The sequence below is a fragment of the Brevibacillus brevis genome (assembly GCF_031583145.1).
GTDB classification, from domain to species: domain Bacteria; phylum Bacillota; class Bacilli; order Brevibacillales; family Brevibacillaceae; genus Brevibacillus; species Brevibacillus brevis_E.
In genome coordinates, this window is the sequence record NZ_CP134050.1 from 2,009,900 (window position 1) to 2,067,570 (window position 57,671).

At 56.4% G+C, this 57,671-nt stretch carries 53 protein-coding genes (2 of these 53 running past the window's edge); 38 read left to right on the forward strand and 15 right to left on the reverse strand.

Features of this window, described 5'->3' with window-relative positions:
* On the forward strand, positions 1-1,516 hold the 3' portion of the coding sequence (locus RGB73_RS10005; RefSeq protein WP_310771458.1) for a hypothetical protein. It extends 290 nt beyond the left edge of the window; the window shows 1,516 of its 1,806 coding nt (coding positions 291-1,806); its start codon lies off the left edge, out of view; its stop codon occupies positions 1,514-1,516.
* A gap of 47 nt (positions 1,517-1,563) precedes the next feature.
* Here RGB73_RS10005 and RGB73_RS10010 read toward each other — a convergent pair whose 3' ends face one another.
* The gene (locus RGB73_RS10010; protein WP_310771460.1) at positions 1,564-2,673 is read right to left on the reverse strand and encodes a peptidoglycan-binding protein; all 1,110 of its coding nucleotides are present in this window, start codon (positions 2,671-2,673) and stop codon (positions 1,564-1,566) included.
* A gap of 93 nt (positions 2,674-2,766) precedes the next feature.
* Here RGB73_RS10010 and RGB73_RS10015 point away from each other — a divergent pair, with 93 nt between their 5' ends.
* Positions 2,767-3,114 carry a DUF1360 domain-containing protein gene (locus tag RGB73_RS10015; RefSeq protein ID WP_310771462.1) on the forward strand — a complete coding sequence of 116 codons (348 nt, stop codon included), beginning with the start codon at positions 2,767-2,769 and terminating at the stop codon, positions 3,112-3,114.
* A 2-nt stretch (positions 3,115-3,116) separates the two neighbouring features.
* On the opposite strand, the gene RGB73_RS10020 is transcribed toward RGB73_RS10015, so the two are convergent.
* Together RGB73_RS10020 and RGB73_RS10025 are read right to left on the reverse strand one after the other, a co-directional pair.
* A complete protein-coding gene (locus RGB73_RS10020) occupies positions 3,117-4,307 on the reverse strand; it encodes a glycosyltransferase family 2 protein (RefSeq protein WP_310771464.1) in 1,191 nt (396 codons plus the stop codon).
* A 186-nt stretch (positions 4,308-4,493) separates the two neighbouring features.
* Positions 4,494-5,342: a DUF1698 domain-containing protein gene (locus RGB73_RS10025; protein ID WP_310774235.1), complete on the reverse strand. Its 849-nt coding sequence runs from the start codon at positions 5,340-5,342 to the stop codon at positions 4,494-4,496.
* Between the two features lie 244 nt (positions 5,343-5,586).
* Here RGB73_RS10025 and RGB73_RS10030 point away from each other — a divergent pair, with 244 nt between their 5' ends.
* The 6 genes from RGB73_RS10030 to RGB73_RS10055 all read left to right on the forward strand — a co-directional run bounded on the left by RGB73_RS10030 (position 5,587) and on the right by RGB73_RS10055 (position 11,429).
* On the forward strand, positions 5,587-6,435 hold the full coding sequence (locus RGB73_RS10030; protein WP_310771466.1) for a hypothetical protein: 849 nt from the start codon (positions 5,587-5,589) through the stop codon (positions 6,433-6,435).
* A gap of 170 nt (positions 6,436-6,605) precedes the next feature.
* On the forward strand, positions 6,606-8,003 hold the full coding sequence (locus tag RGB73_RS10035; RefSeq protein ID WP_310771468.1) for a sugar phosphate nucleotidyltransferase: 1,398 nt from the start codon (positions 6,606-6,608) through the stop codon (positions 8,001-8,003).
* A complete protein-coding gene (gene rfbG / locus RGB73_RS10040; protein ID WP_310774237.1) occupies positions 7,996-9,108 on the forward strand; it encodes a CDP-glucose 4,6-dehydratase in 1,113 nt (370 codons plus the stop codon). Before RGB73_RS10035 ends, rfbG begins: the two co-directional genes overlap by 8 nt.
* A gap of 19 nt (positions 9,109-9,127) precedes the next feature.
* Positions 9,128-9,895: a glucose-1-phosphate cytidylyltransferase gene (rfbF, locus tag RGB73_RS10045; RefSeq protein WP_310771470.1), complete on the forward strand. Its 768-nt coding sequence runs from the start codon at positions 9,128-9,130 to the stop codon at positions 9,893-9,895.
* 45 nt (positions 9,896-9,940) lie between these two features.
* Entirely contained in the window at positions 9,941-10,528 is a 588-nt protein-coding gene (locus tag RGB73_RS10050) for an FkbM family methyltransferase (RefSeq protein ID WP_310771472.1), read from the forward strand.
* 4 nt (positions 10,529-10,532) lie between these two features.
* Positions 10,533-11,429 (forward strand): NAD-dependent epimerase/dehydratase family protein, encoded by an 897-nt coding sequence (locus RGB73_RS10055; RefSeq protein WP_310771474.1) that lies wholly within the window; start codon positions 10,533-10,535, stop codon positions 11,427-11,429.
* A gap of 99 nt (positions 11,430-11,528) precedes the next feature.
* Here RGB73_RS10055 and RGB73_RS10060 read toward each other — a convergent pair whose 3' ends face one another.
* The 6 genes from RGB73_RS10060 to RGB73_RS10085 all read right to left on the reverse strand — a co-directional run bounded on the left by RGB73_RS10060 (position 11,529) and on the right by RGB73_RS10085 (position 18,273).
* Positions 11,529-12,971 (reverse strand): FkbM family methyltransferase, encoded by a 1,443-nt coding sequence (locus RGB73_RS10060; RefSeq protein ID WP_310771476.1) that lies wholly within the window; start codon positions 12,969-12,971, stop codon positions 11,529-11,531.
* 18 nt (positions 12,972-12,989) lie between these two features.
* On the reverse strand, positions 12,990-14,096 hold the full coding sequence (locus RGB73_RS10065; RefSeq protein WP_310771478.1) for a glycosyltransferase family 4 protein: 1,107 nt from the start codon (positions 14,094-14,096) through the stop codon (positions 12,990-12,992).
* An 18-nt stretch (positions 14,097-14,114) separates the two neighbouring features.
* Positions 14,115-15,053, reverse strand: a complete 939-nt coding sequence (locus RGB73_RS10070; protein ID WP_310771480.1) for a GDP-L-fucose synthase family protein — start codon at positions 15,051-15,053, stop codon at positions 14,115-14,117.
* A gap of 28 nt (positions 15,054-15,081) precedes the next feature.
* Entirely contained in the window at positions 15,082-16,311 is a 1,230-nt protein-coding gene (locus tag RGB73_RS10075; RefSeq protein WP_310771482.1) for a glycosyltransferase family 2 protein, read from the reverse strand.
* Positions 16,308-17,294, reverse strand: coding sequence for a GDP-mannose 4,6-dehydratase (locus RGB73_RS10080; protein WP_310771484.1), 987 nt, complete (start codon positions 17,292-17,294; stop codon positions 16,308-16,310). The genes RGB73_RS10075 and RGB73_RS10080 overlap by 4 nt, the downstream gene beginning before the upstream one ends.
* 130 nt (positions 17,295-17,424) lie before the next feature.
* Positions 17,425-18,273 carry a hypothetical protein gene (locus RGB73_RS10085; protein ID WP_310771486.1) on the reverse strand — a complete coding sequence of 283 codons (849 nt, stop codon included), beginning with the start codon at positions 18,271-18,273 and terminating at the stop codon, positions 17,425-17,427.
* Positions 18,274-18,493: 220 nt separating this feature from the next.
* Here RGB73_RS10085 and RGB73_RS10090 point away from each other — a divergent pair, with 220 nt between their 5' ends.
* Both RGB73_RS10090 and gmd read left to right on the forward strand, forming a co-directional pair.
* Positions 18,494-19,201: a class I SAM-dependent methyltransferase gene (locus tag RGB73_RS10090; protein ID WP_310771488.1), complete on the forward strand. Its 708-nt coding sequence runs from the start codon at positions 18,494-18,496 to the stop codon at positions 19,199-19,201.
* Between the two features lie 94 nt (positions 19,202-19,295).
* Positions 19,296-20,264, forward strand: a complete 969-nt coding sequence (gene gmd, locus RGB73_RS10095) for a GDP-mannose 4,6-dehydratase (RefSeq protein WP_310771490.1) — start codon at positions 19,296-19,298, stop codon at positions 20,262-20,264.
* 64 nt (positions 20,265-20,328) lie between these two features.
* Here the strand turns inward: gmd and RGB73_RS10100 are convergent, their stop codons facing one another.
* Positions 20,329-21,447 (reverse strand): deoxyribonuclease IV, encoded by a 1,119-nt coding sequence (locus tag RGB73_RS10100; RefSeq protein WP_310771492.1) that lies wholly within the window; start codon positions 21,445-21,447, stop codon positions 20,329-20,331.
* A 198-nt stretch (positions 21,448-21,645) separates the two neighbouring features.
* On the opposite strand from RGB73_RS10100, the gene RGB73_RS10105 reads away from it, so the two are divergent.
* The 12 genes from RGB73_RS10105 to RGB73_RS10160 all read left to right on the forward strand — a co-directional run bounded on the left by RGB73_RS10105 (position 21,646) and on the right by RGB73_RS10160 (position 34,898).
* Positions 21,646-22,290 carry a bifunctional transcriptional activator/DNA repair enzyme AdaA gene (locus RGB73_RS10105; protein WP_310771493.1) on the forward strand — a complete coding sequence of 215 codons (645 nt, stop codon included), beginning with the start codon at positions 21,646-21,648 and terminating at the stop codon, positions 22,288-22,290.
* The gene (locus RGB73_RS10110; protein WP_310771495.1) at positions 22,241-22,798 is read left to right on the forward strand and encodes a methylated-DNA--[protein]-cysteine S-methyltransferase; all 558 of its coding nucleotides are present in this window, start codon (positions 22,241-22,243) and stop codon (positions 22,796-22,798) included. The genes RGB73_RS10105 and RGB73_RS10110 overlap by 50 nt, the downstream gene beginning before the upstream one ends.
* Positions 22,783-23,496, forward strand: coding sequence for a 2OG-Fe(II) oxygenase (locus tag RGB73_RS10115; protein WP_310771497.1), 714 nt, complete (start codon positions 22,783-22,785; stop codon positions 23,494-23,496). Before RGB73_RS10110 ends, RGB73_RS10115 begins: the two co-directional genes overlap by 16 nt.
* A gap of 29 nt (positions 23,497-23,525) precedes the next feature.
* Complete coding sequence (locus tag RGB73_RS10120; protein WP_310771499.1) at positions 23,526-24,344, forward strand: SPL family radical SAM protein; 819 nt, start codon at positions 23,526-23,528, stop codon at positions 24,342-24,344.
* 296 nt (positions 24,345-24,640) lie between these two features.
* On the forward strand, positions 24,641-25,666 hold the full coding sequence (locus tag RGB73_RS10125; RefSeq protein WP_310771501.1) for an asparaginase: 1,026 nt from the start codon (positions 24,641-24,643) through the stop codon (positions 25,664-25,666).
* Positions 25,667-25,734: 68 nt separating this feature from the next.
* A complete protein-coding gene (locus tag RGB73_RS10130; RefSeq protein ID WP_310771503.1) occupies positions 25,735-27,408 on the forward strand; it encodes a peptide ABC transporter substrate-binding protein in 1,674 nt (557 codons plus the stop codon).
* 111 nt (positions 27,409-27,519) lie between these two features.
* Complete coding sequence (locus tag RGB73_RS10135; protein ID WP_310771505.1) at positions 27,520-29,583, forward strand: sigma 54-interacting transcriptional regulator; 2,064 nt, start codon at positions 27,520-27,522, stop codon at positions 29,581-29,583.
* 11 nt (positions 29,584-29,594) lie between these two features.
* Positions 29,595-31,016: a dipeptidase PepV gene (pepV, locus tag RGB73_RS10140; RefSeq protein WP_310771507.1), complete on the forward strand. Its 1,422-nt coding sequence runs from the start codon at positions 29,595-29,597 to the stop codon at positions 31,014-31,016.
* Positions 31,017-31,031: 15 nt separating this feature from the next.
* Positions 31,032-31,964, forward strand: coding sequence for an ABC transporter permease (locus RGB73_RS10145; RefSeq protein WP_310771509.1), 933 nt, complete (start codon positions 31,032-31,034; stop codon positions 31,962-31,964).
* A gap of 9 nt (positions 31,965-31,973) precedes the next feature.
* Complete coding sequence (locus RGB73_RS10150) at positions 31,974-32,909, forward strand: ABC transporter permease (protein WP_396136206.1); 936 nt, start codon at positions 31,974-31,976, stop codon at positions 32,907-32,909.
* Between the two features lie 22 nt (positions 32,910-32,931).
* Positions 32,932-33,954 carry an ABC transporter ATP-binding protein gene (locus tag RGB73_RS10155; protein ID WP_310771513.1) on the forward strand — a complete coding sequence of 341 codons (1,023 nt, stop codon included), beginning with the start codon at positions 32,932-32,934 and terminating at the stop codon, positions 33,952-33,954.
* Positions 33,951-34,898: an ABC transporter ATP-binding protein gene (locus tag RGB73_RS10160; RefSeq protein WP_310771515.1), complete on the forward strand. Its 948-nt coding sequence runs from the start codon at positions 33,951-33,953 to the stop codon at positions 34,896-34,898. The genes RGB73_RS10155 and RGB73_RS10160 overlap by 4 nt, the downstream gene beginning before the upstream one ends.
* Positions 34,899-34,979: 81 nt before the next feature.
* Here the strand turns inward: RGB73_RS10160 and RGB73_RS10165 are convergent, their stop codons facing one another.
* Complete coding sequence (locus tag RGB73_RS10165; RefSeq protein ID WP_310771517.1) at positions 34,980-35,357, reverse strand: DUF3899 domain-containing protein; 378 nt, start codon at positions 35,355-35,357, stop codon at positions 34,980-34,982.
* Between the two features lie 16 nt (positions 35,358-35,373).
* On the reverse strand, positions 35,374-36,246 hold the full coding sequence (locus RGB73_RS10170) for a LysR family transcriptional regulator (RefSeq protein WP_310771518.1): 873 nt from the start codon (positions 36,244-36,246) through the stop codon (positions 35,374-35,376).
* 159 nt (positions 36,247-36,405) lie between these two features.
* Between RGB73_RS10170 and RGB73_RS10175 the strand changes: the two genes are divergently transcribed.
* Positions 36,406-37,311, forward strand: coding sequence for a PhzF family phenazine biosynthesis protein (locus RGB73_RS10175; RefSeq protein WP_310771520.1), 906 nt, complete (start codon positions 36,406-36,408; stop codon positions 37,309-37,311).
* Positions 37,312-37,400: 89 nt separating this feature from the next.
* Here RGB73_RS10175 and RGB73_RS10180 read toward each other — a convergent pair whose 3' ends face one another.
* A complete protein-coding gene (locus tag RGB73_RS10180; RefSeq protein ID WP_310771522.1) occupies positions 37,401-38,360 on the reverse strand; it encodes a superoxide dismutase in 960 nt (319 codons plus the stop codon).
* A 169-nt stretch (positions 38,361-38,529) separates the two neighbouring features.
* On the opposite strand from RGB73_RS10180, the gene racE reads away from it, so the two are divergent.
* Together racE and RGB73_RS10190 are read left to right on the forward strand one after the other, a co-directional pair.
* Complete coding sequence (gene racE, locus RGB73_RS10185) at positions 38,530-39,351, forward strand: glutamate racemase (protein ID WP_310771524.1); 822 nt, start codon at positions 38,530-38,532, stop codon at positions 39,349-39,351.
* Positions 39,352-39,462: 111 nt separating this feature from the next.
* Positions 39,463-40,515, forward strand: a complete 1,053-nt coding sequence (locus tag RGB73_RS10190) for a GerMN domain-containing protein (RefSeq protein WP_310771526.1) — start codon at positions 39,463-39,465, stop codon at positions 40,513-40,515.
* 129 nt (positions 40,516-40,644) lie between these two features.
* Here RGB73_RS10190 and RGB73_RS10195 read toward each other — a convergent pair whose 3' ends face one another.
* On the reverse strand, positions 40,645-41,877 hold the full coding sequence (locus RGB73_RS10195) for an MFS transporter (protein ID WP_310771528.1): 1,233 nt from the start codon (positions 41,875-41,877) through the stop codon (positions 40,645-40,647).
* 212 nt (positions 41,878-42,089) lie between these two features.
* On the opposite strand from RGB73_RS10195, the gene rph reads away from it, so the two are divergent.
* The 10 genes from rph to RGB73_RS10245 all read left to right on the forward strand — a co-directional run bounded on the left by rph (position 42,090) and on the right by RGB73_RS10245 (position 54,105).
* A complete protein-coding gene (gene rph / locus RGB73_RS10200) occupies positions 42,090-42,851 on the forward strand; it encodes a ribonuclease PH (protein ID WP_310771530.1) in 762 nt (253 codons plus the stop codon).
* Positions 42,844-43,446 (forward strand): XTP/dITP diphosphatase, encoded by a 603-nt coding sequence (locus RGB73_RS10205; RefSeq protein WP_310771531.1) that lies wholly within the window; start codon positions 42,844-42,846, stop codon positions 43,444-43,446. The genes rph and RGB73_RS10205 overlap by 8 nt, the downstream gene beginning before the upstream one ends.
* A 48-nt stretch (positions 43,447-43,494) precedes the next feature.
* Positions 43,495-44,019, forward strand: a complete 525-nt coding sequence (locus RGB73_RS10210; protein ID WP_310771533.1) for a YfcE family phosphodiesterase — start codon at positions 43,495-43,497, stop codon at positions 44,017-44,019.
* A 142-nt stretch (positions 44,020-44,161) separates the two neighbouring features.
* Positions 44,162-45,454, forward strand: coding sequence for a trigger factor (gene tig, locus RGB73_RS10215; RefSeq protein ID WP_310771535.1), 1,293 nt, complete (start codon positions 44,162-44,164; stop codon positions 45,452-45,454).
* A 191-nt stretch (positions 45,455-45,645) separates the two neighbouring features.
* On the forward strand, positions 45,646-46,227 hold the full coding sequence (gene clpP, locus RGB73_RS10220) for an ATP-dependent Clp endopeptidase proteolytic subunit ClpP (RefSeq protein ID WP_310771537.1): 582 nt from the start codon (positions 45,646-45,648) through the stop codon (positions 46,225-46,227).
* A gap of 20 nt (positions 46,228-46,247) precedes the next feature.
* Positions 46,248-47,513 (forward strand): ATP-dependent protease ATP-binding subunit ClpX, encoded by a 1,266-nt coding sequence (clpX, locus tag RGB73_RS10225; protein WP_310771539.1) that lies wholly within the window; start codon positions 46,248-46,250, stop codon positions 47,511-47,513.
* Positions 47,514-47,815: 302 nt separating this feature from the next.
* Positions 47,816-49,510: an ATP-dependent protease LonB gene (gene lonB / locus RGB73_RS10230; protein WP_310771541.1), complete on the forward strand. Its 1,695-nt coding sequence runs from the start codon at positions 47,816-47,818 to the stop codon at positions 49,508-49,510.
* A gap of 201 nt (positions 49,511-49,711) precedes the next feature.
* Entirely contained in the window at positions 49,712-52,051 is a 2,340-nt protein-coding gene (gene lon, locus RGB73_RS10235; protein WP_310771543.1) for an endopeptidase La, read from the forward strand.
* On the forward strand, positions 52,048-52,701 hold the full coding sequence (yihA, locus tag RGB73_RS10240) for a ribosome biogenesis GTP-binding protein YihA/YsxC (protein ID WP_310771545.1): 654 nt from the start codon (positions 52,048-52,050) through the stop codon (positions 52,699-52,701). Before lon ends, yihA begins: the two co-directional genes overlap by 4 nt.
* A gap of 51 nt (positions 52,702-52,752) precedes the next feature.
* Positions 52,753-54,105 carry a protein O-GlcNAcase gene (locus RGB73_RS10245; RefSeq protein ID WP_310771547.1) on the forward strand — a complete coding sequence of 451 codons (1,353 nt, stop codon included), beginning with the start codon at positions 52,753-52,755 and terminating at the stop codon, positions 54,103-54,105.
* Between the two features lie 102 nt (positions 54,106-54,207).
* Here the strand turns inward: RGB73_RS10245 and RGB73_RS10250 are convergent, their stop codons facing one another.
* The gene (locus RGB73_RS10250; protein ID WP_310771549.1) at positions 54,208-55,149 is read right to left on the reverse strand and encodes a DMT family transporter; all 942 of its coding nucleotides are present in this window, start codon (positions 55,147-55,149) and stop codon (positions 54,208-54,210) included.
* 249 nt (positions 55,150-55,398) lie between these two features.
* Between RGB73_RS10250 and hemA the strand changes: the two genes are divergently transcribed.
* The 3 genes from hemA to hemC all read left to right on the forward strand — a co-directional run.
* Positions 55,399-56,760, forward strand: coding sequence for a glutamyl-tRNA reductase (gene hemA, locus RGB73_RS10255; protein WP_310771551.1), 1,362 nt, complete (start codon positions 55,399-55,401; stop codon positions 56,758-56,760).
* Between the two features lie 67 nt (positions 56,761-56,827).
* The gene (locus RGB73_RS10260) at positions 56,828-57,646 is read left to right on the forward strand and encodes a cytochrome C assembly family protein (protein WP_310771553.1); all 819 of its coding nucleotides are present in this window, start codon (positions 56,828-56,830) and stop codon (positions 57,644-57,646) included.
* A 20-nt stretch (positions 57,647-57,666) separates the two neighbouring features.
* Positions 57,667-57,671, forward strand: the 5' end (the start) of a protein-coding gene (hemC, locus tag RGB73_RS10265; RefSeq protein WP_310771555.1) for a hydroxymethylbilane synthase. 925 nt of this gene lie beyond the right edge of the window; only the first 5 of its 930 coding nucleotides appear in the window; its start codon is at positions 57,667-57,669; its stop codon lies off the right edge, out of view.

The following is a 57,671-nucleotide window of genomic DNA, read 5'->3' on the forward strand; positions in this document are numbered from 1 at the left end:
GGAAGCCGATGTCGCCATTCGCATCAGCGTCAAGGAGATGCGCACACTGGAAAAGCCGAAAATCGTGTTGCATCAGCCCGACGACCGTCGAGAGCTGGCGAGGTCCCTGCAATCAGAGCTGAGACAGACGGGAATGGCTTGCCTTCTCAAAGGGAGCAAACCGGCAAAGCTTTCCGGTACGGCCGTTCACATGCAGCTGCAAATCCCGCAATTTACGGAAATATATAAGCGAAAAGCGTACGTGGAGAAGGTTGCGTTTTATTTGGCGTCCGGTATCCTGAGCTACTTCCAGGAAGATCAACGCATTTTGCCTTTCGCCTATTTGCCGCCGAACTTGATTAAATTGTTCTTTGACAGTGTCTTGCAGGGCCAGCCGCATTTTGCCTCGCTGGTGCCGGCAGAACGGCAGATGGATGAGGCGGATCTGTTGGAAGAAGCCGAAAGCATCCAGGAAGCTCCGAATGAGCCGGCTCGGGTATATATACGGATGGAAGAGGAAGAGGATGAAGATGAGGACGAGGACGATTGGGTGGAATGGAAAGAAAGAGAGGGAGGTACGTACCAGAAATCAAGCACGAATGGGGATGACATAGAAAATCAGGTGGAGCCTGATCGACTGGAAGCAGTGGAGCCTGATGAAATGGCTACAGAGGCAGAAGCGGACCAGCACATTGAAGTGGACGCGGAGGCTGACGGAATCACCCAGGTCCAAGCAGATACGCAGGTCGAGGAGGAAATTGTTGGTAAAGCAGCCGCACAGGTCCAAACAGACATGGTCGCGGAAGCCGGCGAGCAGGTCGTGGCAGAAATGGGGTCTGAAGCAGCCGCACAGTCTGATTCTGTCGACTTTGCCGTAGATGACGATTCAGAGAATGCCGGCGACGAGGGACGGGATGTATTTCTTGACGACCAGGCCGAAGAGCTGATGGAGGAAGATTTGGTGCTGACCATTCACGGCCACCAGCCAACACCCGAGCAAGTGGAAGAAGCCGCTGCTTCCGTGGCAGAACAAGGAGTACATCTGGCTGACCCGGTCCTGGAAGAAGCAAGGGTAGAGGCAGAGGTGTTTTTTGATTACACCTTGATCCACACGGACTCTGAGGAAAGGCCCTATCTCTTGATCGGCACGTTGCAGGTGAAAAATACGGGGACCGAGGCTCTTTACAATCCGATCGTCTGCCTGAAAGTCAATCCGTTCGACTCGATCAAGATGGGAGGACAGATCCTTCCGCCCAAGTTCGTGGACACGATGGCCGTCCAAGGATCGAATGGCATGCTCGGATGGAGGTATCTCCACGACGATTGGTTCGCGCAGGCACGGGAGCGAGGAGAGTACTGGATCGCGCCGATTCAGCCCGTCCAAATCGAACCGAAGGCGACGGAGTCGTTTCAAAACTTCCAGATATCCTTTCTCAAGCAGGCTGCCGGACAGTCTGTCATTGTCGAGGGGATGGTGCTTTGCAACGACCAGGAGGCCCATTTTTTCGCCAACAACCGGATTGCCATCACGTTCTGAATGAGAAAAAGCCCACCATTTCCTTACGGGATGGTGGGCGCAACTGATTACTTTTTCAGGAACATTTGCACGAACGTTTTTCCGTATGGGCCGCCATTCACGACAGCGATCCCGACGTAATCGTAGGTGCCGCTCAAAATATTGGCTTTGTGCCCCGAAGAGTTCATAAACATCTGATGGGCGCCGCTGACCGTCGGGTTCTGGGCGATGTTTTCAGCGGCCGCGATGTAGCCTATGCCGAACGTATCCATCATCTGGAACGGAGAGCCGTACGTGGGAGACGTGTGGCTGAAGTAGCCCTTGTCTACCATCTCTTGTGCTTTCACTCGTGCGACTTTCGTCAGCTGCAGGTCCACTTGGTAGGGAGCAAGCCCGCGACTCGCACGCTCCTGGTTCACCAGCTGCACCATCTCTTTTTCATCCGCCGTCAATTCGGACGGCAGGGGAACTTGCGCGTTGGAATTTTGGCCGGAGCCGGAGTTTTGGGAAGAATGGTTATTGTTGTTGCTGGTGTTATTGTTGTTATTTTGCGAAGGAGCGGAAGGCTGCGACGGATTGGCGTCCGGTTTGTGGTTCTTGTACTGGTCCGCGATCGTGCTGTAGGTCTTCGCGTCTGCTTCTCCTGTCAGCGTCTGTTTGTTGCGGGATTGGAACAGCATGACGGCAAACCGGGTCGACTCGTCGTAGGTGCCGGTCGCAGTCACCTTGTAGCCAAGCGTGGCGAGCATTTTTTGCAATTCTTTGACGCGATCGCCTGTAGAGCCCAGTTTGAGGGTAGCAGTTTGATCAGGAGTGCTCGGTTTTGCGGGAGAAGTCGGCTTGGTATCCGGCTTTTGAGGCTTTTGGGCCGCGTTGTAAACCTGCTTGAGCTTGTTGTACGTGGTCAGATTGACGACGCCCGTCTGCCGGAGCTTGTATTTCTTCTGAAATTTCTTGACGTTGTACGCCGTGTAGCTGTTGTACAGCTTGTCCACTTTCAGCTTGTAGTCGAATTTCAAAGCGTCGAGCATCTTTTCGACTTCCAGGACTTTCGAATGGTTCATTCCTTTTTTCAGAGGAGTGAACGTCGCGGCTTTTGCATGTGCTTGTTGTCCGATCATGGTGAAGGAGACGGACAGAGAAAGGATTGCTGCAATCTTCGTAAAGTTGCGATTCATGTCATCACGCCTTTCGCTGGTTTGTCGTGTCCAATGGTAACAAACTGGCGCAAAGGCCGGAAAGTGAAAATTACTGGAAAGGGATGGAGAGAGATGTACGACATCTCCTGGATCGACTTGACCATACTCGTGCTGGCCAGCTTCCGTCTCACCCATCTGATCGTATTTGACGAGATCACATCGTTTCTGCGCGACCCCTTTATTTCCGTGACCTTCGAGATGGATGCAGCCGGGGGGATGACACGCCAGCTGACATTCAAAGGGGGGCCGATTCGCCAGTGGATCGGCCAGCTGCTCAGCTGCTACTGGTGCGTCGGCATTTGGGCAGCGCTCTTCATCGTTCTGCTTTATTTTTATGTACCGGCCGCGTATCCCTTCCTGCTCCTGCTCGCAATCGCGGGAGCGGCGGCCGTGATCGAAACCAGGCTGTACATGGGGTAAGGTCAGTTGCGGAACGCCCGGTAGACGATCGTCTCTTCGTGCGTCAGCGGAATGAGGTCTTCCGCCATATAACCGCCGACCGGCTTGTTTTCCACTTGAGGGAGAGCCGGTGCTCCGACGCTGGTCGAAGAGATGTCGATGCGATGTGTCAGGCTGCGCGGATCCAGCGGGATCTCCAGGGCGAAAAGCGCTCTAGTGACGGTGAAGCGCTTGGCCAGCGCGCCGTTCACAAGCGCGGTCAAGGTAAAAGGCTTGGGCAGCTGCATCGGGACGCCGGGGATCTTGCCCTTTACCAACAAAATCTGGGCGGGTGCGTCAGGGTCGGACTCCATCGTGGCTCGCAGGATCGGAGGCGCCCACATGTCCACATATCGATTCATTCCGGTGATTCTCGTGGAATTCGATCGAAGCGTCTTCAGCTGCCTGAGCAAATCAGTCACGGCCATTCCCCGGTAGTGGGGGAGGTAGGATACCCAGCCCGGCGGTATGGCCGAGTAGTGCTTGGCCAGTGATTTCAATACTTCCGGCACACCGACGGAATGCCATTGGGTCGCGGATTTGCATGCGCCGTGTATGCGGGCGTTGGCCAAATACTCCCCTACAAACCCAATCGGATACGCTTTGGCAATTCGCATCCACAGCTCGTAATCCATGCAAAACTGGAGCTTTTCATTGACGCCGCCCATCTGCCGGAACACGTGGGTGCGTATGAAAGCGGACGGCTGGCAGATGACGCAGGACTGGAACAGTTTTTTCGCGTCAGCCTTTTCCGACGGATACGTGCTGTAGGCCTGGCCCGCCTCATCCGTGACCCGGCCCAGTCCATGAATCATTCCGCAGGCGGGCTGCTGCTGAAAGGCATGCACAGCCTTGCGGATCGCGCCAGGCAAATACGTGTCATCCGAGTTCAGCCAGCCGATGATTTCCCCTTGGGCCATAGCGAGCCCCTTGTTGATCGCGTGTGATTGTCCGTTGTCCGGCTCGGAAACAAAGCGGAAACGGGGGTCTCTTTGCGCGTATTCCTGCAAAATGGAGAGAGTCTGATCGGTGGAGCCTCCATCCACGACGATGTGTTCGAGGTGCGGATAGTCTTGGCTCAAGACGCTATCTATCGTATCGCGGATGAACTTTCCCTGGTTGTAGGAGGGGGTAATGACAGATACAAGTGGCAGCGGTGACAGTGGCAGTGACAACAGAAACACTCCCTTGCGCGAAATCTATGGTACGTGTACATGAAGCGTGCTACGAGCAGTTTATGTCCAAGAGCTCCATTCCGCATCCGGACGGCTGCCCGATTATTTGTTGCAGGCTGCATTTCCGCATAGAAAAACAGGTGCCTCCGGCAGCTTGCGCCGGCTTTGCACCTGTTTTTTTGCCGGTTAAAGGTAGTCCGGCACCAGACCCGGGTTGCGAAACACCCTGATCAATTCCGCATACGCTTTCTGGTCGATCGCGCTTCCTGGAATTGCCCGGGCCACCAGACTGACACGGCCTGCGTCGTAATGGCTCCGTTTGCCGGACGGGATGGTCCGGATCGACTCGGGTATCGGTTCGAACAAGGTACCTCGGAGCATTTCGATCAAGCACGGAACGGTGGGCAGCCACCAGGTCGTGTCGTCGGGGTAGATACGGTCCATTTTTCCAGGAGGACCGTTGTACACCATCATCGATTGGTTCATGTCGAGAATGCAAGCGGTCTCGAGCAGCAAATGACCGCCCGTTTTCAAGACGCTCCTGCTCTGGGACAGCGTCCAGAGCGGGTCGCGAAGATGGTAGAGCAGCCCGAGATGCTGCACGATGTCAAATTTGTTGTGGTAGATTTGCTGTGGAAAAGGAAGACCGTTTGTAAAGTCGTCCATCAAGAGGACCTGCAGCCCTTCCCAAAGCTTGTAAGGAGTAATGTTGTAGAGCGGCAGGACTTTGCTTTCCAAAATTTGTTTACAAAACTCAAAGTTCTGGTACAGTGGCTGCATGCAGTCTGTGGCCACGACCAAGCTGGCGCCGAGCTGCTCGGCTTCGAACGACCACATGCCGTCGAAACTGGCGAGGTCCAGAACTCGTTTGCCTGCATAGGACAGATACGACCTGGATTGGCGAGTCATGTTCCACAAGTCGGTCAGCTGCTCGATCCCGGGCGTGACGATGCCGGGCCGAAGCGTGATTTTATGATACCAGGCCCGTTTTTGTATCTCGGCGACAATTTCATCATTCGTCCAGTGCCTTCCCATCACGGTTTTCCCCCCTTGTTTCACGTCCATATTCCCTGGTTCTTTTTTGCTGGAACGGAATATTTACTTGCCGTATACCATATGTACAAGACATCTGGGTTGAACCGGTATAGAAACATTATTTTTGTCTCAAACAGGGAATTTGCGCGATTTGCACGTGCGGTCGGGGGCGGCTGTCCGGTTCTCGCTGCTTTCTCCATACATAAAGTATGGCAGGGAAAGAGGAGAGAGGAGTCGTGAATCAATGTCTTTGCCTATCGTTTTCATGCATCGGGGGGATGACGAATACCTCGCATACAGTTTGGCCCAAGCCATGTGGAGCAACCCCAGGTCTCCCATCCTGTTGTTCGGGAAGCCGGCCAACCAGAAATTCGCCCAGAACGGGATCACCCATGTCATGATGGACGATTACATGGGCTCTGCCAGGGAGTTTGCCAAGGTATACAGGCATATCCATCACATGCCCTACGAATACAACCTCTTCTGCTTTCAGCGCTGGTTCATTCTGCGCGATTTCATGAAGGTGCACAACATATCGAAATGCTGTTATCTCGATTCCGATGTGATGCTGTATACGGACGTAAACAACCCGCTTTTTGACACGTTCATGATGGAATTCGTATGGACCAACTTCGTGGAGCTCTCCCGTTTGGAGCAGTTTTGCAGCTTTGTCACGGCCCATTTCGAAAATGTGGCGCTGTTTGGTCAGGTCGTATCGTTCACCCTAAAAAGCAAGGATCATCTGCGATTCGGCATGCCGCTCGTCACCGATATGGTGCTTGGCGTCATGTTTCTTCAGCGATCGCCCGGTTACCGCATGAGCCATGGCCTGTACCACAGCGGCTTCTTCGACGGAAACGTCCAGCAGTCCCTGTTTACGGAGAGCGCGGGAGGAAAGAAAAAAATCTATGTGAGCGACGGTCAGCTCTACTGCAAGCACATCCAGACAAACAGCCGACTTTCTCTATTCTCCCTGCATTTTCAGGGGGATGTGATGAAACACTATATGAAATTTTTCTACTCTCCTGCACTACCCCAGGAAGGGACCCTTTCCTTTGACTATCCATCCTGCCGATGGCTGCCTGCAACCTAGCGGGCAGAAGCCCTGCGGAGCCTGGCGCCTGGGCGCACCAGGCTATTTGCTGTGGGCATCTATCATCTCTTTCGAGTGAATCGACCATTTTGCTGGGACAATAGAGCATCGATATCCCGATACGCATATGATGAGGCAGGCAACGAGAAAAATGGACTGAGGTGGCCTGGATGAAACTGATATTGCTATCGGGTGGTTCAGGAAAAAGACTGTGGCCGCTCTCGAATGATGTCAGATCCAAACAGTTTTTGAAAGTGCTCCACAATCCAGACGGGGAACGCGAGACCATGGTCCAGCGGGTGTGGAGGCAGCTGGCAGCAACGGCATGGCCTCAGCCTGTCTACATTTCCACAGGCAGCGCACACGTCGACTTGATTCACAGCCAGCTGGGAGAGTCGGTTCCCTTGATTGTCGAACCGGAAAAGCGAGATACTTATCCCGCTATCGCACTTGCGGCCACGTATCTTTACACGTGCGAAAACGTCGAGCGCAATGAAGTGATTACGATCATGCCGGTCGACGCTTACGTAGAGCCCCCTTTTCTCGAGAGGGTCAAGGAGCTGGAAAACGTGCTTCGGCTCTCAGGCACAGAGCTCGCCCTGATCGGAGTGACCCCTACCTATCCTTCTACCAAATACGGTTATATCGTCCCTAGCAGGCAGGTCGACTCCGGGGCGGAAGTCCAGCCGTTTTACGCTGTCCAATCCTTCAAGGAAAAGCCGTCGGTCGAGCAGGCGGAAAAGCTGCTGAAGAGGGAGGCTCTGTGGAATTGCGGCGTGTTTGCCTTTCGGCTGGGCTACCTGCTCCGAGAGCTGGAGCGGAAAGGCTTGCCGACGGATTACCATGCAATGCGGCAGCAGTACGCTTCTCTTCCTGCCATCAGTTTTGATTACGAAATCGTAGAGAAGGCAGAAAAAGTAGCGGTAGTTCCTTATTCCGGCTACTGGAAAGACCTGGGAACCTGGAATACGCTGACGGAAGAGATGAACGCGGAGGCAGTCGGGCGGGTATTTCTCGATGAAAGCTGCTCCAACACCCACGTCCTGAACGAATTGGACATTCCAATCGTGTCCATCGGTGTCGCAAACGCGATCATAGCAGCCAGCCCGGATGGCATACTCGTATCAGCGAAAGAGAAAAGCCATCTGGTCAAGGACATCGCCATGGACTGGAACCACCGCCCGATGTATGAAGAGCGGCGCTGGGGATGGTATCAGGTATTGCACTTCCAAAAAACGGAGGAAAAGGGAGAGGTGCTCACGAAGCGGCTGCATATCCATGCCGGAAAACATCTCAGCTACCAATATCACCAGCACCGCAGCGAGGTCTGGACGATCGTGACGGGAGAAGGAGAGTTTGTCTTAAACGATCGCCTGCGCCCGGTCGGTCCGGGTGACGTCCTCGAGATTCCCGTGGGGGCCAAGCATTCGATCCGGGCGTTGAAAGATTTGGAATTTATCGAGGTGCAGATGGGCAGCCGGCTGGTCGAAGAAGACATCGTCCGAATCGGCATGAGCTGGGAGGAAATTGCGGCGCAGGTGAAGCAAATGAGTGTTGCTGATGATTGACCGGGGCTTCTGGAAGCAGAAAAAAGTGTTCGTCACAGGGCATACGGGCTTCAAAGGCTCATGGCTCTGCTTGTGGCTGCACGCTTTGGGAGCAGAGGTCACAGGATTCGCTCTGGCGCCGCCGACCCGGCCCAGCCTGTACGAGACCGGCGGGATGGATGCGTTCGTCCATTCCATCACGGGAGATGTCCGCGATGAGGCGAGGGTACGGGACGCGCTGCGAGATGCAGCTCCGGACATCGTGATCCATATGGCAGCGCAGCCGCTCGTTCGGATGTCGTACCAGAAGCCTGTGGAGACATACGCGGTCAATGTGCTGGGGACGGTCCATGTGCTGGAGGCGGTCCGTCATGCGGTGGAGAGGGGGGCGCCGATTCGGGCTGTCATCAATGTGACGACGGACAAATGCTATGAAAACAAAGAATGGAGCTGGGGGTACCGCGAAAACGACCGTTTGGGCGGGTATGACCCGTACTCGAACAGCAAGGCTTGCAGCGAGCTGGTGACGATGAGCTACCGGAATTCGTTTTTTCCGATCGCCGATTACGCCGCACATGGGGTAGCGATCGCATCCGCCCGGGCGGGAAACGTGATCGGGGGAGGAGATTGGGCCCTTGATCGGCTGATCCCCGATTGTATCCGTGCACTTACGGACGGAAGCAAGATCCGGATTCGCCATCCGGGGTCGGTCCGGCCATGGCAGCATGTACTCGAGCCGCTGCATGGCTACCTGCTGCTTGCTCAGAAACTGTGGGAGCAGGGAAGCCCCTATGCCAAAGAGTGGAACTTCGGACCGGACGACGCGGATGCCAAACCGGTCCAATGGATCGTCGAGAAGCTGTGCGACAGGTGGGGTGGGAGCCCCGGGTATGAAATGGATGCGGACGGGGCGTGGCACGAAGCGCATCACCTGAAGCTGGACTGCTCCCGAGCGAAAAGCGAGCTGGGCTGGAAGCCGCGGTGGACGATCGAGCAGGCTCTCGACCGCATCGTGGAGTGGCATCAGGCGTATGCTCGCGGCGAGGATGTCCGCGCTCTTTGCCTAAAGCAAATCGAGCGCTTCGAACGAGGCGAGAAGGCTTCGCCGCCGGCCGACAAGCAATGAGGGGAGGACCAAAACCGACATGAAGGTGGTCATACTTGCCGGAGGATACGGGACGAGGATTGGCGAGGAGACGCATATCCGGCCCAAGCCGCTGATCGAGATCGGAGACAGGCCGATCATTTGCCACATCATGTCCCACTACTCGCGGTACGGCTACAACGATTTCATCATTTGCCTGGGCTACAAAGGCTACATGATCAAGGAGTACTTCGCCCATTACTTTTTGCATCATTCCGACGTGACCTTTGACTTCCGCAACCGCAATCAAGTGCTCTACCACCATCATACGACAGAGCCGTGGAAAGTGACCTTGATCGACACCGGAAAAGATACGGCGACCGGAGGCAGAGTCAAGCAAATCCAGCGGTACGTCGGAGAGGAAACATTCATGCTCACGTACGGCGACGGCGTGTCCGACATCGATATCCGGCAGCTGGTGCAGTTCCACCGCTCGCACAAAAAGCTGGCGACGATCACTTCTACACAGCCGCCAGGAAGGTTCGGCGCATTGGAGTTCGCAGACGATGACCAGTCCGTGACGGGCTTTCGCGAAAAGCCGAGAGGGGACGGCGGATGGATCAATGCCGGATTTTTTGTGATGGAGCCAGGCGTTTTCGACTACATCGATGGGGACGACACCGTCCTGGAAAAGGAGCCGCTGGAAGCCCTGGCTCGATCTTCGCAGCTCATGGCCTTCAAGCATACCGGCTTCTGGCATCCGATGGACACCCTGCGGGACAAAAACTACCTGGAAGAGCTGTGGAAGTCGGGCAAGGCCAAATGGTAACGGCCAAAGTCAACGGAAAAGGATCAAGAGGGGGCTGCAAAACGAATGTTGACGCAAAACAGTGAAGAATTATTTGCTTCCATCGGGCCTGGCGATATCGCCATCGACTGCGGAGCAAATATCGGGGAAGTGACGCAAAAACTGGCCGACAAGGGAGCTCTCGTATTTGCGTTTGAGCCGAATCCGTTTGTCTTCCAAACCCTCTGGAACCGGTTCAAAGGCTATCCGAATGTGATCTGCATAAACAAAGGGGTATGGCACGAGAATTACCAGCTGCGCCTGTACCTGCACCAGAATTACCAGCTGGACCCGGTCGGGTCGGCTTACGCTTCCTCTATCCTGGCCCAACACCCCGTCACGGACCAAAACCATTTCGTGGTCGCCGAAATTATCGATCTGACGCAGTTTATCGACAGTCTGGACCGCGACATCAAGCTGATCAAGATCGACATCGAAGGGGCGGAATTCGAGCTGTTGCAAAAGATCGTGGACAAAGGGCAGCATAAGCGCGTGGAAAAAATTGTGGTAGAGAACCATGAATGGCTGATCGAGCACTTAAAGCCAATTGCGGCGAATTTCCGCAAACGCATGGCCGAGGAGAACATTCAGAACATCGACTTGAACTGGGTATAGGCCGATGCGGGTGCTCATCACCGGGGCGACCGGCTTTATCGGGAGCCATCTCGTCAAGGGCCTGCTCGCGGACGGCCATTCGATCTTTATCCTCAAGCGGAGCGGCTCGGATTGCTCGCGGCTCGCAGATGTATGGAAGGATCTAACCGCCGTCGATCTGGACCGGGGACGGTGGCAGTCCCTGTTTGAGCGAGGAGGGGGAGTGGAGGCGATCATCCATGCCGCGACCAGCTACGGCCGGCATGGTGAAAGCCTCGCGGAGCTGGTGCAGGCGAATGTCGCCTTTCCCTTGCAGCTGCTGGAGCTGGCGCAAAGGCAAGGCACTGCCCTGTTCATCAATACCGATACGTTTTCCAGCGCTCCTGCCGTCCTTTCCGCCCATTTTCGAGGCTACAATCTGACCAAGCGGCAGTTTCTCGAATGGGGCAAGGAGATTGCGGCGACCCGTGCGTCTCTTTGTTTTCGGAACATGCGGCTGGAGCATGTATACGGGCCGTTCGACGGGGAGAAAAAATTCGTCCCGTCCGTCATCAAGAGCTGTCTGGACCATGTCCCCGAGCTGAAGCTGACAGCGGGGGAGCAGCGGCGCGATTTCATATATGTCGAGGACGTCGTCGCTGCCTATCGGACTGTGCTCGCGCAGGGATTGAACCAAGGGTGCTCGTTTGCGGAATACCAGGTGGGAACGGGAGTGGCGACCTCCATTCAGGAGTTTGTCCGGCTCGTCCACCGCTTGACGGACTCCCGGACGAACCTGTCATTCGGTGCGCTTCCCTATGCGGATCACGAGATTATGCTTTCGAAGGCAGACAATGCGGGGCTCCGGGAGCTGGGATGGTCCTGGAAGGTGGGGCTGCCGGACGGGATCGGGAAAATAGTGGAGAGTATGACAGACCGGTAAGGGTGAGACTCTGGCTCCCTTGCCGGTTTTTTCATGAGCGGGATCGGCTGCAAACAAAAAAACATGGCCAATTGCAGCCATGCGGACGAGCGTATGCTTTCAGGCGAGGAACGTCTTGTTCGTGCAAAACAGATCGCCGTGGAAAGGCTTCATTTCTTCCAGCAGCTGATTGTAGTTGTTGATCTTGACGATCGTGTCGTCCCGTTTCAGCAGATAGATGTGGGAGAACAGCTTTTCCAGCAGCACGTACAAGACGAGCGGATGCCGGTTGAAATTGTCTCTCATGCTCTCGAGGTTGAACTCGACGATGAGGTCGGGATTCCACTTTCGCAGCGTGTTGATCGCATGTTCCAGGACGATCACTTCCGAGCCCTCTACGTCGATTTTGATCAGGTCTACCCGGGGGATCATGTTCATCTCCACCCAGTCATCCAGCCTCACGCAGTTGATATGCTGGTTGGACTTCGCAATGACCATCTCATCCTGGGGAATGAACGACCACCCTCCGCCCCTTTCATCCTCGTGAAAATGAATGGTGCCGTTGCGATCGAACACACCGAGATGGAGAGGCTCGATATTGTCGATTTGGTTTTCGGCGATCGTCTTCACCAGGTACGCGTAGTTGACGTTGGATGGCTCGAAGGCGTATACCTTCCCTTGCGGCGCCAAATAGCTGAGGGCCAGCGAGATGGTTCCGAGGTTGGCCCCGATGTCCAGACAGATGAAGTCCGGCTGGACGACCCTTTTCAGTGGGTTGATGACATAATGCTCGTAATAGCCGTTCTCCGTCTCGATAAAATGGAGAACGCTCTGGTCGGTTTCGCTGCCGTACACGGCAAACGATTTTTGGTCAAACGGCAACAGGAAATTCACTTTTTTCAATGAGCTCGTCGCTCCTTCGGTTAGTTTGCAGATGCGGATAATGTCATTTTGAACGAAGAAAGACAGATCGGGCCGCAAGCGGTGGACAAATTCTTCCAGCTGCTGGATGGTCGGATAGCCCTTTAACAAAGGGTTCTGCCCGATAAAGCAACGCGCGTCATCGATGAGAATGACGTGATTGGGGACGGAGTGACGCAAGATCGCCTCGAGCTCCTGCAGGATGGGCGTATCGACATCACCGCGTGCCGACTCCAGGGACAAGGGGATATAGTGGCCGTCCAGCCAGAACAGACAAGGCTCCGTGATCGACTGCAGCAATTCGGGCAAGACTCGGCCGCTGTCCCCATGGATGATTTGGACATGGGGATCTGCTGCAAAGAGGTTCGCTGCGGCTTGGTGGAGCTGTTCATCGAGCTCGATGGAAATCACACGCTGGAAGGCGTGCTTGATCGCCTGGACCATGTCCCCGCGGAATGTCCCCGATTCAATGAAAGTGCGGATTCCGTGTCCGCTGGCGTACATCTGGATCGTGGATACCTTCAAGTGGTAAGTCGGGCTTTCCAGCATCCAAAAATCCCACGCTTCCTGCGCGGTCAGCGGGTACGGGACGCGCCTTTGTTCTCTCCACATCTGCACGATTTCCTTCATGCGCGACATCATGATTCCTCCTTTCTCATCCTATGATGGAACCACCGAACGGAATACAGCGAGTGTCTCTCGGGCGCATTTGTCCCAGGAAAATCTCTTCGCCTGTACGTTGCCTTTGGCGATCAGATCCGCTCTGATTTCCGGCTGGAGAATGGCCGCCAGCTTGACTGCGATGTCTTCCGGCATGTTTGGATCAAACAGGAGAGATGCGTCGCCGGCCACTTCCGGAATGCTCCCGCAATTGGAGCTGGTGATCGGGATTTGAGAGCGCATCGCCTCTACGAGCGGAATCCCGAAGCCTTCGAACAGGGACGGGAAACACAGGAATCCCGCGTTGCGGTACAAGTAGGGCATCTCGCCCTGGGGGACGTAGTTCAGCCATTTGATCTGATCCCACAGATGCTGCTGGGAAATGTAGCCCACGACATTCTCGTTTGCTTCCTGGGCGAAGCCTGTGAAGACCATCGGGATGCGGAGGCCGTATTTCTCCCGCAAGATGACAAGGGCTTTCAGAAGGTTCAGGTGGTTTTTATGGTGCCAGGTATTGGCCGGAAAAAAGCCGTAGCCTGGGCTTAGTTGATATTTCTGGATGACGTGCTGGTTGAGCGCTTCATCGAAAGGCAAGGAAAATTCTTTGGAAGCATCCAGGTGAATGGCGTGCACTTTATGATCGGGCAGGCCGTATTTCTGGAGAATCGTCTGCTTGGAAAATTGCGAGAGCGTGAGTACGGCGTTTGTACGAAGGGCGGACGAGCGATAATTGTCCAGCCGCCATCTCAGGGAGTGCTGATCAAAAAACTGCGGATAGTATTCGTGCTGAATGTCCGGGATATTGATCACGCTGGGAATGGGAACGTCGGGCGGATTCAGGACCAGCAAGGGACAAAACCAGAGCTGCAGCTTCAAGGCGCGAATGTAGTGGTGAAAGATGTGATAGGGATTGGTGTTCTCCGGAATCATGATCTTGTGCACGTTGCCTGCCGCTTCGAACGTGTGGAAATTATGGTTGGTCAAAAACAGAAACCACGAATGGCCGTCCCCCGCCTTCATGGAGTAAGCGAGCAGATTGCGCACGTACTGCTCCATGCCGCCGATTTTTCCGGGAATGACCGATATCAGGTTGATGCCGATTCTCATCAGCAAATCCCCCCTTTCCTAGCTCTGATGATTGCGGTACCAGTCGATCGTCTTTCTCAGACCGTCGACCAGCGAGGTTCTGGCTTCAAAGCCAAAGCTGTCTTTTGCTTTGCTGACGTCCAGGAGGCGTCTCGGCTGCCCGTCCGGCCTGTGCGAATCCCAGACGATCTTTCCACAGAAGCCGGTCAACTCCTTGATCGTCTCTGCCAGCTGCCGGATGGTCGTCTCCTGTCCGGAGCCGATATTGACGGGATCCGACCTGTCAAACAGGCGTGTCGCGGAAACGATCGCTTCCGCCGCGTCTTTTACGTAAATAAACTCTCGGGTCACCTCTCCCGTCCCCCAGAGAACGATGCTGTCTGCGCCACTTTGCGTCGCTTCCACACATTTACGGATGATTGCCGGGATGACGTGGGACGTTTCCAAGTCGAAGTTGTCGCCGGGGCCGTACAGATTGACAGGGAGCAAAAAGATCGAATTGAAGCCGTATTGTTCGCGGTACGCCTGCGACTGGACCAGCATCATTTTTTTCGCCAATCCGTAAGGGGCGTTTGTCTCTTCCGGATAGCCCTCCCACAAGTCCTCTTCGCGGAACGGTGCGGGCGTGTATTTGGGATACGAACAGATGGTGCCGATGGCCACGAATTTTTCGACGCCGAACAGGCGGGACTGTTCCATGAGCTGAGCGCCCATGATCAGATTGTCGTAAAAGTACTTGCCGGGATTTTTTTGATTGGCCCCGATTCCGCCCACGACTGCCGCCAAATGGATGATGACGTCGGGTCGGAAGGTTCGCAGCATGGTTTGAATGTCGTGCTCCTTGCGAAGGTCGTAGTCCCGACTTCGGGGGACGAAGACGTGCTCACAGGACATCAGGTGCAGCTGCTCTACGACGTGTCTTCCCAAAAATCCGGCGCCGCCGGTGACGACGATGCGCTTCTGTGCCAGGTTCAGCATGGATCCACCTTCCTTTCGTTTCCGGCTGTCAATAACGGGGAGCGGGAATGCGGTTGTTCACCCAGTTTTGGATGTGGGTTGGGCCTTTGGTAAACTCCTGGTAAAATTTGTATTCCTCCGCAGAAAGCGGGAGGACGTGCGTGGCGTGGTAACTGACCGAGCGGGGGCTGCCGTCTGGTTGCGTACTGATCGTCTGGCGATTGCAGATCAGGCTTATTTCGCACTCTGGCCCGCGGGAGCTGATCGGAATGACGACGTCAAAATGAGGCGTAGTCACCTTGAAATGGTGAGCAACAGATCCGTTGACCAGGACGTGAAAATGCAGGATGGGGTCGTTGAGCGCGTTCGTCCCCTTTAACACCAATGCTTGCATCGGGTTCGCAGGCGGCACTTCAAGCGAAAGACGCAAGTGCTGGGGCGCCCACAGGTCCGAAAAACGGTTGGATGCGACAATTCGAGGCCCCTTGCCGAAGGCGTCGTACTGTTTGATTTTTTGCAGAAACCAATGCGCCCCTTTGTTGTAATGCTTGGTCGTGTAGTGTTGAAGCCACTCGTTGGAGACGGTCCCGAAGTGCTTGACGCTCGTTCGCAAAATTTCCGAAAAGCCGGGCTCCAGCTCGTTGACAAACGTCTTGCAGGCGGCGTACAGGCGCGAATGGGCCAAATAGTCATCGATCGTACCGATAGGGTAGTGCAAGGAAATCCGGTTCCACAAATCGTAGTCCATGCACCAGTCGTGGTTCTCATCCACGCCCCCAACCGCTTCGAATGCATGCTTTCGCAGGAACGCGGCGGGCTGGCAGATGATATTGAGATGAAACAGCTTTTTTCGGTCGAACTCCATCCAGACGTAGGGATACTTCACTTTGTTGTTTTCGTCGATATGGAGCCCTTTTCCGTACACGACTCCCCAATCGGGATGGGCGAGCAGGGCGGATACGGCCTTTCTGATTGCTCCAGGAAAATACGTGTCATCCGAATTCAGCCAGCCGATGATTTCCCCTCGGGCCATCCTCAGCCCTTTGTTGATCGCGTGCGATTGACCGCGGTCCGGCTCGGAAACGTAACGGAACCGCTCCCCCAGATGACTGTACTTCTGCAAGATCGCCAGTGTGCCATCCGTGGATCCGCCGTCCACGACGATGTGTTCGATGTTCGGGTAGTCCTGAGAAAGAATGCTGTCGATGGTTTGCTGGATGAAGGCGCCCTGGTTAAAGGAAGGCGTGATCACGCTGACGAGTGGCAGCGAGTCAGTCATGGCTGGTCACCTCCTGCTTGTTGTTGTTCGCCAATGATCCGGCGCCAGTAATTCAGCAAGTCTTCCATCGACTGCTGAAACGAAATTTCCGGTGCCCAGCCGGTCTTGCTCCTGAAAAGAGCCGATTCGCCAAGCACGATCTCGACATCGGAAGGGCGAAGCCGCCGGGTGTCGACGTGAATCTCCACATGGATCGCCGTATGGGCGAGCAGTGTTTTCAGCATCTGCTCAATGGTAATGCTCGTGCCGGAGGAGATGTTGTACACGTCGCCCGGGTCTCCCCGCTCCAGCGAGAGCCAATACGCCCGGACGATATCGCGCACGTCCGTAAAATCTCGGACGGCTTGAAGATTGCCGACATGTACGCGGGGGGGCTGCATGCCTCGTTCGATCTGGGCGATCTGTTTGGCGAAGTTGGAAGTCACGTAGCATTCCTCCCGGCGCGGTCCCGTATGATGGAAAGCTCGTGTGCGAATGATTTTCAGGCCGTAGCTCTGATAGTATTGATAGCCGAGAAAGTCTTGGGCCACTTTGCTGACGGCGTACGGATTGAGCGGCCGCAGAGGATTGTCTTCCCTGATTGGCGTTTCGTTTGGGTGGACCAGGCCGTACTCCTCGCTGGAGCAAGCAATTTGTATTTTGCAATCGATCTCGTGTTTCCGGACAGCCTCCAAAATATTCAGCTGCCCCACCATGTTGTTCACGAGCGTATCAGCGGGAGAGTGCAAGGAAGTAGGGACAAAGCTCTGGGCGGCGAGGTGGAAGATCAGATCGGGCCGTATTTCTTTGATGAGACGGTCGACGGACTCCGCATCTGTCAGATCGCACTTCTCAAGCCGTACATCGGCAAAGAGCTGGCGGTGCGAATCCAGACGGGTCTGGGACCGAAATGTCCCGAACACCTCTACATCTCCCCGGGATAGGAGATACTCGGCCAGGTGACTTCCGGCAAATCCGCTGACTCCGGTAATCAGTGCCTTCATGTGGCGAAAACCTCCTAAGAGCACAGGATCGTCTTCGGATGGCAAACAGCTTAACATATTATCGATATGAGCCAGTACGAGAAGTCGTCACGGCAGCTGTCTCGGTATACGTGGCGGCCGGGGCAGCCGTCTACTCCGGGACGGGGAGCCATTGGCACGAGCCATAATCGAAGGAGTGGGGCGAAGCATGACGAGGCAAATTCGGCGACAGAAAGAAAGGGATGTAGGCTTTTGCGCTTCCTTGAAAATGCAGGGAGTTTGCTTTGAGATACCGATCGGTGCCCAAGACCTTGCAGGCGAGTGTGCCGTTTACCAGATACATCCTCTTTTTGCCCTCCAGCATCTCGATGGCGGGGCAGGAGGGGGCGAGCGGGCAGCTCAGGTTGTGATCGAAGAAAGAGTCGCCGAACAGCCCGAACGTACTGTTCTTTCGCAAGAAGTAGTTGTGGTAATGGATGCATGTCACCATGTCGGAAAGAGGAACATTGCCGATTTCTTTCGAGTAGTCCAGCAGTTTTTGCAGCAAACGCGGATCCGTGAAGTGGGCGATCATATAATGACAGAATCGGTCGAGAGTGGCGACATCGCAAAACGTTGTCCAAGAAAACTCCAGAAGCAGGTCCTGGTATTCGGGAGGGTTGACGTCGGCGTAGAGCAGCACGTCCGAGTCCAGGTAGTAGCATTGGGAGATATGATTTCGTCTGAGGAAATCCCGCAAGATAAACCATCGCTGAAAGCAGAACAGATTGTAGGTGTAGTCGTTGGAGGAGAGGTGGCGATAGAAATTCGCAAACAGCTGGGCGCTCTGGCCGTAGTCCTGGATGAGATGATGCTCGGCCTGCGGCGGGCAATGCTTGGCATTCTCCTTTGTTCCGATCAGGATGACCCGGGAAGCCGGATTGCTGATTCTGGCCTGCTGCAGGCAGGCGCCCAAGTGCTCTTCATCCGCACGGTGAATAAATAGGATCGGAATGCTCATCAGATCAGCTCCTCTATGGATAAACAAAAGACGGGCAAAATTTGCTTTTATCATATGTGCCTGAAAAGAAGGAAGCAACGGCGTCAGCCTTTCGGGCTGGACGATTCCTTTCCCCTTCTTGACCGCCTGTTTTTTGCTGGGCTCCGTCGACAGCGATGCTTTTTTCAAAGGGAAGTCATACGCTAACGAAGAAGAGCAGCGAAAGGAGTGTGGGGGAGGGATGGATTCCCTTTCGTTCTATGAAAAGCGAATGTATTCGCAAAACGGAGAGGACGGGATCATCGAGGAGCTGTTTGCCCGCATCGGGACAACCAATCGGCTATGCGTCGAATTCGGAGTTTCGGATGGCTTGCAGTGCATGTCCCGCCATCTACTCGTACATCATGGCTGGTCGGGCTTGCTGATCGAAGCGGATCCCGACTGCTTTTGCCGATTGGCGCTGCATTTCGGTCAAGCTCCCGGTGTGAAACTTTGCCATTCTCGCGTGACGAAAGAAAACATCGCTACTCTCTTTCGTGAAAACGGCGTTCCTGACGAGTTTGACTTCCTGTCAATCGATATAGACGGCAACGATTATTGGGTCTGGCAAGCGTTGCACGAGTGGAAGCCGCGGGTCATCGTCATCGAATACAACGCTTCGTTTCCTCCGCCGCAAAAAATGGTCATTGCGTACGACCCCGATTTCAGATGGGACGGGACTTCCCATTTCGGCGCGAGTCTCAGTTCTTTGGCAGAATTGGGAAAGCGGCTGGGCTATGCCTTGATCGGTACGGACACATGCGGGGTAAACGCCTTTTTTCTGCGCCGTGACCTGCTGGAAGTCAGCAGATTTGCCGAATTGACTCCCGAGCAGGCTTATCACGCTCCCGCTTACGGCCCCGACGGGGGAGGGCACCCCAGAAGAAACGGACCTTATTTGGACATCTAGACCGGGTGAGGTTCCAATTGGCACCAACTTTCGGCCATCACAATATACAGTGGAGAGAGCGGTTTTTGATGCCTAGCAAGGGGGTGGATCGATCGTGAAGACAGCTTTCCTGACGGGGATCACGGGTCAAGACGGAGCCTATTTGGCGAAATGGCTGCTGGAAAAAGGGTACCGGGTAGTCGGACTGGTCCCCCGGCGCAGCACGGTGGACCGATGGCGGTTGGAGTACTTGAACATTGCGGACGACGTGGAGTACAGGGAAGGTGACCTCTTGGACGTATCCTCGCTGACTCGCGCGATCAAGGCGTGCAAGCCTGACGAGGTCTATCACTTGGCGGCGCAGAGCTTTGTCGGCTCCTCGTGGGAGCAGCCGATTTTGACCGCCCAAGTGACGGGGCTGGGCGTCCTCCACGTGCTGGAGGCCATTCGCGAGACAGATCCCGGAATCAAGATGTACCAGGCTTCTTCGAGCGAGCTGTACGGCTTGATTCAGGAGCCGCGGCAGACGGAGGAGACGCCGTTTTATCCGCGGAGCCCGTATGCCGTCTCCAAGCTGTTCGGCTACTGGATGACGAAAAATTACCGGGAGAGCTTTCGGATGTACTGCTGCAACGGCATCCTGTTCAACCACGAGTCGCCCTTGCGCGGGTTGGAGTTCGTGACGAGAAAGGTGACGCACGCCGTCGCCCGGATCGCCGCCAACCAGCAAAAGGAGCTTCGGCTGGGCAATATCCACGCCAAGCGCGACTGGGGATTCGCGGGGGATTACGTAGAGGCGATGTGGCTGATGCTCCAAGCGGAAAAGCCGGACGACTTCGTGATTGCCACAGGCAAGACGACCACGGTCGAGGAGATGTGCAGGATCGCCTTCGACTACGTCGGGCTGAATTACCAGGATTACGTCGTGATTGATCCACAGCTGTACCGCCCCGCAGAAGTGGACGTGTTGCTCGGCAACCCGGAAAAGGCCAAAAGGGAGCTGGGCTGGGAGCCGAAGACGAAGCTCGAGCAGCTCATCCACATGATGGTCGAGGCGGATTTGCAGCGAGTGGCGAAGGCGTAACGCAAAACAAAAAACGAGGCTGCGATCGAAGCAGCCTCGTTTTTTGCCATCTGGCGGGCATGGATTAAAAAGCGGCTTTGCCTGCGAACCAGGCAATCATGCGCTGGTTGATCTGCTCTTCGGTGAGGTCCTCAAACAGTCTGGCCTCGACGATCATGTCGTACAGCCGCTCCATCGGCTCCCGTCCGTCCGCCTTCTTCGCCTTGGCGTCGTTTTTCAGCAGCTCCCACGTCTGAACGACGAAGTCGCGGCGATCGACATCCTGCTTGTGGAAGAAGAATTCCATGCGCTCGACTTGATCCAGGAAATCGCTGCCGAAGTGGGCTTCGGTATTTCCACGCAAGAGGGCGATTTCTGCTTCGTACATCGGGCGCTCCTGGCCCTTCTCCTTGGAAATCCAGGGCGTCTCCAGAATCAGCGGGAGGTGGCGGATCTTTTCATGCTCCACGACGTACTTCATCGCATCGAAGCCGATCAGGCCGGCCCCGACCGGGGCGTGACGGTCCTTTCCGGCGCCCCGGAAGTTTTTGCTGTCGTTCAGGTGGACGACGGCGAGGCGATCCAGTCCGATGATCCGGTCGAATTGCTCGAGCACGCCGTCGAAGTCGTTGACGACGTCATATCCGGCATCGTGAATGTGGCACGTGTCCATACATATGGTAAGCCTGCGATTGTCTTCCACCTTCTCGATGATCGCGGCCAGCTCCTCGAAGCTGCGGCCTATTTCCGTCCCTTTCCCGGCCATCGTCTCCAGCGCGATGTTGACATCCGTATCCTTTACGCCGCGGAGCACTTCATTCAACCCTTCCGCGATGCGGGCAATACCGTATTCGGCATCCTTGTCGGTGTAGGCCCCCGGGTGCAGGACGATGTTCTTGACCCCGAGGTAGTCGGTGCGGCGGATTTCCTCCTGCAGGAAGGAAACGGCCAACTCGTACGTGTCGTCCTTGTACGAACCGAGGTTGATGATGTACGGCGCATGGACCACGATTTCTTCCATGCCGTGCTTGTCCATCACGGCTTTGCCTTCCTCTACGTACTGCTCCTCGATCGGTTTGCGCCGCGTGTTTTGCGGAGCGCCGGTGTACACCATGAATGTGGAGGAGCCGTAGCTGACCGCTTCCTCCGCTGCATTCAGCAGTCCTTTTCCGGAAAAGGATACATGCGATCCGATTTTTATCATCTGGGAATCATTCCTCTCTTTTTTTTGGCGTGCATATGTGGATGTGTCTCTTTCCTAAAAGTAGCGCAAGATTCGCAAATAGTCCAATAGGAAGGCGCGCGGGACGCCTTTTTACGGGTTTGAGATCTTGCTATTCTATTCCCGAATGCGTACAGAACGCCTGTGCAAGGGTTATACTGACGGTGGAGGTGAGGCGTTATGGAGAAAGCACAGCCTGGTCCGGAGAAGTTGACGGAAGACAAGTGGCGGGCGATCGTGCAAAACGATGCCTCGTATGACGGAACGTTCTTTTATGCAGTAAAAACAACCCGCATTTTTTGCAGACCCTCTTGCAAATCCAAGCCGCCCAACAAGGAAAACGTGCGCGTCTTCGAAGAAGCGAAGCATGCGATGACAGAAGGCTTCCGACCGTGCAAGCGCTGCAAGCCGACCGGACAGCGATTGCCCGACAACGACTGGGTGGAACAAATCGAGCAGTACATCGACAGGAACTACCAGCAGAGGCTCACATTGGAGAGCATCGCGGACGCGTGCCACGGCAGCCCGTATCATCTGCACCGGACGTTCCGGCGAATCAAAGGGGTCACGCCGGGCGAATACCTGCAGCGTACGCGAATCGCCGCGGCGAGAAAGCTGCTGGAGCAAAGCGAAGCGCCGATGGCCCAGATCGCGCGTGCCGTCGGGATCCCCAATACGTCTTACTTCTTGACTCTGTTTAAAAAAATGACAGGGCGTACACCATCAGAGTATCGCCAATTTTACCACAAACAACCGCCTGTGGAGGTGTTCTTTTATGAAAAAGGAAACGAAAGTGGAAGTGCGCTGGACATTGTTGAACCATGACGGGTGGAGCTTGCATCTGGCTGCGACAGCAGCAGGGCTTTGCTATGTCGGCTCTCAAGGCATGCCCTGGGAGGAGATGGCGCAGTGGGTCAACCGGCGTATTCCCGAGAGTGTCCTAGTGCAGGATGATCAGGGAATGCAGCGGTACGCGACCGCGTTGGCCGAATACCTCAGCGGGGAGCGGGATCGCTTTTCGATGCCCCTCGACGTCCGGGGCACGCCCTTTCAGCTCGCGGTCTGGGAGGCGCTCGGCCGGATTCCGTACGGGCAGACACGGACGTATTCCGACATTGCCGCTCTCGTGGAGAAGCCATCGGCAGTCCGGGCAGTTGGCACAGCGATCGGGGCGAATCCCGTCCTGATCGCCGTGCCCTGCCACCGGGTGATCGGGAAAAACGGAGCCTTGACCGGTTATCGCGGCGGGATGGAGATGAAAGAAACGCTGTTGCGGCTGGAACAAACCGCGGCGCGTGCGGAGGGGAGGCAGCAGTCGTGTCTGACCATTTGAGCGCGCGAATCGCCGCCCTCGATTGGGAGAGGCAGCAGCAAGCGTTGGACGAACAAGGATACGCCGTGCTCCCGCCGCTGTTGACTGCTGAGGAATGTCAATCGATGATCGAGACGTACGATCAGCCGTCCAGCTTTCGCACGACCATCGACATGGCCCGCTATCGCTTCGGGGTCGGGGAATACAAATACTATCAGGCGCCGCTGCCGGATCTCGTGCAGACACTGCGGGAAGGGCTTTACCCCCAACTGGCGCAAGCAGCGAACCGTTGGCTGGGACAGCTCGGCCGGGATGCGGAATATCCGGATACCCTGTCCGAATTCCTCGATCATTGCCACGAGATAGGCCAATTGCGTCCTACTCCGCTGATCCTGAAGTACGAGGCGGGCGGGTACAACTGTTTGCACCAGGATTTGTACGGGGATGTGTTTTTTCCGTTTCAGGTCGTTTTTGTATTGAACCAAAAGGATGAAGATTTCACCGGCGGCGAATTTTTGCTGGTTGAGCAAAGACCCCGGGCGCAGAGCCGTGGCCACGTCATCTCGCTTCAGAAGGGGGCGGGACTGATTTTTCCGACCCAGCACCGGCCGCAGTCAGGCTCGCGCGGGTACTACAAAACGACCTTGCGCCACGGAGTCGGCACAGTCACTTCCGGGACAAGATACAGTCTGGGAATCATTTTTCACGATGCCAAGTAACGATGCCAACGAAGAGGAGTTCGCGAGGTATGAAAGTGCAAATCGGCGAAAAACGGCCGAAGACCCTGCTCAATAAAGGAACCGGCTTTCTCTCCGGGTACACGCATTCGCTGAACCCGTACACAGGCTGCTCGTTTGGCTGCTCGTACTGCTATGTGCGACAAATGCCTGTCTCGCTTTTTCGCGAAGGAGAATGGGGGACATGGGTGGACGTCAAGCAGGAAGCGGCTGACCTCCTGCGCAAAGAGCTTACCCGGGCCAAGGCAAAAGGGGAGGTCACGATCTTCATGTCTTCGAGCACGGATCCGTATCAGCCGGTTGAATGGAAACAGCAGGTGACGAGATCGCTTCTCGCCGTGATGGCAGAGGAGCCGCCCGATTTTTTGTTCGTCCAGACCCGCAGCCCGCTCGTTACCCGCGATATCGACTTGCTGCTGCGGCTGGGAAACCGCGTCCGGGTCAGCATGACGGTAGAGACTGACCGCGAAGATGTCCGCAAGCACTTCTCGCCTGCAGCTCCGCCGATTCCCGCAAGGCTTCAGGCGCTGAAACGATTGAAAGAGGCGGGAGTGCCGGCGCAAGCGACGATCGCCCCGCTGCTGCCCAGCACGGAAGCCTTTCCCGACGTGCTGGCTCCGCTAGTCAATCGCGTCTGTGTGGACGATTATTTTATGGGCGACGGCAGCGGAGGCAGACGGACCCGCCAGCTGGGCATCCGACAGAAGTATGAAGAGTTGGGCTTGGAGGAATGGTACAGTTCAACCGCGTACCAGATCGTACTCAAACGGCTGTCCCGTGTCTTTCGGGACGATCAGCTCTATGTGAGCGAACAGGGCTTTGCGCCTTGAAAGGAAAAAAGGAATGAAAGAGGCACCCCTATTTCCCGGAATGCGGGAGAGTGGGGTGTATTTTGTTTTCACAGAAGAAGGAGAGGAGGGAATGTGACCCTATTGCCCATACAGCTGCACCTATTGAGATAAATGGGTGAACCTGTTTTTGCTTGAAGAAAAAACAGGCGGTCCCTTTTTGGCTGAAAAAGACTGAAAATTCCAGGCTTTCCCGAAAGCTTCCACTGTTGGCATGCGATTTGCTTAGTTGGAAAAGTACAAACATTCCAACTTTCATGAGCCAAAGGAGACTTGTTATGAACGTGGTAGCCAACGTATACCGGGGAGAGATGGTGGAAAGCTCGCATCTCGGCCATATCGCCGTCGTCGATTCCCAAGGAACCTTGCTGTATTCCTTCGGAGATCCCCTCCGTCTCACGTACGCCCGATCCAGCATGAAACCGCTTCAGGCCATTCCGATCATCGAGACGGGAGCGGCGGATCGCTTCGGGCTGGAGCCGGCAGATTTGTCCCTGTGCTGCGCCTCTCACAGCGGAGAGCCCCGCCATCGCTTGCGGGCGCTGGGAATTCTCGAGCGGGCGGGACAGCCGGAAGCCGTCCTGCAATGCGGGACCCATGTGCCGCGCGACGAGGAGAGCTACAAGCAGCTGATCCGCGATGGCAAGCCGCTTACTCCCGTCTTCAGCAACTGTTCGGGAAAGCATTCCGGCATGATTGCCACGGCGACCCACATGGGGGAGGACGTTTCCACGTACCATCTGCCCGACCATCCGGTGCAGCAGCGGATTCTCGAAGTGGTGGAGGACATCGCGGGCTACCCCAAAGAGAAGATTTACATGGGGACGGACGGCTGCGGAGTGCCGGTGCACAGACTTCCCCTTGCCAACTACGCTTGGGCCTTTGCCAAGCTGGCGAAGCCTCAGGCCGTGGACAATCCCGTCCGGCGCAAAGCGATCGAGCGCATCACGGATGCCATGACCGCCCATCCCGAAATGGTCGGCGGCAACCACCGTTACTGCACCGACCTGATGACGGCTTTCGGTGGGAGAGTCATCGGCAAGGCGGGGGCGGAATCCGTCTACTGTCTGGGAGATCGGCAAACAGGGCTGGGCATCGCCGTGAAAATCGAGGATGGCGGTGCCCGGGCGATCAACGCCGTGGTGAACGAAGCGCTCCGTCAGCTCGGCATCGGTCTCGACGGTCCATTGGAAAAGCTGGGCAGCTACACCAATCCGCCGATCACAAACATGAGCGGAATCACAGTCGGCCGCATCGAAACCGTATTCGCCCTGGAACCGATTCAGCGCTCTTTGCACGAATAAATGGCGCCAAACGAGGAGCCGTTTATCGATAAACCATGTTTCCACAAAGAAAAAGGGGGTCCAATTCTATGAAACAGCAAAAAAGATGGAAGGTGCTCAGCACAGCCGCTCTTTTGGCCGTGCTCGCCGTGACGGGCTGCAGCCAATCGGCGGCGCCGCAGCAAGGTGGGAATGCAGGAGCGCCTGCCGGTCAAACAGGGCAAGACGCGGGTGGACAAGCAGACCAGTCGGCCCGGCTTCATCTCAATCTGAAGACGGAGCCGCCTTCCCTCGATCCGCCCAAAGGCTTTGACAGCACGTCCAACGAAGTGCTGAACGCTACGATGGAAGGACTGGCCCGTCTGGACAAGGACCATAAGCCACAGCCGGCGATGGCGGAAAAATGGACGGTCAGCGAAGACGGCAAGACGTACACCTTTACGCTGCGGGACAGCAAGTGGTCCAACGGCGATCCGGTAACAGCCGGAGATTTCGAGTTTGCCTTCAAGCGGATTCTCGATCCGAAAAACGCGTTTCCGTCCGCCTTCCTCGCCTATTACATCGACGGGGCCGAGGAGTTCAACAAAGGCAAGGGAACGGCTGACGGCGTGAAAGTAAAAGCGCTGGACGATAAAACGCTCGAGGTGCACCTCAAAGCGCCGGCTGCGTACTTCCAGCACATCATCACACAGCCGACCTTCTTCCCGGTCAACAAGAAGGTCGTGGAAAGCAACCCGAAATGGGCGGAGAACGCGTCTACACTCGTCACGAACGGGCCGTTCAAAATGGAGGATTGGGTGCATGACCAGTCCGTCAAAGTGGTCAAAAACGACGGGTACTGGGACAAGGATTCGGTCAAAATCGCGGGGATCGACTGGGTGATGGTCAACGACGAGAATACCCAGTACCAGATGTACAAGACCGGTCAGCTGGACATGGTGCAGACGGTGCCGATCGACATGAAGCAGCAGCTGATCGAGTCCGGCGAAGCCAAAGTGGAGCCGGAAGCGTCCATCTACTACTACCGCATGAACACCAAGATGCCGCCGTTCACCAACGCCAATATCCGCAAGGCGTTCGCGCTGGCTATCGACCGCAAGACGCTGATCGACAACGTGGTCCAAGGCAAACAGCCGCCTGCGCTGGCGCACGTGCCGCTCGGCTTCCCGGAACCGGACGGAGGCGATTTCCGCGAAAAAGGCGGGGATTTCTTCAAAGACAACGATGTCGAGCAAGCAAAGGCGCTCTTGAACAAAGGGATGGAAGAAGAAGGCTGGACGTCGCTGCCGCCCGTTACCATGACGTTCAACACGAGCGACACGCACAAAGCCATTGCGCAAGTGCTTCAGGAAATGTACAAGAAAAACCTCGGCGTCGATGTGAAGCTGGAGAACAAGGAATGGAACGTGTTTTTGGCCGACCAGCGCGCCCGCAAGCTGCAGTTCTCCCGTTCCACCATTCCGGCCGACTATGGCGATCCGGTCAACTATCTGGAGCTGTTCGTGACCGACCATCCTGGGAACCGCATCAATTACAGCAACAAAGATTACGACGCGATCGTGGAGAAGATCCGGGGTACGGCCGACGAAACGGAACGGTTCAAGCTGATGCATGAAGCGGAAAAAATCTTTATGGATGACATGCCGCTCGTACCGATATACTTTGGAACCAAAGTATACATGGATCAGTCCAATATAAAAGGAATCGTCCGCCATCCGGTGGGAACGCTCGATTTCAAATGGGTGGAAATCGGGAAGAAGTAGGAATTCGGTGGAAGACAAGGGCCGTGAGCACGAGTCCTTGTCTTCCCTTTCCGTCATGAGGCTTTTACCGGTGGCGAGAACGAACAACAAGAATCGTATGGAGCCGATGATATGGAGAAAAAAACCGTAACGTTTGTCGCCAGAATGGATGAGTTCCTACAATCCGTCGTCAGTCAATGCCACGAGCTCGGTATTTCCGAGGATATTCACGTCGAGGCGATCCGGGTCGATCAGCTCCCCTTTCGCCCCATCTCTCCGGGAGCGCTGGTAGTGATCTCGACGAAAACCATCGCTCCTCTGGTAGAGCCGTACTTGCCGAAAGGGGCCAAGCTGATCGTCGCGAAGCGGATGCTGCCGTACCACAACCTTCGAGAGATGCTGGAGATTCCCAAGGGAGTAAAGGTGCTCCTGGTGAGCGACACGAAGGAGACCGCCCAGGAAAATGTGGACCTATTGCGTGCTTCCGGCATGGACTTCGAGCTGTATCCGTACTCTCCGGGAGCCGACTATCCACCGGATATCGAAATCGCCGTCACGCCGGGAGAGGCCGAGCACGTTCCGCCCCATATCCGCAAGGTGGTCGACATCGGTTTTCGCGTCATCGATCTGTCCACATGGCTGGCGATTTACGCCCATTTCCACAGCGACCATTTCCAAAAGGTGACGGCGCGCGCGATGCAGTCGCTCATCTACATCACGAAGGAACTGAACAAGGAAATCCAGCACGCCCGTCTTTTGCGCAATTATCTGGAAGCGATCGTCAACCGGATCGAGGATGCGGTCATCGCCTTTGACGAGAGCGAGATCGTCCGGTTCGTCAATCAGAAAGCGGTCGACTCTCTCAATCTGCACGGCATCCGGGTAGTGGGAGAGAAGTCGGCAGAATGCCTGCCGCCCGATTTCTATGAATCGATCCGGCTGTGTGAAGAAAACGAGGATGTTTTGGTAGATTGGGCGAACAAAACCTACTTTTTCCGCAAAATGCACATTGTGATGGAAGGGGTCTTTCTCGGCAGCCTGCTTTTGTTTCGCAAGGCGGCCGATATCGAAAAGCTGGAGCACGACTACCGCATGCGTCTTTACAGCAAAGGGCTCGTTGCCAAGTACCAGTTTGACGACATCTACGGGGAGAGCGCCTCATTTCGGCAGGTGATCCAGATCGCCCGCAAGATCGCCCGCAGCAATTCCACGGTGCTATTGCTGGGGGAGACGGGGACGGGAAAGGAATTGCTCGCCCAGGCTATCCACAATGCTTCGCCGCGGCGCAGGGAACCGTTTGTCGGCGTCAATTTCGCTGCGATCTCCGAATCCTTGCTGGAAAGCGAGCTGTTCGGCTACGAGGAAGGAGCATTTACCGGAGCCCGGAAAGGAGGGCACATCGGCTGGTTCGAGCTGGCGCACAAAGGCACGATATTCCTGGACGAAATCGGGGATGCCAGCGGTGCCATCCAAAACAGGCTCTTGCGCGTGCTGCAGGAGCGGCAGATCATGCGCGTCGGCGGCAACAAGGTCATTCCCACGGACATTCGCGTCATCGCAGCGACAAATCAGGACTTGCAGCAGATGGTGCAAGAGGGAACCTTCCGCGCCGATTTGTACTATCGCCTGAACATCCTCCCCATTCATTTGCCGCCGCTGCGAAACCGCAGGGAGGATATCCCGTGGCTGGCGGATTATTTCGTAAAGAAGTACGCAAACGACCTGCGCCGTCCGCCGTTCACGCTGTCAGGCGAGGCGATGAAGGCGCTGCTCGATTACGATTGGCCGGGGAACATCCGCGAGCTGGAAAACGTCGTGGAGTACCTGGCGCACATCGTCGACGACGAGGCGTACGCCTTTCATCTGCCGTTTCTGCGGCAGCCTGCTTTCGAGCCGGTTTCGCTGGACGGCATGGACGGGGCGTGCGAGGCGGTCCTGATCGAATACCGAAAGCGGGGTTTTTTGGAGGAGATGACCGCGATCCTGCTGGAGCTCAGTCAAGGAGGACAAGGCCGGTACAACCTTGCCGACCAGCTTCGGAAACGTGGGCTGGACGTATCTTCGCAGCAGCTCCGCTACCGCTTGAAGCTGCTTGCGCAGGATGAGCTGATCCACGTCGGAAAAGGCAGGCAAGGCAGCCGGATTTCCTCCAAAGGGGAAGCGTTTCTCGCCTTTTTGCAGCAGTCGAAACCATGAGGGGGATGGATATGAGTCCAGATTGGAAAGAAGAGGCTTCAGCGCGAATCGGTTCGTTCGTGCAAGACCTGAAAGTGTTTTTGGCGATCAACAGCATCGAAGATATGGGCACGGCGAAGGAGGGCAAGCCTTTCGGGGAGGGGGTCGCGCGGGCTCTCGAATACTTGCTGGAGCGGGGAGCTGCGGACGGCTTTCGCACCAAAAACGTGGACGGCTACGCAGGGGTGATCGAATACGGGGAAGGCGAAGAGGAGGTCGGTGTCCTCGTCCATGTCGACGTCGTCACGGTTGGCGACGGGTGGACGACCCCTCCCTTCGAGCCGCACATACGCGACGGCAAAATTTACGCGCGCGGGGCCATCGACGACAAGGGACCGGCTCTGGCTGCTTACTATGCCATGCGCATCGTCGCGGACTCGGGGCTGCCCTTGTCCAAGCGGGTGCGGCTGATCATCGGGACGGACGAGGAGAGCGGATGGCTCTGCATGAAGCACTTTGCCGAAAAGGAGAACGTCCCGGAGATCGGCTTTTCCCCGGATTCCTCCTTTCCGATGATTCATGCGGAAAAAGGCCAGATCAATCCGACCCTGACGCTGCCGATCCAGCCGGAGCCGGGGGGCGGTCTTCGGCTGCTCTCCTTCGCCGCGGGCGATCAAGGAAACAGCGTGCCGGACAAGGCGGTTGCCCGCATTGCCGCCTTCCCGGGAGAGGCAGCGCCTCTGGCATCCCTTCAGGAAGGCTGGGAGGCGTTTCTGCACAGGCACGGCGTCTCAGGGGAGCTGAAGAAAATGGCTGCGGAGGAGTGGCAGTTTACCCTGCGCGGCAAGCCAGCCCACGGTAGCACGCCGGAAGAGGGGACAAACGCGGGCACACTGCTGGCCAGTTTTCTCTGCAGGGATGCGTTTGCAGGCTCGGATTTTGCGTTTTTGTCCTTTCTGGGCAAAGTGCTGCACGAAGATTACTACGGCGAAAACCTGGGCATGGCGTGCGAAGATGAGGTCTCGGGAAAACTCACGGTCAATCCGGGGATTCTTCGCTATCACCCCGAGGAAGGAGCAAGCGTACGCCTGAACATTCGCTATCCGGCTACCATCTCATGCGACGAATACGTGGAAAAGCTCAAGAGCACGGTGGACGGGTTCGGCTGGACAATCGCCGGCCTGCGCACATCCAAATCGCATTTCGTCCCGAAAGACCATCCCGTCATCCGCACCTTGTCGGGCGTGTACGAAGAGCATACAGGCCTGCCGGCACACCTGCTGTCCTCGGGAGGCGCCACGTACGCCAAGATCATGAGCGCTGGTGTGGCATTTGGTCCTCTGTTTCCTGGAAAGGAATCGGTGGCGCACATGGCGGATGAATACGCCGAGATCGACGACCTGGTGAAGGCGATGGCGATCTACGCCCACGCCATTTACGAGCTCGCCAAATAAACAAGGAGGCGCTTCATGTCCAACTATCTGGTAAAACGCGTTTTGATGATGCTGATCACCCTGTGGATTATCGTAACGCTGACCTTTTCCTTGATGCACGCCATTCCCGGAAACCCGTTCGCATCCGAGTCCGATCAGCTTCCGGAGCAGATTCTCGCCAATCTCAGGGCGAAGTACCACCTGGACGAGCCTTTGCCTGTGCAATATTTTCTCTATTTGAAAAACTTGGTCATGCTCGATTTGGGACCATCGATCAAATCCGATTCGCGGGGCGCGGGTGACATGATCGCCGACGGCTTCGGGGCATCAGCCTGGCTGGGGGTGCAAGCGATCGCAGTCGCTCTCGTCTTTGGCATCACGTTCGGGATCGTCGCTGCGCTCAACCGAAACAAGTGGCTGGATTATGTGGCGATGGCTCTCGCTGTAGTGGGAGTGGCTGTGCCGAGCTTCATCATGGCACCGCTTTTGATCAACTATTTCGCGATCAAGCTGCCGATCTTCCCGGTCGCGACGTGGGGGACTTGGATGCACACGGTTCTGCCCTCGCTGGCGCTGGCTTCGGCTCCGATCGCGGTGATCACACGGTACATGCGTGCCAGCATGATTGAAGTGATGAATCAAAACTACATTCGCACCGCGGAAGCGAAAGGGATCCCCATGTTTCTCATCGTGATCAGGCACGGCATCCGCAATGCCATCCTGCCAGTCGTCACGTTTTTGGGGCCGTTGATCGCTTCCTTGATCACAGGGACGTTCGTGGTGGAGAAAATCTTCGCGATTCCCGGCATCGGCAAGTACTTCGTCGACGGCATCTTCAACCGGGACTATCCCGTGATTTTGGGCACCACCATCTTTTACAGCGCGATCCTGATCGTCACCATTTTCCTGATCGACGTCGCGTACACGCTGATTGATCCGCGGATCAAGCTGACCAACAAGGAGAGATAACCTGTGGCGATGGAGCATAGAGTAGACCCGTTGTTTCGACCGTTGAACAAAAAAGCGCAGACGCATGCGATCACTCGCCCGAGTCTGAGCAAGGGGCAGCAAGTGATCCGCAAGCTGGTCAAAAACAAGCTGGCGATGCTCGGCTTGGTTCTCATCATCGCCCTGGTGGCGATGGCCATCATCGGCCCGAATCTGGTGCCGTACAGCTATTCCGACCAGAGTCTGCTCATGAAAAACCAGGAGCTGTCTGCCGAGCATTGGTTTGGGACGGACGAGCTGGGCCGGGACATGTTTGCCCGTACGTGGTACGGAGCGAGGATTTCGCTGACCATCGGCGTCATCGCCGCGCTGATCGACCTGATCGTCGGCGTCGCAGTGGGCGGCTTGGCCGGATACATGGCGGGCAGAGGCAAACGCGGCGAGCGGATCGACACGATCATTATGCGGGTCATCGAAATCTTGTACGGCTTGCCTTACCTCCTCGTAGTCATTTTGCTCATGGTCGTCATGGAGCCGGGGCTTTTGACCATCATCGTCGCGCTGTCCGCGACAGGCTGGGTAGGGATGGCGAGGCTGGTTCGCGGGCAGATCCTCCAGCTGAAAAATCAGGAGTTCGTCCTGGCCGCGCAAGTGCTGGGAGCCAAGTTCCCGCGCATTTTGCTGCGGCATTTGATCCCCAATACGTTTGGCGTCATCATCGTGAATTTGACCTTCACGATTCCGTCCGCGATCTTCGCCGAGTCGTTCCTGAGCTTTCTGGGCCTGGGGGTTCAAGCGCCGGTGGCAAGCTGGGGAACGATGACGAACGACGGCCTGGGCGTGATTTTGACCGGCGACTGGTGGCGCCTGTTTTTCCCGGCGTTGATGATTTCGCTGACGATGTTTGCGTTTAATGTATTTGGCGACGGCTTGCAGGACGCGCTCGACCCGCGTCTTCGCGACTAGATGGGGAAGGGAGACAGAAGCGATGACAGAGCATTTGCTTGAGGTCGAGGACCTGAAAGTGAACTTTACGACGTATGGCGGCGAAGTGCAGGCCGTTCGGGGCGTCAGCTTTTTTGTGGACAAGGGAGAGACTGTCGCGATCGTCGGGGAGAGCGGCTGCGGCAAAAGCGTAACCGCCCAGGCGATCATGGGGCTGATTCCCAGTCCGCCGGGAAGGGTGGCGGGCGGCAAAGTCGTGTTTGCGGGACGGGAAATCAACCAGCTGTCGAAAAAAGAGCTGCTGGCCATTCGCGGCAGCCAGATCGGCATGGTGTTTCAGGACCCGATGACGGCACTGAATCCGACAATGAAGGTCGGCGCGCAGATCGTGGAGGGCTTCGTACGCAGCCAAAACGTATCCAGGGAAAAGGCTCGTGAACGGGCGATCGAGATGCTGCGGCTGGTCGGCATTCCCGATCCGGAGCAGCGCATCGACCAGTATCCGCACCAGTTCAGCGGAGGGATGCGCCAGCGGGTCGTCATCGCCATCGCCCTCGCTTGCCAGCCCCAGCTCGTGATCGCGGACGAGCCGACCACAGCGCTCGACGTGACGATCCAGGCGCAAATTTTGGATTTGCTGGGGCGGCTGCAAAAAGAACAGGAGCTGTCTGTCGTCATCATCACCCACGATCTGGGCGTCGTGGCGGAGATCGCCCACCGCATGGTTGTGATGTACGCCGGAATCGTCGTAGAGACGGGGACGGTGCAAGACGTGTTCGCAAGTCCGCGCCACCCGTACACATGGGGGTTGATGCGCTCTCTGCCCAGGCTGGATGAAGGCGAGAAGCAGCGGCTCGTTCCGATCGAAGGGACGCCGCCAGACTTGTTCGACCCGCCGAAGGGGTGCCCGTTTGCGGCACGCTGCGAATTCGCCATGGAAATCTGCGAGCAGCAGGTGCCGGCGGAGGCACAGTTTGGCGACGGTCACAAGGCTGCTTGCTGGCTGCACGACCCGCGGGCGCCTCGCATCGAAGAACTGGTAGCGGCAGGGAGGCAGGAGATATGACAGAGGCATTGCTGGAAGTCCGTGATTTGAAAAAGTACTTTGCCACTGGAGCCGATTTTGAGCTCAAGGCGGTGGACGGAGTATCCTTCACCATCCAAAAGGGTGAAACGCTCGGACTGGTGGGCGAAAGCGGCTGCGGCAAGTCCACGCTGGGCCGCACGATTATCCGTCTCTATGAAAATACCGGCGGCGAGGTGCTTTTTAAAGGAAAGAACGTCCACAAGCTGCGCGGAAAGGAAGCGGCACAGTTCAACCGCGATGCGCAAATGATCTTTCAGGACCCGCAGGCCAGCCTCAATCCGCGGATGACGGTAGAGGACATCATCGCGGAGGGCCTGGACATACATGGACTTGGCAGAGGAGTGCGCCGGGAGCGGGTAGCGGAGCTGCTCTCGCTCGTCGGCCTGCACAAGGATCACGCCCAGCGCTTCCCCCACGAGTTCAGCGGGGGGCAGCGCCAGCGGATCGGGATCGCCCGCGCATTGGCGGTGGAACCGGAGTTCATCATCGCCGACGAGCCGATCTCGGCACTGGACGTCTCCATCCAGGCGCAGGTGGTCAACCTGCTGGAAGATTTGCAGAGGGACAAAGGACTGACCTATTTGTTCATCGCGCACGATCTGTCGATGGTCAAGCACATATCCAGCAGAATCGGCGTGATGTACTTGGGGAAAATGGTGGAGCTCGCCGCGAGCAGCGACCTGTACATCCGGCCGCTTCATCCATACACCAAGGCATTGCTCTCCTCTGTTCCTGTGCCTGACCCGACGAGAAAACGGGAGCGGATCGTGCTCGAGGGAGATTTGCCGAGCCCGGCCAACAAGCCGAGCGGCTGCGGCTTTCGCACGCGCTGCCCGGCTGCTACGGAACGCTGCGCCCAGGAAGAGCCGGTGTGGCGGGAGGCGGAAGCGGGACATTGGGTCGCTTGTCACTTGTTTGCGTGATCGATGAACGAAAAGAGACGTTCCAATGACGGACGTCTCTTTTTGCGCCGGTATAGATCCACCAGTAGAGAGAGTAGCCTTTTACACGTAATAGAAACAGGTGAGGACGAGGGAAAACAGGATCAAGCCAAAACCGGAAGCGAGCATGAGAGAGGTTCCCCTTCGCAGGATCTCCTCTTTTTTTCGTTGGAACGATGGATCGTGGGCGGAGTAAAGATCGCTGTCGAGCACCCGCGGCTTGCGGAAGAACATGTCCTTTAGCTGCTTGAACCCCCGGGAAAACGCAGTGAAGAAACCGGAGCGAATCACGAGGGCGAGGCAGCCGGCCATCAAGAAAAAGAGTCCGAAGAGAAAGCTCTCGTCAATCCATGGCAAGAGCGCGGCAGATTGGGCAGCCATTCCGAGCGCGCAGCCGCAGACGACAAACAGTGCGAGAAGAAAGTACGTCCATTTGGTCACGGTAAGTACACGTCCTTTAGCGAAAACTGGATAGGTAGCGCCGGGCTTCCCGGACAAAAGCGGTCACGGGTGGAGAACAATCGGCAAGCGAGCGTACCGCAAGACCGATCTGCCGATGTACAGGCGGGGACAGCTCGATGACACGCACCTGGGGCAAAGTGGGCGGCAACGTGAGCGCTGGAACAACGGTCACGCCAATCCCTGCTTCGGCCATTGCCAAGATGGTCGCGTTGTCCACGACTTCGTATTTGATCCGGGGGTGCAGCTTCCGTTTGCCGAATTCTTCGTACAGGAGCAGCTCGCAGCCTGCCATGGGCATGATAAAAGGCTCCGAGGCGAGCTGCTCCCACGTGAGGGACGCTTCCATCGCCAGCGGATGGCGGGCGGACACGACCGCCTTCAACGGGTCGTCAATCAGGGGAAAGCATTCCAATCCCTCCTCGGGAAACGAAAGGAAACCCACATCCACGACCTCTGTGCTCAGCCATTCTCTGATTTCCTCATAGGTGCCTTCAAACAGGCGCGTTTCCCACATCGGGTACAGGCTGCGGATCTCCTGGATCAGCGGGTGCACCAGACGCTCGGTAGCACTGGGAAACGATCCGATGCGAATCGTCGCACGGATCAGCCCGACCGATTGGGAGGCGATACTCTTGATGCGGTCGGTTTGCACCAGAATCGCTCGCGCAGAGGCGACGATCTCTTCCCCGACCGCTGTCAGTTGGACGCCGTGGCGATTGCGGACAAACAGCGAGATTCCCAGCTCTTTTTCCAGGGAACCGATCGTATGGCTCACTCCGGATTGGCTCAGGCCGATCTGCTCCCCAGCCCGCGTGAAGTTGCCGACGTCCGCGACTGCGATCAGCACCTCGATTTGAAACAAGGTCATGCCTTTTGCCCCCTCCTAACTAAAATCGCTGCTCCGAAGCTTTTCAGTGAAACATGAAAAAACCATCATGTCAGGCATGTAAAGCCTTCAATTTACAGGTTGGAGTACCGGATTTATCATGAATGACAAGTAGAAAATCGATCAAAGGGAGAGAGAAAGATGAAACTTGTCAGCGTATATCACGTCGATGCCTTTACGAATGCCCCCTTTGCGGGCAATCCGGCGGGAGTGGTCCCAGATGCCGGCACTTTGACTGTACCGCAAATGCAGCGAATTGCCAATGAGCTGAATCTGCCTGAATCCGCTTTTCTGATGGAGAGCGATCGCCCTGACGCGGACTTTCGGATCCGCTATTTTACGCCCGCTACGGAAATCGACTTTTGCGGGCATGCCACGGTAGGATCGACCTGGCTGCTTGCCACTGAGCGAGGGTGGCTGGAAAAAGGGAGGCCGATCGTGTTCGAGACGAATGTCGGGCTGATACCGGTCGAACTGGACAGCGTGGATGGCCAACTTCGCAACGTGACGATGACACAGATTGCTCCTTCGGTTCGAGAGATCGGGGTGGACCCGGAAGAAGTCGCAAGGCTCGTGGGGATTCGCGCGGAGGATATGGATGATCGCTACCCCATGAAGCTGGCTTCCACGGGAGGGGTGCATCTGCTGGTGCCGGTCCGGACGCGCGACGCTATCGACCGGGCGGTGCCGCTTTCATCCGAGCTGGCGGCGTTGAACCGAAAGCACGGCATCACGACCACTCACCTGTTTACGTGGGATGCGCCGGCAGGCTATGACCTGTACACCCGCGATTTCGCGCCGGCGATCGGGATACCCGAAGATCCGGTGACGGGTGCGGCCAACGGAGCCTTGTCCGGCTATCTAGCGCTGGAAGGGATGCTTGCGAAAGGAGAGGTTCATCAGCTGGTGATCGGGCAAGGCCATGCGATCGGCCGTCCCGGGACCCTGCATGTGACCGTGGAGACGACGGGGGCCCATCCGGTTATTCGCGTCGGGGGTGCGGCTCACATCACGATCGCGGGACAGCTTCGCCTCGGTGCCGAGTAATTCCGTCTAAAGCAAATCCCAATACGACAAGACGGCTTCTTCCCTACTGTGCTCGGCAGGGGAAGAAGCCTTTTTCGATAGCGGGCAGATCAGTACGGCTGCCAGCGCAATTTGCGGGCCTGAGCGAATCGCTCCTCGACGTATGGCCAGTTGACCACGTTCCACCAGGCGTCGACGTATTTGTCGCGTTCGTTTTGGTAGGAAAGGAAGTACGAATGCTCCCAGACATCGAGCGGAAGCAGGGGAACTACATCCCATTGCGACAGATTCTGATGCTTCTCGGCGGTCAAAATCTCCAGATGCTGGGCACGCGGGGACCAGACGAGGATCGCCCAGCCCGGCCCCTCCACCTTCTTGGCTGCATAGGAAAATTGCTCGCGAAATGCGTTGTACGAGCCGAAGTAGCGTCTGATGGCCTCAAGGAGTTCGCCGCTGGGCTCGCCTCCGCCGTTGGGCGTCATGGTCGGCCAGAAGAGGGTGTGCAAATAATGTCCGGCTCCATTGAACGCCAGCTCCCGTTCCCAGTGGCGGATCAGCTCGAAATTGCCGTTGGTCCTCGCTTCCGCCAGCTTCAGCTCGGCTGTATTCAGATCATCCACGTATTTTTGGTGGAGCTTGTCGTGGTGGATGCGCATGGTGTCCGCGTCGATGTACGGCTCCAGCGCGTTGTAATCGTACGGCAGCGGCGGAAGCGTATGGCGACCCGGAGACAGCGAACGGGCTACCGGCACGGGCTGGCGTGATGGAGGATAGGCAGCCAAAGTGGCGACAGCTTCGAATGTATCCTGTTCAGTTGCCTGCACGAGCCGCAAAAAACGGTGAAACTGCTCCTGAACTTCCTCCGCGCGGGCAATTAGGACTGGCAGCTGTTCCTTCTGCTCCTCGGGCTTCAGACGGCCTGCGTTGCGCCCGAGCTGGGTAAACGTCTCCTCGAATTTGTGCAGATGTCTCTCCAGCTCCCGGTTCAGCTTTTTGCGGCTTCGCAGATGCTCGATCCACTGGCGTCCCCACTGGCTCCAATCCAAGAGTTGTCTGGTTTGCTCTTCCAATGTGATTCCTCCTACCTTGGGCGTTTCTCATCCACAACGTATGAGGAGAGCCCAGAGAAGGTGCGTCATTTGCGGAGTACAAGAAATTTAAACACCGCATATGGTAGTAGCACACATGTCAGAGTGGTATGCTGTACTATATTCATCACAACAGGGGAGACACAATTGCATGAGTAGAGAGCGAGCGATAGCCGTCATTGATTCAGGAGTGGGAGGATTGACCGTAGCCAAGGAAGTGATGCGTCAGCTGCCCGAAGAGCGAATCATCTATGTAGGAGACAATGCACGTTGTCCGTACGGCTCCAAATCGCCGGAAGAAATTCGCGAGTACAGTTTCCAGATGATCGATTTTGTAAAGAATACGCCGCTGAAGGCGCTGGTCATCGCGTGCAACACCGCGACGGCTGTCGTCCTGGAGGAGGCAAAGGCGTACTTGCCGCTCCCGGTTATCGGGGTCATCGAGCCGGGCGCCCGCGCCGCCGTCGCCGCGACCAGAACCGGGCATGTCGGGGTCATCGGGACAGAGATGACCATCCGTACCAAAGCGTATGAGCGCGAGTTGCTTCGCGTGCAGCCCAATCTCACGGTGTCGGGTCTTGCCTGCCCGGCGTTCGTGCCGCTGGTGGAAAATCATATGGCCGATTCCGAGGAGGCGCGCCGGGTCGTGCGTGATACGCTCGCGCCGCTGGTGAGCCAGGAGCTCGACACCTTGATCCTCGGCTGCACGCACTATCCGTTGCTGGCCCCGCTCATCCAGGAGGTCATGGGCGAGAAGGTCACGCTGATCAGCTCCGCCGAAGAGACGGCCCGGGAGCTGGCCCAGCGGATCGCTGCCGGCGAACACGCGCCCGCAGCAGCACCGTTCGCGGCGCCACAGCATTTGTTCGTGACGAGCGGCGATGCGGACCGCTTCCGCTCCATCGCCGAGGAATGGCTGAACTGTGAGGTGCGGGTGCAGCAGCACACCCTCGAAACATCGTTTCAGTCCTGATCGCGCAAGACCGCGTCGTCCGAAGCCGACTTCCGTCTTTCGATTCAACGCATAAACCCAAGCCCTGCTCGTATACATGATAGTACAAAGTGTCTGGAGGAGGGCTGGGAAATGAAGATTCGAAGCATTGGCCAAGCGACAGCCGTGCTGGGGGTCAGCGCCATGCTGCTGTCCGGCTGCGGTCTCTTTGGCCCGGAAAAGGAAGCCAGCAGCATAGATGCGCCGCCGCAGTCCGAGATAGCAGCAGATTTGCCGAATGCAACGACGCCCGTAGACGGCGCTCTCGATAAAGTAGAGCCAGCCGAAACGGCCACCGCCGAGCGCACGGTTTATTTGCAGGATGCAAACGGCTACGTCGTGCCTGTATCGCTGACGCTGCCCAAAGAGGAGGGCGTCGCCAAGCAGGTGCTGAGCTACATGGTAAAAGGCGGTCCGGTGGAGAGCATGCTGCCGACTGGCTTCTCCGCCGTGCTCCCGCAAGGCACCGAAGTCAAGGGGATTGTCATCAAGAACGGCGTAGCCACGGTCGACTTTTCCAAGGAGTTCAAAACGTACGAGCAAAAAGACGAAAAACGGATTCTCGACGCGGTGAGCCGGGCGTTGACCGAATTTACCAACGTCAAAACGGTCCAGATCTGGGTAAACGGGACGCCGCTAACCGAGATGCCTGCGGGCAGCACGCCGATCACCCAGCTGGATCGGGGGCACGGAGTGAATCTGGAGCTGGCCGACGGAGCCGTTCCGGGCAATACGAGCGCCGTGACCGTCTTCTTCCAGGGGCAGCTCGACGACACCCGCACGTACTTTGTTCCCGTCACGAGGCTGATCCCGGCGACCTCGGACATCGCGAAGGCCACCGTGGAAGAGCTGATCAAAGGCCCGAAGGAAGGGTCGCAGCTGTTCAGCTCCCTCCTGCGTACGACGCGTGTCCTGGACGTGAAGCAGGAGAAGGACCTGCTTACTGTCAACCTGAGCAACGACATCCTCAAGTACGACGAGGGCAAGGAAGCCAGTCCGGATGCGCTCGAGTCGCTGGTACTCTCGCTGACCGAGAGCACAGGCGCCCCGAAAGTGCAGCTGCTGGTGGAAGGAAAGCCGCTCTCCAATGCGGATTATTCCAAGCCAGTCAGCCGTCCGGTACAACTGAATCCTCTGCAGTATTGATTCGGCGTCACAGTCAGCCACGTTCGCTTATGCGGGCGTGGTTTTTTATTTTGCAGAATGGGCCTCTTTCCGACGGAACGCAGATTGATTCCGAAGAAAAATCGTTGGGCGAGCCAGCTGGTCGAAAGCCTACTCGATCTTGGCGAGCAACCGGGTAGTTTGTGTTTGCGCGATACGTGAGGCTCTCCACAGGGATAGGCCGAATACGATCGAAAGCAGCGTGATGCAAGCCCCGGCGGCAAAGCCTGTCAGCCTTGGCGGGGCGAACGACAGCAGCCAGCCCCCTGCCAGCATCGAAAAGCCGATCAGGACGTTCGAGACCGTCGCTTCCAGGGCGAAGACGCGTCCTTGCGTGTGTCCCGGCACATGCTCCATCAGCAATGTCCGCAAGCTGGCATTGCCCATTCCTCCAGCGATGGTGGACAACGTGTAGAAGAGCGCTGTCACATAAATGGAAGGGGAAAAGCTGGTGAGCAAAAGCGCGAAGCCTTCAATCGCAAGGCTCGCCGAAGCGATCTTGTACGGACGGTTTGTGAAGCGGCTCGCCGCCATTCCCCCGGCGATGAAACCGAGGCCGATCGCCCCGTACAAAAGCCCGATACCCATGTCGCCGGCATGGAACACTTGAAACGCATAGACGCTGATCAGCACGTTGACGATCCCTCCCCCGATAGGCCAGAGCGTGGTCAAGAGCAGGATCGGGCGGACGATCGGCTGCTTCCAGACGAAGGTCAGGACATCGCGATAGGAGGTCGCGGCTACGGTCTCTGCCCGTTCTTCTCGTTCGGGAAGCCCGACCGTCAGCCGGGAGATGAGCACGCCCGACAACACGAACGACAACGAATTGAATACAAAGGCGACATCTGCTCCCCACAGCGCGATGAAGATGCCGCCGATCATGGAGCCGACCGCCATGACGACTCCATAGACGCTTTCATCGAGAGCATTCGCCGCGGCCAGTTCGTCTCGCTTTACAATTTGCGGCAGGATGGACAGGCGGGAAGGATTGTAGAGCGACGAAAAAACAACCAGCAAGAAGGTTCCGCAGTAAACGAGCCACGTGTCGGCCGCGGAGGAGACAAGCAAGAAGCACAACGCTATGGCGGCTCTGGCAAAATCGCAGACGACCATGACCTTTTTCTTGTCGCAGCGATCCGCCAGCATCCCTCCGAGCGGGCCGAACAGCAGGTGCGGGAGCGTCCGCAGAGCGAGAGTGATGCCGACAGCCATTGCGGTGCCGGTCAACTCCATAAGCAGGCTGAGCACGGCGACGCTGTTGAACCAGTCGCCAATTCCGCTGAACAAATTTGCCGTGAGAAGACGGCGCAAATTCGGCTTGCGCAAGACCAGAAACGCATTCACAAAGGACCACCACCATTAATTAGTCAAAAATCTAATTAGATAATATTCTAATCGAATTTTCTTGGCAATCCTTTTTTGCGCGCTGGATGGGGGCAGTTGCGAATATTGGCAATTAAGGCAAATAGCCGTCAGGCGTTTGATCAGTGGCAGACCAATTCCTGCCTCTGGTATAATGATCGGAGTGTATCAAAGCGATTTAGGAGGAACTTGGAATGAGAGTCGATGGCCGTGCCCATGACCAATTGCGCCCAGTAACCATTACGCGCAATTACATTAAACACGCGGAAGGATCGTGCCTGATCGAAGTCGGGGACACAAAAGTGATTTGTACGGCGACGTTGGAGGATCGGGTACCGCCTTTCATGCGTGGCGGCGGAAAGGGATGGATCACAGCCGAGTACTCCATGCTCCCCCGCGCGACCGCGACGCGAAATGCGCGGGAGTCGTCCAAAGGAAAAGTAGGCGGACGCACGATGGAAATCCAGCGTCTGATCGGACGCGCTCTGCGCTCCGTCGTCCACCTGGAAGCGATGGGCGAGAGGACGATCTGGATTGATTGCGACGTCATACAAGCGGATGGCGGAACGAGAACGGCCTCCATCACCGGGGCGTTCGTCGCCATGGTCGATGCGATGCAAAAGCTCGTGGACAGCGGTGTGTGGAAACAGCTGCCGCTCCATGACTTCCTTGCAGCCACATCCGTGGGCGTCATTGGAGAAGACACCATGCTGGACTTGAACTACAAGGAAGATTCCACCGCGACCGTGGATATGAATGTCGTCATGACCGGAAAAGGCAAATTCGTCGAGCTGCAGGGAACGGGCGAAGACGCACCGTTTTCGGCGGATCAGCTGCAAGCGATGATCGCCCTGGCCAAGTCGGGGATCGAGCAGCTCATCGCCAGCCAGAAGCAGGCGCTGTCTGATGTGCCTCTGACTTTTGCGGACAGCGTAGCGGAGGAGAGCCATGTCTGAGCGCAAACAGGTGGTTTTGGCCACACGCAACCAAGGGAAAGTGAAGGAGTTCAACAAGCTCTTTTCCGAATTGGGCTGGGAAGGCATCAGCCTGGCCAATTTTGAAGGAGTGCCGGAAGTGGTCGAGGATGGGGAGACATTCGAAGCCAACGCCGTGAAAAAAGCGGTGACCATCAGTACATACCTAGGGTTGCCGGCGGTAGGCGACGACTCCGGGTTGGAGGTCGACGCGTTGGGCGGTCGTCCCGGCGTGTACTCGGCGCGCTACGCCGGAGAGCATGCGACCGATGAAGAAAACTGGCGGAAGCTGCTGGGCGAACTGGAGGGCGTGCCGGACGAGAAGCGGACGGCGCGCTTCCGCTGCACGCTGGTCTACGTGGAACCGGGCAAGGAGCCTGTCATTGCGACAGGAGCATGCGAAGGTGTGATCGCCCGCGAGCCGGCCGGCACGAATGGCTTCGGCTACGACCCGGTGTTTTACTTGCCGGCGGAAGGGAAAATGATGGCCCAGCTCTCGCCGGAGCAGAAAAACCAGCTGAGCCACCGGGCAAACGCCATGAAAAGACTGCTGGAAACCATGAAGGTGGAAGAATAAAGCCTTCGCCCCGATTTTTTCAAAGAGAAAACAGGAGAGTGAGCGGCAATGGGGATTCTCGTCCTGAGTGACAGCCATGGTCTTGTAAGGGAAGTCGTGCAGGTGGCGGGCAGGCACCAAGTGGATAAAATGCTGCACTGCGGCGATTTTTGCGTCGATCACCTGCGGGAGCCCTTCTCCCGCATGACCCTCGTCCGTGGCAATTGCGATACGACGAAGGACGTGCCGACCGAGCAGCAGACGAAGTGGCGCGATCTGAACATCCTGCAAACGCACGGCCATCTCTACGGCGTCAAAAGCTCGCTGCTTCGCCTCCACTACCGGGCGGAAGAGACGGGGGCCAACGTTGTCGTATTCGGACATTCCCATACACCGGTATGCGGAGTGGAGCGCGGCATCCTGTTTCTCAATCCGGGCAGCCTGCAGTTGCCGCGCGGGTATGACGTGCCGACCTACGCGATCTTGGAAGAGACCGGTCTTACACCGACCGCCGTCCACGTTTCCGTCTCGTTCTACGATCATCACGGCAATCCCGCGAGAGGGCTGGGAGGAAATTACTCCCTCAGGCGCTGAATGAGGGGCTTGTTGAAAACTGAAAGATTTATGCTATACTAGAATGGTTATAATGGCTAGAATATTATCGTCTGAGCCCGCATGAGACTCTTCATGCGCGGCTGGCGGTGTTCTTTGATCCAATCTAGGAGGGGAAGTTTACGTGGCAGCAAATTGGGAAAAGGTAGAGAATAACCAGGGAGTCCTGACGGTTGAAGTAGATGCTTCGCAAGTAGACGCGGCATTGGACCAAGCGTTTAAAAAAGTGGTGAAGAAAGTTCAGGTTCCTGGATTCCGTAAAGGGAAAGTTCCGCGCAAGATGTTCGAGGCGCGTTTCGGTGTAGAGTCTCTGTATCAGGATGCACTCGATATCCTGCTTCCGACTGCGTACGGACAAGCTGTGAAAGAGGCTGGCATCGAGCCGGTAGACCGTCCGGAAGTAGATGTAACCCAAATGGAGCAAGGGAAAAACCTGATCTTCAAGGCGACTGTAACCGTGAAGCCGGAAGTGAAGCTCGGCGATTACAAAAACCTGACGATCGAAGACAAGGATTTCTCTGTTACGGATGAGAGCCTCGACGCTGAACTGAAACGCATGCAAGAGCGCCATGCCGAACTTGTGGCAGTAGAAGAAGGACCTGCCCAAAACGGCGACCTGGCTGTTATCGACTTCGAAGGCTTCCAAGACGGAGAGGCTTTTGAAGGCGGAAAAGCGGAAGACTACTCTTTGGAACTGGGCTCCGGCACTTTCATCGCAGGCTTCGAAGAGCAAGTAGTGGGCATGAACGTCGGCGAAGAAAAAGACATCACCGTAACATTCCCGGAAGAGTACCACTCTCCGAACCTCGCAGGCAAGGAAGCGCTCTTCAAAGTGAAGCTGAACAGCCTGAAACGCAAAAATCTGCCAGCTCTGGACGACGAGTTCGCGAAAGACGTGAGCGAATTCGACACACTGGAAGAACTGAAAGCTGACACCAAGAAAAAACTGGAAGAGCGCGCTGCGCAAGAGAAAGACCAATACGTGCGCGAACAGCTGGTGCTGAAAGCAGCTGAAAACGCCGAAATCGATCTGCCTGCAGTCATGGTCGAGCACGAGCTGGACCAAATGGTGAACGAGTTTGGCCAACGCCTCCAATACCAAGGCATGACGCTGGAGCTGTACTTCCAGTTCTCCGGTATGGATGAGAGCCAACTGCGCGACCAACTGCGCGCTGACGCAACCTCCCGCGTGCGCACATCCCTGACGCTCGAAGCGATCGGAAAAGCGGAAAACATCGAAGCAACCGAAGAAGATGTGAACGAAGAGCTGGACAAGCTGGCTGGCGTATATGGCCGCCCTGCTGACGAGCTGCGCAAAATCTTCGCTGCACAAGATGGACTGGCTGCCCTGTACCGCGATGTGCAAATTCGCAAAACGGTAGATTTCCTGGTTGCAGAAAGCAAAGTAAGTGCATAAGCTTAGGAAGAACGCATGATTGATCCGGCGGCCCCTTCGGCCGGCGACATTGGAGATAACAAGGCACGATACGCTCGTGCCTTGTTTTTCCACCATTGGATATTTTTCACGTCCTTCTCACCGCAAGATGAGGTAGCATAGCCGCGTATTCCTCGGGCAGAGGTTCTAAACGGCAAAGGAGGAGCATACATATGTTGATCCCTATGGTCATTGAGCAAACGAACAGAGGCGAGCGTTCCTATGATATTTACTCGCGCCTCCTGAAAGATCGGATCATCCTCTTGGGTACCGAGATTGACGATGAAGTCGCCAATCTGGTCGTCGCCCAACTGCTGTTTTTGCAGGCGGAAGATCCGGACAAAGACATCTCGTTATACATAAACTCTCCCGGCGGCTCCGTGACCGCAGGCATGGCCATTTATGACACCATGCAGTACATCAAGCCTGACGTCTCTACGATTTGTGTAGGCATGGCCGCGAGCATGGGGGCTTTTCTGCTGGCCGCGGGCGCGAAAGGCAAACGCTTTGCCCTCCCGAACAGCGAAGTGATGATCCACCAGCCGCTTGGTGGTGTGCGCGGGCAGGCAGAAGACATCCGCATCCACGCGGACTGGATTCTGAAAACGAAGCGGCAGCTGAATCAGATCTTGTCGGAGCGGACAGGTCAGCCGTATGAGCGGGTAGAGGCGGATACGGATCGCGACAACTTCATGAGCGCAGAAGACGCAAAGGCCTATGGATTGATTGACGCTATTATTGAACGCAAAAACTGACCCGTTGTGAGGTGAAGCGCATGTTTAAGTTTAACGACGACAAAGGCCAACTGAAGTGTTCCTTCTGCGGCAAGTCCCAGGAACAGGTGCGCAAGCTGGTGGCTGGTCCTGGTGTATACATTTGTGACGAGTGCATCGAACTGTGCAACGAAATCGTACAGGAAGAGCTGGGTACAGAAGAAGAAATCGACATGAAGGAGATCCCGAAACCGGTGGAAATCCGCAAGATCCTGGACGATTATGTAATCGGTCAGGACCTGGCGAAAAAATCGCTGTCCGTGGCGGTGTACAACCACTACAAGCGGATCAACTCCGGGGCCAAGATCGAGGATGTCGAGCTGCAAAAATCCAACATCATGCTGATCGGCCCGACCGGAAGCGGGAAAACCTTGCTCGCGCAAACGCTGGCTCGCATCCTGAATGTGCCGTTTGCGATCGCAGATGCCACTTCCTTGACCGAAGCCGGCTACGTGGGCGAAGACGTGGAAAACATTCTGCTCAAGCTGATCCAGGCTGCCGATTACGACGTAGAGAAAGCGGAAAAAGGCATCATCTACATCGACGAGATCGACAAAGTGGCGCGCAAGTCGGAGAACCCGTCCATCACTCGCGACGTCTCGGGTGAAGGCGTGCAGCAGGCTCTCCTGAAAATTTTGGAGGGAACCGTTGCGAGCGTGCCGCCGCAGGGAGGCCGCAAGCATCCGCATCAGGAGTTCATTCAAATCGACACATCGAACATCCTGTTCATTTGCGGCGGTGCCTTTGACGGCGTCGAGCAAATCATCAAACGCCGCCTGGGCAAAAAAGTGATCGGATTTGGCGCAGACTTCAGCGAAGGCGTCAAAGGCGACCTGAAAGCCGGCGAGTACCTGAAGTACATTTTGCCGGAGGACCTGCTCAAATTCGGTCTCATTCCGGAGTTCGTCGGCCGTCTGCCGGTTCTGGCTACGCTGGAGCCGCTGGATGAGGAGACGCTCGTGCGCATTTTGACCGAGCCGAAAAACTCCCTCGTGAAGCAGTACCAAAAACTGCTGAGCCTCGATGGAGTCGAGCTGGAATTCGATGCGGGGGCTCTGCTGCAAATCGCGAAAGAAGCGATCAAGCGCAACACCGGAGCTCGCGGTCTTCGCGCCATCATCGAACAGATCATGCTCGACATGATGTACGAACTGCCGTCCCGCGAGGATGTCAGCAAGTGCGTCATCACGGAAGAAACCGTTCGCGACAAAGTGAAGCCGCAGCTCATGACCAAAGAAGGTCGCGACGTACGCGGCGAAACTGCATAAGCATTGGAAAAAGAAAGCCGTTCCGGGAGTGCCGGGGCGGTTTTTTTGTCCTATCCAGTATATGGAGAGCCGCGGCTCTGCCAAAAAGGCATGGCGTTTCCAGATTTTCTGACGGTCACAAGCATTCCTTTGCAGGTCTTCCCGCGAATCTGTCGACGGCTTTCGCAACGTGGCAAGCTCTCTTTCGCCCGGCGGGTTTATGGTTTATGTCTACGGTTGCGGGGCAATACTACAAGATATAGTTCAAGAGACGCTGTTACATATGGGTGAAAAGCTGCCAGGCGATAGTGGGAGGGATTCAAATGGACTATACGACTTTGGTCATTGCCGTCATTGAAGTAGTCGTTGGGATCGTAATTGGTACCTACTTTTGGAATTTGCTGAGAGCGCAGAGGAACACCAAGACTTCGACGGAAAAGGAATCGCGCAAAGATCTGGATACGATTCGCAGAATGAGGATGGTTGCCCTGACCGAGCCTTTATCCGAAAAGACAAGGCCGGCTAAGCTCGAGGAAATCGTGGGACAAGAGGATGGACTGCGGGCATTGCGAGCGGCGCTGTGCGGCCCGAATCCGCAGCACGTGATTATTTACGGACCGCCGGGAGTGGGCAAAACCGCTGCGGCCCGGGTTGTTTTGGAAGAAGCCAAGAAAAACAAGATGTCTCCGTTTACCGCGGACGCGAAGTTCATCGAGATTGACGCCACCATTGCGCGTTTTGACGAAAGGGGCATCGCAGATCCGCTGATCGGCTCGGTACACGATCCCATTTACCAAGGTGCCGGTTCGCTTGGTCAGGCGGGGATTCCCCAGCCCAAACCGGGGGCGGTCACGAAAGCGCATGGAGGCATGCTGTTTCTCGACGAGATCGGGGAGCTTCACCCGGTGCAGATGAACAAGCTGCTGAAGGTGCTGGAAGACCGCAAAGTGATGCTGGAGAGCGCCTATTACAGCGAGGAAAACAGCCAGATTCCGTCGCATATCCACGACGTTTTCAAGTACGGGCTGCCTGCTGATTTTCGCTTGGTCGGAGCGACGACGAGACTGCCTGATGAGCTTCCGGCTGCCTTGCGTTCCCGCTGTCTGGAGATTTTCTTTCGTCCGCTCAAGCATGCGGAGATCGGCAGCATTGTCCGCACGGCTGTGCCAAAGATGGACATGACGATCGAAGACGACGCGGTGGCTGTAATCGAACGATACGCCACCAATGGCCGGGAAGCGATCAATACGCTGCAGATCGCGGCTGGCATTGCCCTGACGGAGGAGCGGCGGAACATCCTGGCTGCCGACGTGGAGTGGGTCATGCACAGCAGCCAAAAATCGCCGCGTCCGGAAAAACAGGTGCATGACACCCCGCAGGTGGGCTTGGTAAACGGCCTCGCTGTCTACGGTCCCAACATGGGCAGTGTCATGGAGCTGGAAGTGACGGCTTCTTTGGCATCGGTACCGGGCCAAGGGAGAATGGCGATCACCGGCATGGCGGAGGAAGAAGAGATGGGCAGCCGCAGCCGGACGATCCGCCGCAAATCCATGGCGCGCGGCTCGGTGGAAAATGTACTGACCGTCCTGGCTCGGATGGGCATGCGTCCGTACGACTACGATCTGCACATCAACTTTCCGGGCGGAATTCCTGTCGACGGGCCCTCTGCCGGGGTGACGATTGCGACCGCGATCTACTCGGCGATCCGCGGCATTCCTGTCGACAACCGGCTGGCGATGACAGGCGAAGTGAGCATCCACGGAAAGGTGAAGCCGGTGGGAGGAGTCGTCGCCAAGGTGGAAGCAGCGAAACAGGCCGGTGCGACTCGAGTCCTCATTCCGGAAGAAAACTGGCAGAGCATTTTTGCGGACATGAGCGGCATCGAAATCATCCCGGTCTCGACAGTAGCGCAGGTCATCGAGCTGGCGTTGCCGGAGGAGGCGCAAGCGGAAACCGAGACGGGCTTCACCTTGCAGCTCCCTGCAGAGGACCTGGCATCCTCGCCGTTTTCCCTGTGACACTCGGGAGCGCATGCAGATTAGACATCGCAATCCGTTTGCGCTACAATGGTAAAAAGCTTCTGCTTGCAAAAAGCTTGGGGCCCCGCCCGCCCGTGCCAAACTTGCTTTTTCGGGCGCCGTGCGGGGTTTAAAAACGGCTAATGCAGCCGTTTTTGCATGTAAGAGGGAAAGAAGATCAACAAGGAGAGGTGCATCCGCTTGGGCGAGTTTTCCGGTAAACGAGAATTACCGCTTCTCCCGTTGCGAGGTTTGCTTGTGTATCCGACAATGGTTCTCCATTTGGACGTTGGACGGGAAAAATCCATCCGCGCACTGGAGCAAGCCATGGTGGACGACAATAAAATCTTGCTGGCAACGCAGGAAGAAGTCCACATAGAAGAACCTGATGCGAACCAGATCTACAGCATCGGAACCGTTGCGCGCGTCAAACAGATGCTGAAGCTGCCAAACGGAACGATCCGCGTTTTGGTAGAAGGGTTGCAGCGGGCGAAGATCGAGGAATATCTTCAACAGGAAGATTATTTCGTCGTGTCCATTACATACTTGCAAGAAGAAAAAGCAGACGAGAACGAAGTGGAAGCCTTGATGAGATCCGTGCTCGGCCATTTCGAGCAGTACATCAAGCTGTCGAAAAAGGTATCTCCGGAGACGCTCACATCGGTGACGGACATCGAGGAGCCGGGCAGGCTCGCGGATGTGATCGCGTCCCATTTGCCTTTGAAGATGAAGGACAAACAAGAGATTCTCGAGACAGTCAACATTCAGGAGCGCCTGGAGATTTTGCTGACGATCCTCAACAACGAGCGCGAAGTGTTGGAGCTGGAGCGCAAAATCAGCAACCGCGTGAAAAAGCAGATGGAGCGCACGCAGAAGGAATACTATCTGCGCGAGCAAATGAAGGCGATCCAAAAGGAACTGGGCGACAAGGACGGACGCCAGGGCGAGGTCGACGAGCTGCGTTCACAGCTGGAGAAGTCCGATGCTCCCGAGAGGATCAAAGCCAAGATCGAGAAAGAGCTGGAGCGTCTGGAGAAAATGCCGTCCACTTCCGCAGAAGGCTCGGTCATCCGCACGTACGTCGATACTCTGCTGGCACTGCCATGGACCAAGACGACGGAAGACAACCTGGACTTGGGGCATGCGGAAAAAGTGCTGGACGAAGATCACTACGGTTTGGAAAAACCGAAAGAGCGCGTGCTGGAGTACTTGGCCGTACAAAAGCTGGTCAACTCCATGCGCGGCCCGATTCTCTGTCTCGTAGGGCCTCCCGGCGTGGGGAAAACCTCCCTGGCCCGCTCGATCGCGCGTGCCCTGGGCCGCGAATTCGTGCGGATCTCTCTGGGAGGGGTGCGCGACGAAGCGGAGATCCGCGGACATCGCCGCACGTACGTAGGTGCTTTGCCGGGACGCATCATTCAGGGGATGAAGCAGGCTGGAACCATCAATCCGGTGTTCTTGCTCGATGAGATCGACAAGCTCGCATCGGACTTCCGTGGGGACCCCGCGTCAGCTTTGCTGGAAGTGCTGGACCCGAACCAAAATGACAAGTTCAGCGACCACTATATAGAAGAGACGTACGATTTGACGAACGTCATGTTTATTACGACGGCCAACACGCTCGACACCATTCCGCGTCCGCTCCTCGACCGGATGGAAGTGATCTCGATTTCCGGCTATACGGAGTTGGAAAAGCTCAATATCCTGCGCGGATACTTGCTGCCAAAGCAAATGGAAGATCACGGCCTCGGCAAAGACAAGTTGCAGATGCACGAAGATGCCATGCTGAAGCTGGTTCGCCAGTACACGCGGGAAGCCGGCGTGCGCAATCTGAACAGGGAAGCGGCCAACGTCTGCCGCAAAGCCGCCAAGCTGATCGTCAGCGGCGAGAAAAAGCGTGTGGTGGTTACGGCCAAAACGCTGGAGACGCTGCTGGGCAAACCGCGCTATCGTTACGGCCTGGCGGAAAAGAAAGACCAGGTCGGTTCGGTCACGGGCCTGGCTTGGACACAGGCCGGGGGCGACACGCTCAATGTGGAAGTCAGCATTTTTGCCGGAAAAGGCAAGCTGACGCTCACCGGTCAGCTGGGCGATGTAATGAAGGAGTCGGCGCAAGCGGCCTTCAGCTACATTCGTTCGCGTGCGGATGAGTGGGGCATCGATCCGGAGTTTCACGAGAAGAACGACATCCATATCCACGTGCCGGAGGGAGCCATCCCGAAAGACGGTCCATCGGCCGGGATTACCATGGCGACTGCTCTCGTTTCCGCGCTCACGGGGATCCCGGTCAAAAAAGAAGTCGGGATGACGGGCGAAATCACGCTGCGCGGACGGGTCCTGCCGATCGGCGGACTGAAAGAGAAGTGCATGTCTGCCCACCGCGCGGGTCTCACGACGATTATTTTGCCGAAGGACAACGAGAAGGACATCGACGACATACCGGAAAGCGTACGGGAAGAGCTCACCTTCTACCCGGTGGAGCATTTGGATGAAGTGCTGCGTCATGCGCTGACGAGACAACCGACGGGTGACAAGCGATGAAAGTGACGTCAGCCGAATTTGTCATCAGTGCGGTAGGACCGAAGCAATACCCGGAGGACGGCCTGCACGAGATTGCGCTCGTGGGCCGTTCCAACGTGGGCAAATCATCCTTGCTCAACAAAATGATGAACCGCAAAGGGCTCGCCCGGATCAGCTCCCGTCCCGGGAAAACGCAAACGCTCAACTACTTCCGCGTCAACCAGATGCTCTATTTCGTCGACTTTCCCGGGTATGGCTACGCCAAGGTGTCGAAGAGCATCAAGGAGCAATGGGGCAAGATGATCGAGAGCTACCTGAAAAACCGCAGGGAGCTCCGCTTTGTCATCCAGCTGGTTGACATTCGCCACGCGCCGAGCAAGGACGACATCGCCATGTACGACTGGTGCAAGCAGATCGGGATTCCGACGGTCGTGGTGGCGACGAAAGGGGATAAAATCGCCCGCGGACGCTGGCTGCAGCATATGAAGGTCATCCGTCAGAGCTTGCAGATGCGCGGTGACGATTCCCTTATCGTGTTCTCCTCGGAGACAGGCCAGGGCAAAGACGAGCTGTGGGGCGAAATTCTTCGCCGCTTGAAGGCAGCGGGTGAAGGACAGGAAGGCTCGGGCGTAGAAACAACTACACCGGCTTCGACCAATCAGGCAGAGTGACGGGTTAGATAAGTCGTGGCCCAAATGGTGGGGGAAGGGGAGACAGTTTTCGTGAGCGAGGTTGCGCGCTTTGCCGTTCGAGGCGTGATCGAAGGCTTCTACGGAACGCCCTGGACGCATGCAGAGCGGCTGGACATGATCAATTTTTTGGGAAGGCATGAGTACAACGCCTATTTTTATTCTCCCAAGGACGACCTGTACCTGCGGGAAAAATGGATGGACCAGCACCCGGATCGGGCCATGCGGGAAATCCAGGAACTGATTGAAGCTTCCCGAAAAAGCGGGCTGCAGTTCGTGTACTGCCTCAGCCCGGGGCTTAGCATGGAATACGCAAGCGAGAGTCACATCGAACGGCTCCTGGTCAAATACCGGGCGATGTACGACAGAGGGGTCCGATTTTTTTCCGTTCTCTTCGACGACATCCCGATGCACCTGCTGTTCCCTGCTGACGTCCAGCGCTTTGCCCATTTGGCGGCTGCCCACGTCCATACGGTCCTGCGGGTGTGGGAAGAGATGAGCCGTTGGGACGGCGAAGTCAGGCTTGTCGTCTGTCCGACCCAATATAACGGCCTCGGAAAAGAGCCGTACATACAGCACTTGGGCCGGCATTTGCCGAAAGAAATCGATTTGTTTTGGACCGGGCGCTTCGTCTGCTCGCCGTTTTTGACAGATGGAGACGCGAAGAGGTTTCGGGAGCATACCGGCCACAAGCCGCTTTACTGGGACAACTATCCGGTGAATGACCTGGCGATGGCAAACGAGCTGCACATCGGGCCGCTTCGCCATCGCGATCCCGATTTGTGGAGCCATTCCGCGGGATATGTGGCCAATGCCATGTCCAGGCCGGAATGCTCGAAGATTCCCTTGATTACGACGGCGGCCTATTTGCGGGATCCGCTGGGCTACGATCCGCAGACGGCATGGGAAGCTGCGGTGAAAGAAGTGGCAGGCCCCGAGGACGCCGAGGCCTTCATGCGCTTCGCGGACAACGTGCAGAGCTCGTTTCTGAACGAGGTGGAGTCTCCTCGGATGATGGAAGCGCTGCTTGCGTTTCGCTTTCAGTTTCTGCAGGGCGATGCGCGCCTGGCCGTTCAACAGCTGCAAGGGCTTTTCCTCGAGATGGAACAGTCGGCGGAGCAGCTGCTGCGCGGGATGAGCAATCAAAAGCTGGCCCAGGAATGCCGCCCCTGGCTGGAAAAATACCATCATTGGGCGAAGGTCGGGTGGTCGGCCGTCGGGCTGGTGGAGGCGGGAACGAACGGAAGGCTTACGCAAGCTGCCTATTATTTGCTCAAAATGAAGCAATGGCTGAAGCGGGCGGAAAAGCTGCCGCAAAAGGTGTGCGGGCAAGTCATGAATCTGTTCGTGGAGGCCGTGCTCCAGGAAGTGCGAAAGACGACATAGCCTTTTCGCTCATACAAAAAAGGTTCCCCTCCGATATGGAGCAGGGAACCTTTTTCGGCTCCGCCAAAAGACACGGCGTAGCCAGGTTTTCTGATTGGACAGTCAGGCGGACTCGCTCTCGCCGCCCGGTTTGCGCTTGCGGGCGCGGACGCTTCGGACCCACTCCTGGATCGGGAGCTCGGCGAGGATCATCCCTGTGAAAATCATCAGGCAGCCGATGAGCTGACGTCCGTTCAACACCTCGTGGATGAAAACATAAGAGGTCAGAGCGGCGAAGACAGGCTCCAGGGCAAAAATAAGGGCGACCCTGGTGGAGCTGGTTTGCTTCTGCAGCGCGGTCTGCGCCAGAAAGGCGAGCGCTGTCGCAAAGATGGAGGTAATGATCAGACCTGTTGCGACCTCTGGCAAAAACAGAATGTCCGGATCAAAAGCCAATCGCCAGTCTTCGAAGAAAAACGCGTATAGCCAGCTGAGCACCGCGACCGTTCCAAGCTGCGTGATGGCGAGCGGAAGGGCAGGGTAGTGGGGCGCGTACTTTCCCGTAAAAACGATTTGCATGGCAAAACAGATCGCGCAGCCGAAAACCAAAATGTCCCCGACATTGAACGAGAACGATTGGTTTTGGGTGAGCAAGTACAGTCCGACCGCAGCGAGAATGACCCCGACGACGGCAGCCGGTTTGACGCGTTCCTTCATGAGCAGAAGCGTCAGCAGCGGGACCAGTACGACCGACAGGCCGGTGATGAAGCCCGCCTTTGACGGCGTCGTGTACAAGAGGCCTACTGTTTGCAGGGCGTATCCCAAACAAAGCCAAAAACCGAGAATCATCCCCGCCCGGATCAGCGGGCCGCGCCACTGCTTCCAGGAACGGCGGTAAAAAGCCAGTTGAACGATGAGCAAAAATAATGCCGCGATCGTGAAACGGACTGCGTTGAACGCATTTGGCGGCAGGGCCGAAATCGCCTGTTGCACGATCAAAAACGTGGTCCCCCAGACGAATGCGATCAGAAGCAGCGTCACGTCTGCCACCCATGATTTTTTCAAAGCCTCTTTCCTCTCCCTCCAGTGCAAATCCAGGCTTTCTCTGGTTTAGACGTATAGCCTGCATGATAAGGCATTCCAGGCGGGAACGCAAGGCTCATCAGGCAGGGCAAGGGCCGTCGAATTTTGCGGCCAAAGTGCACTCCGTTATAAATTTTTCACAATTACTCGTGGTCGAATCTGGACATAATGTTATAATAATAGTGCATTTTACACAGAGTGTATGCAAGCACGTCAATCTGGGAGGACATTATGGATATTCTTTTGCTGGGCCTCAACTACAAAACGGCGCCTGTCGAAATCCGCGAAAAATTTACGTTTAGCGATGACGGGACCGCACGCGCTCTTCATCTTCTCTCCCAGACGAAGAGTATCGCGGAATGTATCATTCTCGGAACGTGCAACCGCACGGAGATTTATGTCGTTTGCGACCAAGCCAACATCGGCCGCGACTATACCCGCAGGTTTCTGGCGGAGTGGTTCGGCGTCGAGAAAGAGCAATTCAAGGATCACTTGTATATAAAAGAAAACGAGCAGGCGATCGACCACTTGTTCCGCGTGTCTGCCGGGCTTGATTCGATGGTTGTCGGGGAGACGCAAATTTTGGGCCAGGTGCGCGACGCCTTTCTCCTGGCACAGGAACACGCGACTACCGGGACGGTGTTCAACACCTTGTTCAAGCAGGCGATCACGTTTGCGAAGCGCGCCCATACGGAGACGGCGATCGGCCAGAACGCCGTATCGGTCAGCTACGCTGCGGTGGAGCTGGGGAAAAAGATCTTCGGTTCCTTCGCGGGAAAATCCGTCCTGATCGTCGGAGCAGGCAAGATGAGCGAGCTGACGGCGAAGCATCTGCACGCCAACGGTTCGGAAAGAGTGCTCGTCGCCAACCGCACCTTGGAGAGGGCGCAGCTGCTGGCGGAGAAATTCCAGGGCGATTCCTGTACGATGGAGCAGCTGCCGGAGGCGCTGCTCGAAGCCGACATCGTCATCAGTTCGACGGGAGCGAGCGGCTACGTGCTGGGCAAAAAGGACCTGGCTCCCATCATGAAAAAGCGGAAGCACCGTCCGCTGTTCATGGTGGACATCGCCGTGCCCCGCGACCTGAATCCGGACCTGCACGATCTGGACAACGTCTACTTGTACGACATCGATGACCTGGAAGGCATCGTGGCGAGCAACGTAGCCGAGCGCTCGCGGGAAGCCGAGCGGATCGAGACCATGATCGCGGATGAGATCGTCGCTTTCACGAACTGGTATCAAACATTGGGCGTAGCTCCCCTGATCGCCGCCCTGCGCGAGAAAGCGCTTGGCATTCAAGGCGAAGCCATGCGGAAAATCGAGAACAAGCTGCCCGACTTGACAGAGCGGGAGTTACATATCATCCGCAAGACCACGAAAGGCATCGTCAATCAGCTGATGCATGATCCGGTCGTCCGTCTCAAAGAATTGGCGGCAGCAAAGCATGGCGAAGACGTCCTTGAGATGTTCACCAAAATGTTTGCCCTGGAGGAAATCCTGGAGCGGGCGGAGCAGGAAGCCAAGTGGGCAGACGGGAAAACCAAACAGGCAACTCCCCTTGAGAAGGCTCTGGTATCCCGGATCCGCGAGTAAGGATGATTTGCTTTTGCAATCGGGCATCGATTGATAGAAACCGATAGGGAAAGAGGGGAGAGAGTGCATGGCCGAGGTGAGATGGATCTACGACTTGACGATCTTTCTCTACGCTGCAAGTGTTCTCTTCTATTTTAACGACTTCTTGCAAAGCAACCGGAAAGTCAACCGCCTGGCTTTCGGGTTGCTTGTTGTCGTTTGGGCCTTGCAAACCGCTTTTTTTGTTTCGCAGACAATCATGAAGGCGTATTTTCCTGTCATCACGTTGTTTGAGACGCTCTTTTTTTATTCGTGGGTGTTGGTGAGCCTCTCGCTTGCCATTCACTATTTTTTTCGAATTGATTTACTGGTCTTTTTTACCAACATCATCGGGTTTGTAGTCCTGGTCATGTCGATGTTTTTGCCGGAGACGCCGATCGTCGCGGTCTCCAGCATCCTGACGTCGGAGCTGCTCCTGACCCATGTCACGCTGGCGATGTTCAGCTACGGAGCCTTTTCCTTGTCGATGATCTTCTCGGGGATGTACCTGCTCCAGCACAAGATGCTCAAGGAGCGGCGCTGGACTCCGCTGCTTCGGCGCTTGCCGAGCCTGGAGAGGCTGGGGAGCTACGCGTACCGGATGAACATGCTCGGAGTGCCGATGCTGCTTTTGTCTATTGTACTCGGCATTATTTGGGCAAAAATGGTACTGCCGGAGAAATTCCTGCTGGACGCAAAAGTCGTCCTCTCCATCCTGGTGCTCGCCAGTTATTCATTCTGGCTGTACAAAAGGTACCGCGATACGATGCCGATGCGTCGGATGCAGCAGTGGAACGTCCTGGCGTTTGCGCTGCTCCTCATCAACTTTTTCGCAACCAACACTTCAACATTTCACAGCTGGTGGTAAGGCTGGTCTAGGAGGCTGTCATGAA

Excerpts from the sequence above, each read along its gene's own strand:
- RGB73_RS10100 (WP_310771492.1), bottom strand. The coding sequence starts at position 21,447 with ATGATAAAAATCGGATCGCATGTATCCTTTTCCGGAAAAGGACTGCTG.
- rfbG (WP_310774237.1), top strand. The coding sequence starts at position 7,996 with ATGATTGACCGGGGCTTCTGGAAGCAGAAAAAAGTGTTCGTCACAGGG.
- RGB73_RS10025 (WP_310774235.1), bottom strand. The coding sequence starts at position 5,342 with ATGGGAAGGCACTGGACGAATGATGAAATTGTCGCCGAGATACAAAAA.
- lonB (WP_310771541.1), top strand. The coding sequence starts at position 47,816 with ATGGACTATACGACTTTGGTCATTGCCGTCATTGAAGTAGTCGTTGGG.
- RGB73_RS10210 (WP_310771533.1), top strand. The coding sequence starts at position 43,495 with ATGGGGATTCTCGTCCTGAGTGACAGCCATGGTCTTGTAAGGGAAGTC.
- RGB73_RS10080 (WP_310771484.1), bottom strand. The coding sequence starts at position 17,294 with ATGAAGGCACTGATTACCGGAGTCAGCGGATTTGCCGGAAGTCACCTG.
- hemA (WP_310771551.1), top strand. The coding sequence starts at position 55,399 with ATGGATATTCTTTTGCTGGGCCTCAACTACAAAACGGCGCCTGTCGAA.
- RGB73_RS10035 (WP_310771468.1), top strand. The coding sequence starts at position 6,606 with ATGAAACTGATATTGCTATCGGGTGGTTCAGGAAAAAGACTGTGGCCG.
- RGB73_RS10125 (WP_310771501.1), top strand. The coding sequence starts at position 24,641 with ATGAACGTGGTAGCCAACGTATACCGGGGAGAGATGGTGGAAAGCTCG.
- RGB73_RS10110 (WP_310771495.1), top strand. The coding sequence starts at position 22,241 with ATGAAAAAGGAAACGAAAGTGGAAGTGCGCTGGACATTGTTGAACCAT.
- RGB73_RS10150 (WP_396136206.1), top strand. The coding sequence starts at position 31,974 with ATGGAGCATAGAGTAGACCCGTTGTTTCGACCGTTGAACAAAAAAGCG.
- pepV (WP_310771507.1), top strand. The coding sequence starts at position 29,595 with ATGAGTCCAGATTGGAAAGAAGAGGCTTCAGCGCGAATCGGTTCGTTC.
- RGB73_RS10260 (WP_310771553.1), top strand. The coding sequence starts at position 56,828 with ATGGCCGAGGTGAGATGGATCTACGACTTGACGATCTTTCTCTACGCT.
- RGB73_RS10145 (WP_310771509.1), top strand. The coding sequence starts at position 31,032 with ATGTCCAACTATCTGGTAAAACGCGTTTTGATGATGCTGATCACCCTG.
- RGB73_RS10060 (WP_310771476.1), bottom strand. The coding sequence starts at position 12,971 with ATGATGTCGCGCATGAAGGAAATCGTGCAGATGTGGAGAGAACAAAGG.
- RGB73_RS10010 (WP_310771460.1), bottom strand. The coding sequence starts at position 2,673 with ATGAATCGCAACTTTACGAAGATTGCAGCAATCCTTTCTCTGTCCGTC.
- RGB73_RS10120 (WP_310771499.1), top strand. The coding sequence starts at position 23,526 with ATGAAAGTGCAAATCGGCGAAAAACGGCCGAAGACCCTGCTCAATAAA.
- RGB73_RS10050 (WP_310771472.1), top strand. The coding sequence starts at position 9,941 with ATGTTGACGCAAAACAGTGAAGAATTATTTGCTTCCATCGGGCCTGGC.
- yihA (WP_310771545.1), top strand. The coding sequence starts at position 52,048 with ATGAAAGTGACGTCAGCCGAATTTGTCATCAGTGCGGTAGGACCGAAG.
- RGB73_RS10130 (WP_310771503.1), top strand. The coding sequence starts at position 25,735 with ATGAAACAGCAAAAAAGATGGAAGGTGCTCAGCACAGCCGCTCTTTTG.
- RGB73_RS10170 (WP_310771518.1), bottom strand. The coding sequence starts at position 36,246 with ATGACCTTGTTTCAAATCGAGGTGCTGATCGCAGTCGCGGACGTCGGC.
- clpP (WP_310771537.1), top strand. The coding sequence starts at position 45,646 with ATGTTGATCCCTATGGTCATTGAGCAAACGAACAGAGGCGAGCGTTCC.
- rph (WP_310771530.1), top strand. The coding sequence starts at position 42,090 with ATGAGAGTCGATGGCCGTGCCCATGACCAATTGCGCCCAGTAACCATT.
- RGB73_RS10075 (WP_310771482.1), bottom strand. The coding sequence starts at position 16,311 with ATGACTGACTCGCTGCCACTCGTCAGCGTGATCACGCCTTCCTTTAAC.
- RGB73_RS10105 (WP_310771493.1), top strand. The coding sequence starts at position 21,646 with ATGGAGAAAGCACAGCCTGGTCCGGAGAAGTTGACGGAAGACAAGTGG.
- RGB73_RS10160 (WP_310771515.1), top strand. The coding sequence starts at position 33,951 with ATGACAGAGGCATTGCTGGAAGTCCGTGATTTGAAAAAGTACTTTGCC.
- RGB73_RS10030 (WP_310771466.1), top strand. The coding sequence starts at position 5,587 with ATGTCTTTGCCTATCGTTTTCATGCATCGGGGGGATGACGAATACCTC.
- RGB73_RS10015 (WP_310771462.1), top strand. The coding sequence starts at position 2,767 with ATGTACGACATCTCCTGGATCGACTTGACCATACTCGTGCTGGCCAGC.
- RGB73_RS10190 (WP_310771526.1), top strand. The coding sequence starts at position 39,463 with ATGAAGATTCGAAGCATTGGCCAAGCGACAGCCGTGCTGGGGGTCAGC.
- RGB73_RS10065 (WP_310771478.1), bottom strand. The coding sequence starts at position 14,096 with ATGAGAATCGGCATCAACCTGATATCGGTCATTCCCGGAAAAATCGGC.
- RGB73_RS10085 (WP_310771486.1), bottom strand. The coding sequence starts at position 18,273 with ATGAGCATTCCGATCCTATTTATTCACCGTGCGGATGAAGAGCACTTG.
- RGB73_RS10175 (WP_310771520.1), top strand. The coding sequence starts at position 36,406 with ATGAAACTTGTCAGCGTATATCACGTCGATGCCTTTACGAATGCCCCC.
- RGB73_RS10205 (WP_310771531.1), top strand. The coding sequence starts at position 42,844 with ATGTCTGAGCGCAAACAGGTGGTTTTGGCCACACGCAACCAAGGGAAA.
- RGB73_RS10070 (WP_310771480.1), bottom strand. The coding sequence starts at position 15,053 with ATGCTGAACCTGGCACAGAAGCGCATCGTCGTCACCGGCGGCGCCGGA.
- RGB73_RS10155 (WP_310771513.1), top strand. The coding sequence starts at position 32,932 with ATGACAGAGCATTTGCTTGAGGTCGAGGACCTGAAAGTGAACTTTACG.
- rfbF (WP_310771470.1), top strand. The coding sequence starts at position 9,128 with ATGAAGGTGGTCATACTTGCCGGAGGATACGGGACGAGGATTGGCGAG.
- RGB73_RS10090 (WP_310771488.1), top strand. The coding sequence starts at position 18,494 with ATGGATTCCCTTTCGTTCTATGAAAAGCGAATGTATTCGCAAAACGGA.
- racE (WP_310771524.1), top strand. The coding sequence starts at position 38,530 with ATGAGTAGAGAGCGAGCGATAGCCGTCATTGATTCAGGAGTGGGAGGA.
- clpX (WP_310771539.1), top strand. The coding sequence starts at position 46,248 with ATGTTTAAGTTTAACGACGACAAAGGCCAACTGAAGTGTTCCTTCTGC.
- RGB73_RS10135 (WP_310771505.1), top strand. The coding sequence starts at position 27,520 with ATGGAGAAAAAAACCGTAACGTTTGTCGCCAGAATGGATGAGTTCCTA.
- RGB73_RS10055 (WP_310771474.1), top strand. The coding sequence starts at position 10,533 with ATGCGGGTGCTCATCACCGGGGCGACCGGCTTTATCGGGAGCCATCTC.